This is a genomic window from Sutcliffiella horikoshii (assembly GCF_020524325.1).
Lineage (GTDB): Bacteria > Bacillota > Bacilli > Bacillales > Bacillaceae_I > Sutcliffiella_A > Sutcliffiella_A horikoshii_D.
Genome location: NZ_JAIVKY010000008.1, coordinates 288,358 through 346,028, shown reverse-complemented (window position 1 = coordinate 346,028; position 57,671 = coordinate 288,358). Strand labels below are relative to the sequence as shown.

At 39.8% G+C, this 57,671-nt stretch carries 57 protein-coding genes and 1 other annotated feature (2 of these 58 only partly in view); of the genes, 18 read left to right on the top strand and 39 right to left on the bottom strand.

Annotated features, from left to right (window positions below; translation table 11 throughout):
- Both cls and mecA read right to left on the bottom strand, forming a co-directional pair.
- Positions 1 to 596: the 5' end (the start) of a cardiolipin synthase gene (gene cls, locus LC091_RS14365; RefSeq protein ID WP_226682701.1), read on the bottom strand. The gene continues 922 nt to the left of window position 1, outside the view; only the first 596 of its 1,518 coding nucleotides appear in the window; the start codon lies at positions 594 to 596; its stop codon lies beyond the left edge, outside the window.
- A gap of 111 nt (positions 597 to 707) precedes the next feature.
- Positions 708 to 1,400, bottom strand: coding sequence for an adaptor protein MecA (gene mecA, locus LC091_RS14360; RefSeq protein WP_226682700.1), 693 nt, complete (start codon positions 1,398 to 1,400; stop codon positions 708 to 710).
- A 545-nt stretch (positions 1,401 to 1,945) separates the two neighbouring features.
- Between mecA and LC091_RS14355 the strand changes: the two genes are divergently transcribed.
- A complete protein-coding gene (locus LC091_RS14355; protein ID WP_226682699.1) occupies positions 1,946 to 2,608 on the top strand; it encodes a TerC family protein in 663 nt (220 codons plus the stop codon).
- Between the two features lie 209 nt (positions 2,609 to 2,817).
- Here the strand turns inward: LC091_RS14355 and spxA are convergent, their stop codons facing one another.
- Positions 2,818 to 3,216 carry a transcriptional regulator SpxA gene (spxA, locus tag LC091_RS14350; RefSeq protein WP_226682698.1) on the bottom strand — a complete coding sequence of 133 codons (399 nt, stop codon included), beginning with the start codon at positions 3,214 to 3,216 and terminating at the stop codon, positions 2,818 to 2,820.
- Between the two features lie 571 nt (positions 3,217 to 3,787).
- Between spxA and LC091_RS14345 the strand changes: the two genes are divergently transcribed.
- From LC091_RS14345 to LC091_RS14335, 3 genes are read left to right on the top strand one after another with little or no spacing between them, the layout of a single operon-like run.
- On the top strand, positions 3,788 to 5,008 hold the full coding sequence (locus LC091_RS14345) for an efflux RND transporter periplasmic adaptor subunit (protein ID WP_226682697.1): 1,221 nt from the start codon (positions 3,788 to 3,790) through the stop codon (positions 5,006 to 5,008).
- A 9-nt stretch (positions 5,009 to 5,017) separates the two neighbouring features.
- The gene (locus LC091_RS14340; protein ID WP_226682696.1) at positions 5,018 to 8,086 is read left to right on the top strand and encodes an efflux RND transporter permease subunit; all 3,069 of its coding nucleotides are present in this window, start codon (positions 5,018 to 5,020) and stop codon (positions 8,084 to 8,086) included.
- A gap of 24 nt (positions 8,087 to 8,110) precedes the next feature.
- Positions 8,111 to 8,842, top strand: a complete 732-nt coding sequence (locus tag LC091_RS14335) for a GDSL-type esterase/lipase family protein (RefSeq protein WP_226682695.1) — start codon at positions 8,111 to 8,113, stop codon at positions 8,840 to 8,842.
- Between the two features lie 61 nt (positions 8,843 to 8,903).
- Here the strand turns inward: LC091_RS14335 and LC091_RS14330 are convergent, their stop codons facing one another.
- Positions 8,904 to 9,479 (bottom strand): GNAT family N-acetyltransferase, encoded by a 576-nt coding sequence (locus tag LC091_RS14330; RefSeq protein WP_226682694.1) that lies wholly within the window; start codon positions 9,477 to 9,479, stop codon positions 8,904 to 8,906.
- Positions 9,480 to 9,649: 170 nt separating this feature from the next.
- Between LC091_RS14330 and LC091_RS14325 the strand changes: the two genes are divergently transcribed.
- Positions 9,650 to 9,835: a hypothetical protein gene (locus LC091_RS14325; RefSeq protein WP_226682693.1), complete on the top strand. Its 186-nt coding sequence runs from the start codon at positions 9,650 to 9,652 to the stop codon at positions 9,833 to 9,835.
- 34 nt (positions 9,836 to 9,869) lie between these two features.
- On the opposite strand, the gene LC091_RS14320 is transcribed toward LC091_RS14325, so the two are convergent.
- The 6 genes from LC091_RS14320 to LC091_RS14295 form a co-directional block, all read right to left on the bottom strand.
- The gene (locus tag LC091_RS14320) at positions 9,870 to 11,084 is read right to left on the bottom strand and encodes a putative glycoside hydrolase (RefSeq protein ID WP_226682692.1); all 1,215 of its coding nucleotides are present in this window, start codon (positions 11,082 to 11,084) and stop codon (positions 9,870 to 9,872) included.
- Between the two features lie 470 nt (positions 11,085 to 11,554).
- Positions 11,555 to 12,499: an ABC transporter ATP-binding protein gene (locus tag LC091_RS14315; protein ID WP_226682691.1), complete on the bottom strand. Its 945-nt coding sequence runs from the start codon at positions 12,497 to 12,499 to the stop codon at positions 11,555 to 11,557.
- Complete coding sequence (locus LC091_RS14310) at positions 12,489 to 13,568, bottom strand: ABC transporter ATP-binding protein (protein ID WP_319003673.1); 1,080 nt, start codon at positions 13,566 to 13,568, stop codon at positions 12,489 to 12,491. Before LC091_RS14310 ends, LC091_RS14315 begins: the two co-directional genes overlap by 11 nt.
- A 22-nt stretch (positions 13,569 to 13,590) precedes the next feature.
- Positions 13,591 to 14,601, bottom strand: a complete 1,011-nt coding sequence (gene opp3C, locus LC091_RS14305; protein ID WP_226682689.1) for an oligopeptide ABC transporter permease — start codon at positions 14,599 to 14,601, stop codon at positions 13,591 to 13,593.
- A complete protein-coding gene (gene opp3b, locus LC091_RS14300) occupies positions 14,601 to 15,530 on the bottom strand; it encodes an oligopeptide ABC transporter permease (protein ID WP_226682688.1) in 930 nt (309 codons plus the stop codon). The genes opp3C and opp3b overlap by 1 nt, the downstream gene beginning before the upstream one ends.
- Positions 15,531 to 15,680: 150 nt before the next feature.
- Positions 15,681 to 17,369 (bottom strand): peptide ABC transporter substrate-binding protein, encoded by a 1,689-nt coding sequence (locus tag LC091_RS14295; RefSeq protein WP_226682687.1) that lies wholly within the window; start codon positions 17,367 to 17,369, stop codon positions 15,681 to 15,683.
- 343 nt (positions 17,370 to 17,712) lie between these two features.
- Here LC091_RS14295 and LC091_RS20570 point away from each other — a divergent pair, with 343 nt between their 5' ends.
- Positions 17,713 to 18,090 carry a DUF3899 domain-containing protein gene (locus LC091_RS20570; RefSeq protein WP_226682686.1) on the top strand — a complete coding sequence of 126 codons (378 nt, stop codon included), beginning with the start codon at positions 17,713 to 17,715 and terminating at the stop codon, positions 18,088 to 18,090.
- A gap of 42 nt (positions 18,091 to 18,132) precedes the next feature.
- Positions 18,133 to 18,348: a binding site (T-box leader), on the top strand.
- 234 nt (positions 18,349 to 18,582) lie between these two features.
- On the top strand, positions 18,583 to 19,572 hold the full coding sequence (gene trpS / locus LC091_RS14285; protein ID WP_226682685.1) for a tryptophan--tRNA ligase: 990 nt from the start codon (positions 18,583 to 18,585) through the stop codon (positions 19,570 to 19,572).
- Between the two features lie 65 nt (positions 19,573 to 19,637).
- Here the strand turns inward: trpS and LC091_RS14280 are convergent, their stop codons facing one another.
- From LC091_RS14280 to LC091_RS14235, 10 genes are all read right to left on the bottom strand, one after another.
- Complete coding sequence (locus LC091_RS14280; RefSeq protein ID WP_226682684.1) at positions 19,638 to 20,387, bottom strand: YjbA family protein; 750 nt, start codon at positions 20,385 to 20,387, stop codon at positions 19,638 to 19,640.
- Positions 20,388 to 20,485: 98 nt separating this feature from the next.
- Positions 20,486 to 20,713 (bottom strand): hypothetical protein, encoded by a 228-nt coding sequence (locus tag LC091_RS14275; protein WP_226682683.1) that lies wholly within the window; start codon positions 20,711 to 20,713, stop codon positions 20,486 to 20,488.
- Positions 20,714 to 20,872: 159 nt separating this feature from the next.
- Positions 20,873 to 21,784, bottom strand: coding sequence for an oligopeptide ABC transporter permease (gene opp4C / locus LC091_RS14270; RefSeq protein WP_226682682.1), 912 nt, complete (start codon positions 21,782 to 21,784; stop codon positions 20,873 to 20,875).
- A gap of 14 nt (positions 21,785 to 21,798) precedes the next feature.
- Complete coding sequence (locus tag LC091_RS14265) at positions 21,799 to 22,749, bottom strand: ABC transporter permease (RefSeq protein ID WP_226682681.1); 951 nt, start codon at positions 22,747 to 22,749, stop codon at positions 21,799 to 21,801.
- A gap of 240 nt (positions 22,750 to 22,989) precedes the next feature.
- Complete coding sequence (locus LC091_RS14260) at positions 22,990 to 24,681, bottom strand: peptide-binding protein (RefSeq protein ID WP_226682680.1); 1,692 nt, start codon at positions 24,679 to 24,681, stop codon at positions 22,990 to 22,992.
- A 109-nt stretch (positions 24,682 to 24,790) separates the two neighbouring features.
- On the bottom strand, positions 24,791 to 25,813 hold the full coding sequence (locus LC091_RS14255; RefSeq protein WP_226682679.1) for an ABC transporter ATP-binding protein: 1,023 nt from the start codon (positions 25,811 to 25,813) through the stop codon (positions 24,791 to 24,793).
- Complete coding sequence (locus LC091_RS14250; protein ID WP_226682678.1) at positions 25,813 to 26,793, bottom strand: ABC transporter ATP-binding protein; 981 nt, start codon at positions 26,791 to 26,793, stop codon at positions 25,813 to 25,815. Before LC091_RS14250 ends, LC091_RS14255 begins: the two co-directional genes overlap by 1 nt.
- Positions 26,794 to 27,223: 430 nt before the next feature.
- The gene (locus LC091_RS14245) at positions 27,224 to 28,006 is read right to left on the bottom strand and encodes a DUF2268 domain-containing protein (protein ID WP_226682677.1); all 783 of its coding nucleotides are present in this window, start codon (positions 28,004 to 28,006) and stop codon (positions 27,224 to 27,226) included.
- Positions 28,007 to 28,304: 298 nt separating this feature from the next.
- Positions 28,305 to 29,543 (bottom strand): beta-ketoacyl-ACP synthase II, encoded by a 1,239-nt coding sequence (fabF, locus tag LC091_RS14240; protein ID WP_226682761.1) that lies wholly within the window; start codon positions 29,541 to 29,543, stop codon positions 28,305 to 28,307.
- 49 nt (positions 29,544 to 29,592) lie between these two features.
- Entirely contained in the window at positions 29,593 to 30,525 is a 933-nt protein-coding gene (locus LC091_RS14235) for a beta-ketoacyl-ACP synthase III (protein ID WP_226682760.1), read from the bottom strand.
- Positions 30,526 to 30,876: 351 nt separating this feature from the next.
- On the opposite strand from LC091_RS14235, the gene LC091_RS14230 reads away from it, so the two are divergent.
- The gene (locus LC091_RS14230; protein ID WP_226682676.1) at positions 30,877 to 31,119 is read left to right on the top strand and encodes a hypothetical protein; all 243 of its coding nucleotides are present in this window, start codon (positions 30,877 to 30,879) and stop codon (positions 31,117 to 31,119) included.
- A gap of 52 nt (positions 31,120 to 31,171) precedes the next feature.
- Here the strand turns inward: LC091_RS14230 and LC091_RS14225 are convergent, their stop codons facing one another.
- From LC091_RS14225 to LC091_RS14205, 5 genes are all read right to left on the bottom strand, one after another.
- The gene (locus LC091_RS14225; protein WP_047971098.1) at positions 31,172 to 31,360 is read right to left on the bottom strand and encodes a ComZ family protein; all 189 of its coding nucleotides are present in this window, start codon (positions 31,358 to 31,360) and stop codon (positions 31,172 to 31,174) included.
- A gap of 15 nt (positions 31,361 to 31,375) precedes the next feature.
- The gene (locus LC091_RS14220; RefSeq protein ID WP_226682675.1) at positions 31,376 to 32,329 is read right to left on the bottom strand and encodes a BMP family ABC transporter substrate-binding protein; all 954 of its coding nucleotides are present in this window, start codon (positions 32,327 to 32,329) and stop codon (positions 31,376 to 31,378) included.
- A gap of 141 nt (positions 32,330 to 32,470) precedes the next feature.
- Positions 32,471 to 33,241, bottom strand: a complete 771-nt coding sequence (locus LC091_RS14215; RefSeq protein WP_226682674.1) for a hypothetical protein — start codon at positions 33,239 to 33,241, stop codon at positions 32,471 to 32,473.
- A gap of 91 nt (positions 33,242 to 33,332) precedes the next feature.
- Positions 33,333 to 34,073 (bottom strand): hypothetical protein, encoded by a 741-nt coding sequence (locus LC091_RS14210; RefSeq protein ID WP_226682673.1) that lies wholly within the window; start codon positions 34,071 to 34,073, stop codon positions 33,333 to 33,335.
- Between the two features lie 135 nt (positions 34,074 to 34,208).
- Complete coding sequence (locus tag LC091_RS14205; protein ID WP_226682672.1) at positions 34,209 to 34,346, bottom strand: hypothetical protein; 138 nt, start codon at positions 34,344 to 34,346, stop codon at positions 34,209 to 34,211.
- A gap of 114 nt (positions 34,347 to 34,460) precedes the next feature.
- On the opposite strand from LC091_RS14205, the gene LC091_RS14200 reads away from it, so the two are divergent.
- Positions 34,461 to 34,643, top strand: coding sequence for a YjzD family protein (locus LC091_RS14200; RefSeq protein WP_010192034.1), 183 nt, complete (start codon positions 34,461 to 34,463; stop codon positions 34,641 to 34,643).
- Between the two features lie 222 nt (positions 34,644 to 34,865).
- On the opposite strand, the gene clpB is transcribed toward LC091_RS14200, so the two are convergent.
- From clpB to LC091_RS14175, 5 genes are all read right to left on the bottom strand, one after another.
- Positions 34,866 to 37,460, bottom strand: a complete 2,595-nt coding sequence (clpB, locus tag LC091_RS14195) for an ATP-dependent chaperone ClpB (RefSeq protein WP_226682671.1) — start codon at positions 37,458 to 37,460, stop codon at positions 34,866 to 34,868.
- A 108-nt stretch (positions 37,461 to 37,568) separates the two neighbouring features.
- A complete protein-coding gene (locus LC091_RS14190; protein ID WP_010192036.1) occupies positions 37,569 to 37,748 on the bottom strand; it encodes a YjzC family protein in 180 nt (59 codons plus the stop codon).
- 134 nt (positions 37,749 to 37,882) lie between these two features.
- Positions 37,883 to 38,221, bottom strand: a complete 339-nt coding sequence (locus LC091_RS14185) for a DsrE family protein (RefSeq protein ID WP_226682670.1) — start codon at positions 38,219 to 38,221, stop codon at positions 37,883 to 37,885.
- 39 nt (positions 38,222 to 38,260) lie between these two features.
- Positions 38,261 to 38,572: a metal-sulfur cluster assembly factor gene (locus LC091_RS14180; RefSeq protein WP_226682669.1), complete on the bottom strand. Its 312-nt coding sequence runs from the start codon at positions 38,570 to 38,572 to the stop codon at positions 38,261 to 38,263.
- Positions 38,550 to 39,362, bottom strand: a complete 813-nt coding sequence (locus tag LC091_RS14175; protein WP_226682668.1) for an alpha/beta fold hydrolase — start codon at positions 39,360 to 39,362, stop codon at positions 38,550 to 38,552. Before LC091_RS14175 ends, LC091_RS14180 begins: the two co-directional genes overlap by 23 nt.
- Before the next feature lie 141 nt (positions 39,363 to 39,503).
- Between LC091_RS14175 and LC091_RS14170 the strand changes: the two genes are divergently transcribed.
- From LC091_RS14170 to LC091_RS14160, 3 genes are all read left to right on the top strand, one after another.
- Positions 39,504 to 40,310: a Cof-type HAD-IIB family hydrolase gene (locus LC091_RS14170; protein ID WP_319003672.1), complete on the top strand. Its 807-nt coding sequence runs from the start codon at positions 39,504 to 39,506 to the stop codon at positions 40,308 to 40,310.
- A 91-nt stretch (positions 40,311 to 40,401) separates the two neighbouring features.
- Positions 40,402 to 40,554 carry a hypothetical protein gene (locus LC091_RS14165; protein ID WP_010192046.1) on the top strand — a complete coding sequence of 51 codons (153 nt, stop codon included), beginning with the start codon at positions 40,402 to 40,404 and terminating at the stop codon, positions 40,552 to 40,554.
- Positions 40,554 to 40,793, top strand: coding sequence for a DUF3813 domain-containing protein (locus tag LC091_RS14160; RefSeq protein ID WP_404819689.1), 240 nt, complete (start codon positions 40,554 to 40,556; stop codon positions 40,791 to 40,793). The genes LC091_RS14165 and LC091_RS14160 overlap by 1 nt, the downstream gene beginning before the upstream one ends.
- 113 nt (positions 40,794 to 40,906) lie before the next feature.
- Here the strand turns inward: LC091_RS14160 and LC091_RS14155 are convergent, their stop codons facing one another.
- Positions 40,907 to 41,752 (bottom strand): YitT family protein, encoded by an 846-nt coding sequence (locus tag LC091_RS14155; RefSeq protein ID WP_226682666.1) that lies wholly within the window; start codon positions 41,750 to 41,752, stop codon positions 40,907 to 40,909.
- A gap of 214 nt (positions 41,753 to 41,966) precedes the next feature.
- On the opposite strand from LC091_RS14155, the gene LC091_RS14150 reads away from it, so the two are divergent.
- A complete protein-coding gene (locus tag LC091_RS14150) occupies positions 41,967 to 42,830 on the top strand; it encodes a DegV family protein (protein ID WP_226682665.1) in 864 nt (287 codons plus the stop codon).
- 64 nt (positions 42,831 to 42,894) lie between these two features.
- Positions 42,895 to 43,026, top strand: coding sequence for a DUF3941 domain-containing protein (locus LC091_RS14145; protein ID WP_226682664.1), 132 nt, complete (start codon positions 42,895 to 42,897; stop codon positions 43,024 to 43,026).
- Between the two features lie 163 nt (positions 43,027 to 43,189).
- Here the strand turns inward: LC091_RS14145 and LC091_RS14140 are convergent, their stop codons facing one another.
- On the bottom strand, positions 43,190 to 44,044 hold the full coding sequence (locus LC091_RS14140) for a CvfB family protein (protein WP_226682758.1): 855 nt from the start codon (positions 44,042 to 44,044) through the stop codon (positions 43,190 to 43,192).
- Between the two features lie 205 nt (positions 44,045 to 44,249).
- Here LC091_RS14140 and LC091_RS14135 point away from each other — a divergent pair, with 205 nt between their 5' ends.
- The gene (locus LC091_RS14135) at positions 44,250 to 44,741 is read left to right on the top strand and encodes a YajQ family cyclic di-GMP-binding protein (RefSeq protein ID WP_010192059.1); all 492 of its coding nucleotides are present in this window, start codon (positions 44,250 to 44,252) and stop codon (positions 44,739 to 44,741) included.
- Positions 44,742 to 44,793: 52 nt separating this feature from the next.
- Here the strand turns inward: LC091_RS14135 and LC091_RS14130 are convergent, their stop codons facing one another.
- Positions 44,794 to 45,294, bottom strand: a complete 501-nt coding sequence (locus LC091_RS14130) for a GNAT family N-acetyltransferase (RefSeq protein WP_226682663.1) — start codon at positions 45,292 to 45,294, stop codon at positions 44,794 to 44,796.
- An 82-nt stretch (positions 45,295 to 45,376) separates the two neighbouring features.
- Here LC091_RS14130 and LC091_RS14125 point away from each other — a divergent pair, with 82 nt between their 5' ends.
- Complete coding sequence (locus tag LC091_RS14125) at positions 45,377 to 46,240, top strand: SDR family oxidoreductase (RefSeq protein ID WP_226682662.1); 864 nt, start codon at positions 45,377 to 45,379, stop codon at positions 46,238 to 46,240.
- Positions 46,241 to 46,625: 385 nt separating this feature from the next.
- Here LC091_RS14125 and LC091_RS14120 read toward each other — a convergent pair whose 3' ends face one another.
- The 5 genes from LC091_RS14120 to LC091_RS14100 form a co-directional block, all read right to left on the bottom strand.
- Positions 46,626 to 47,651 carry a LacI family DNA-binding transcriptional regulator gene (locus LC091_RS14120; protein ID WP_226682661.1) on the bottom strand — a complete coding sequence of 342 codons (1,026 nt, stop codon included), beginning with the start codon at positions 47,649 to 47,651 and terminating at the stop codon, positions 46,626 to 46,628.
- 365 nt (positions 47,652 to 48,016) lie between these two features.
- Complete coding sequence (locus LC091_RS14115; protein WP_226682757.1) at positions 48,017 to 49,567, bottom strand: alpha-amylase family glycosyl hydrolase; 1,551 nt, start codon at positions 49,565 to 49,567, stop codon at positions 48,017 to 48,019.
- Between the two features lie 87 nt (positions 49,568 to 49,654).
- Positions 49,655 to 50,497 (bottom strand): sugar ABC transporter permease, encoded by an 843-nt coding sequence (locus LC091_RS14110; RefSeq protein WP_226682660.1) that lies wholly within the window; start codon positions 50,495 to 50,497, stop codon positions 49,655 to 49,657.
- The gene (locus tag LC091_RS14105; RefSeq protein ID WP_226682659.1) at positions 50,497 to 51,789 is read right to left on the bottom strand and encodes a sugar ABC transporter permease; all 1,293 of its coding nucleotides are present in this window, start codon (positions 51,787 to 51,789) and stop codon (positions 50,497 to 50,499) included. Before LC091_RS14105 ends, LC091_RS14110 begins: the two co-directional genes overlap by 1 nt.
- 81 nt (positions 51,790 to 51,870) lie before the next feature.
- The gene (locus tag LC091_RS14100; protein WP_226682658.1) at positions 51,871 to 53,166 is read right to left on the bottom strand and encodes a sugar ABC transporter substrate-binding protein; all 1,296 of its coding nucleotides are present in this window, start codon (positions 53,164 to 53,166) and stop codon (positions 51,871 to 51,873) included.
- Between the two features lie 437 nt (positions 53,167 to 53,603).
- Between LC091_RS14100 and LC091_RS14095 the strand changes: the two genes are divergently transcribed.
- Positions 53,604 to 55,373, top strand: coding sequence for an alpha-glycosidase (locus LC091_RS14095; RefSeq protein WP_226682657.1), 1,770 nt, complete (start codon positions 53,604 to 53,606; stop codon positions 55,371 to 55,373).
- Between the two features lie 64 nt (positions 55,374 to 55,437).
- Here LC091_RS14095 and LC091_RS14090 read toward each other — a convergent pair whose 3' ends face one another.
- Complete coding sequence (locus LC091_RS14090) at positions 55,438 to 56,310, bottom strand: helix-turn-helix transcriptional regulator (RefSeq protein WP_226682656.1); 873 nt, start codon at positions 56,308 to 56,310, stop codon at positions 55,438 to 55,440.
- 118 nt (positions 56,311 to 56,428) lie between these two features.
- Between LC091_RS14090 and LC091_RS14085 the strand changes: the two genes are divergently transcribed.
- A protein-coding gene (locus tag LC091_RS14085; RefSeq protein ID WP_226682655.1) for an MATE family efflux transporter crosses the window boundary here: on the top strand, positions 56,429 to 57,671 show its 5' portion. Its footprint extends 110 nt past the window's final position; the window shows 1,243 of its 1,353 coding nt (coding positions 1–1,243); its start codon is at positions 56,429 to 56,431; its stop codon lies off the right edge, out of view.

Sequence of the window (57,671 nt, the reverse complement as noted above, 5' to 3'; positions counted from 1 at the left end):
AGAAATCTTACCTGTACACCGCTTTTAGCTTTTTCAATTAATAGATCTTTGATTTGAGAACCTATCTCGTCATCTCTTACAATATAGTATTCAAAATGAATATGGTGTTTTGCTTTGCTGATTTCTTCTAGAATCCTGGTAAATGTCTGATTTCCGTTAGTCAACACTACCGTTTGCGTATCAAAAGAAATGGGACTTCTTCCGATGTTCTGTGAGAGTTGAAAGATTCCTTTTTTACTTTCGTCCAAGAGTCGCATATCTTGTTCCGTGTATTCTCTTGTTCCTTCCACTTCTTCCAGAACTTCTTTGTCCAGAAGGGCTTTTCTTTGAAAAAGCCTGCGCTTCCTTACATTTCGGCCAAATATTAAATAAAAGAAAAAACCGAGTACCGGAAAACTTCCCAAGACAACCAGCCAGGTGAGCGTTCTAGTCGGGTGTCTATTTTCAAGAGAAATTAAAAATGCGATAAAGACGACAGATATCGTAAAAAATATTGAAATGGATCCTAGCAACCAGCCTTCCCAAAGTCCTTGGGTCGCAAATAAAACGGCACCAATCACAAGTATAAATACAATAACCCGAATGGTATTTTTCAACAGACTCACTTCTCCTCTATCCTAAAGAGCACTCGCCAATTCTTTCTATATGTAATAATCGATATTTTAATCGGAAAAAACCGATTTCAACATTGTGAAATCGGCCTTCCATTATTTTAGAGGAAAATGTTTCGTCATTTCCTTCATTGCATCGTCCTTGGCAACTTCCGAACCATATTCTTGAAGACGGTGAATGGAGATGGCTGATTCTTCCCCATACTCGAGTAATACGCTTAGCACATTGTCAATCTCTTCGTCTGTATAATGCTCACTCGAGAAATCAACATATAAATAGTAGTTTTTCTCGTAAAAGTACAGATGGTTGCTTAAATTTTCTAAGTGTTGCAGTCGGTGACTCGCCGAAATTATATACTCGAGATCTCTGAACCGGACCATAAATTGCAGAAGGTCTTTTTCCTCATCCAGTTTATCGTCTTTTGCTTCATCTGTTTTTGCTGGAGAATTAAAGTGCTGATCTAAAAGCGCTTCTATCCGCTCATCAACAGGTATGTCAATTCGCTTGTCCTCTGACACCGGTACTTCGAAGTTCTTTCCATCTTTAGATAACTGAGCACGGGTAACGATGACCTCCAATCCCTTATCAAGGGCCTGAACTTGTATCCACAGCGGTCCTTCCACCATGAAATCCTCTTCATCATGGGCTTCATCCATCATTTCCCAAAATAGTTCTTCACTACGCTCGCGGTTATACCAGATTTCTTCGCGGTCAAATCCACGTTCCTCTATATCACCATATGAAATATAAAACTTTACGGTATGATCATTAATTCTTTCTATTTCCATTCTTAACAACTCCCTTCTGATTCGGTAAATGATAAGCGTGCTCTCTTGCAAACAAATCTCATGTGAGAAATGCCAGTCTCTTATTGTCCGCTTCTCATTTTCCTCCGTCTTTCCTTGGAAGGGACCCTCCACAAATTTCTTATACCTTATTGTTACAATTTATCCATTTAGCATAGCGAGTAAACCTAAAATCTATGCAAAGATGAGCAAATGCGGCTGGTTCCGGTCCATTTAAGCAAAACATAGATTGTGATACATCTCTATTCAGAGATGAGTAATGACCTCAAGTACCTAGCCTGTAGCTAGACCATGACCGCAGCATATAAAAAGAACATTGTACTAACAAGAGTGATACTTGTACTTTTATTTTATGATAAAAAAAGGAAGAATGGAAACAAAAATGCTCACATTTTCAAAAATCGTTAAAATGCCTATCTAACATTTTTACAAACCCCCAGACTTGCTCTTTCATCCATTTTTTCTGGCATAATCTCTCTTCTTGGCCACTATATTTATAGAGGACTGGGACAAGAAGGGGCGATAAAGTGGAACTGGAACTGATAACTTCCATACTAATCATCATTGGCATCGATATTGTACTCGGCGGAGATAATGCCATAGTGATAGCACTAGCATGTCGCAATCTTCCAGAGCGGCACCGTAACAAAGCAATCATAATCGGTACTCTTCTCGCAATTGTGTGCAGAATCTTACTCACCATCTGTGCCGTATATCTGTTGGCTATTCCGTTTCTTCATTTTATCGGAGGAGTATTATTGGTTTATATAGCAGCGCAGTTAATCCTAGATCAAGGAAACGAAACAATTGTTGAGGGCAGGCACTCCCTTGGTGCTGCCATTAAAACAATTGTGGTTGCCGATATCGTGATGGGAATAGACAATGTTATGGCTGTTGCAGGTGCTGCACATGGTAATTTTTATTTGGTGATCATTGGCCTGGTATTTTCCATACCTATAATTATATGGGGGAGTAAGATTATATTAGTGGCAATGGAGAAATATCCTATAATTATCTATTTTGGTGCAAGTATTTTGTGTTATACGGCCGGAAAGATGATTATTTTTGAGCCTAAGGTTGCTGTAATGCTCCCTGCCGGTGAGTGGCAGTCGTTTTTCCCGTATGTGCTAATTCTGGGTATGTTGTTTTTTACTGGATTATATAAAAGACAGTTTCTTAAAGTACGTTGAATAAGTTGCTGCTTAAACGCTTATTGATTTTCGTTCAAGGGTGTTCGCTTATCGACGGTGCTTGAGCCTCCTCGGCTTCGCCTGTGGGGCCTCAAGCTACCGTTTCTCCCCCGCTGGAGTCTCACACCTTGCACTTCAATTAATAAGGAGATTTTAGAGATAAAAAAACTTCTACATGCGATGATGCATGTAGAAGTTTTTTGTTTATATTAGCTGTTAACTAATCGTTGTGCTTCTCTCAATTGGAAGGTTCTTACTTTTCTTGGTAAGAATCGACGAATCTCATCTTCGTTGTACCCTACTTGTAGTCGTTTTTCGTCTATGATGATAGGTCTTCTTAATAGACCAGGGTGTTCTTTAATAACAGAATATAATTCTTGCAGTGGCATTGCCTCCACATTTATATTCAGCTTTTGGAAGATTTTAGATCTAGTTGAGATGATCTCATCTGTTCCGTCTTCCGTCATTCGTAAGATCTCTTTAATCTCATCAATAGATAAGGATTCAGAGAAAATATTTCTTTCTGTATATGGAATATTATGTTCTTCTAACCAATGTTTTGCTTTACGACAAGAAGTACAACTTGGAGATGTATATAGGGTTACCATGAACTTTCCTCTCCTTTTATCTAGTATTATTCGAAAGAACATGCTGAACGTTTCTAATTGTGAATCGCTCTCAATTTGAAATTACTCTAAAGAAGTAATCTCTATTGATTATTATACACGATTTCCGACTAAAAAGGTATAGTATTTTAAAAGTCGGACAAGTTGTCACAGCATGTTCAAATTTTCTTTTTTCATTAACTGCTCTAACGCCCTTTAGATTTCCGTTCCAGGTGTTCGCTTTCCTAGAGGCGGTGCTTGAGCCTCCTCACTTCGTTGCGGGGTCTCAACCTACCGCTATCTCCCTCAGGGGTCTCACACCTTGCACTACAATCTAAAGGGGAAATCTAATTGTACATTTAAATAATTTTACTTACTGCTTTGCTTACATCTATTCAGACGTTTGGTTGGGCTTGAAGGTTTCATATAAATGAAATTAGTTCTCATTATTTTTTTGGTGTTCACAAAGTGGTAACATTTTTGTTGTTTCAATATTCCTTCGATAGTTAGGATTTGTAAGGGTTTGTAATACATGTTAGTTTTATAATTAGACAAGATAAGTATGAGGTGATATATGTTGAAAAAATATTGGCTGCTTCCTGCCATGTTCGTACTCTTATTTTCAACTGCTTGCAGTCAAAAAGAGATTACAAGCCAGAATACAGAGTCCAATAAGATACCTGTAACGATTGCTGAAGTTACGGAAAAAAACATCAGCAACACAATCGAATTGGTCGGACTGGCTGTACCGGAAACACAAGTACCACTCCTAACTACCTCCCCCCTTACCGTTGAATCTGTTCATGTGAAAATTGGAGATATAGTAAAAAAGGGCGATTTAATTGTTTCATTGGATTCTGATGCTGCAACCGAACAAGTAACGCAGGCTCAGAGTGCAGTAACAGAGCTAGAAAATGCCCTTTCAAAAATGAAAGAAATGCAAGAGGCAGCTGAAAATCAGGCCTCTGTTTCTGATATACCCAAGTTGCAAGAAGAATTAAACCAAAGTTTAGAAAAATCTCAAGCTCTATTGGATGGCGTTGACACAGGGGCTGTTACTTCACTTGATTTGGTTCAAAGCACAGTGGATGTGATGGTCAAACAGGCACAGCTTGCGACAGCTGCGAGCCAAGTCCAGCAAATGCCTACCTTTAACACCATGGAAGTGGAAGCTCAATTAAGTCAGGCTAGACAAGGGCTGAAGCAAGCACAACAAATGGCAGATGCGACTTCGATTACAAGCCCGATTGACGGAATTGTTTCTGAATTAAATGTAGTAAACGATGGCATTGCCTCTCCAAATGTTCCGATTGGAACGATTATTCAGTTACACAATATAGCTGCAACTTTCCAAGTGAATAGTTATCAAGTAAGTAAATTAAAGGCCGGGCAAGATGCGACTATTAACTTTGAGGGATTGGCAGATTCGTTTGAATCAAAGATTGAGACAGTCTCTCCAACCGTCAACCAACAGACGAATATGTTTTCTGTCACCATTCCTGTCAGCAATACTGATTTAGCAATCAAAGGTGGAATGAGAGCCACTGCATATGTAGCCGTTGATAACCTAGAAGCTCAAACTGTCGTACCAATGGACGCCATTTTATATGAAGAGGAAAATCCTTATGTGTATGTCATTGAAGAAAATAAAGCGGTGAGACAAGAAGTTCAAACCGGTTTCCGTGACAATGAATTTATGCAGATTCTAAAAGGAGTTTCTAAAGGCCAGAAAGTTGCCGTAAACGGAAAAGAAAGATTAAAAGACGGTGCAGAAATAACTGAACAAAGTGAGTGAGCCTATTAGATGAAAATTGCGAAGCTTTCTGTGTTACGTCCCATTGCGATGTCAATGGTGATCATACTTATGTTAATACTTGGCGCCGTCAGTATGCGCGGTATGCCGGTGGACTTGTTTCCAGAATTAACTTTTCCTATTGTAGCGGTAACCACAACCTATGAAGGGGCTGGCCCTGAAGAGATAGAAAACCTGATTTCTTCCCCACTAGAGGATGCAATGAGCACTTTGCCCAATGTGGAATCTGTTACCTCTATTTCAAGAACGGGAGGATCTCTTGTTCTCGTGTCTTTCACCTGGGGAACGAATATGGATTTTGCCTCCTTGGATATGAGAGAGCGGATTGATTCGGTTCGCGACTTCCTTCCTTCAGGCGCCAATCTTCCAAGGGTTCTCCGCTTCAATCCAAGTGACCTGCCAATTGTGCAACTTGCCATCACAGATCCCTCTGGAGAAATGACTAAGGCGAAGCAGTTGGCTGAACAAGATATTGAACCTCAATTAAGCAGTGTGGATGGAATTGCGTCCATTTCTGTGGAAGGCGGCGCGGAAAATGAAGTAAGAATAACGTTGGATCCAAACGCTCTTTCTTCATTCGATGTATCTATTGACCAATTACAGCAAATTATCGCTGCCGAAAACTTAAACCTTCCTGGCGGTTCTCTGACAGATCAAAATCAAAACTTACCAATACGTATTACCGGAGAATATGCCTCCATTTATGACATACAAACGCTTCCTATTCCTACTCCTAAAGGCGTCATTCAGCTCGATCAGCTCGGTGAAGTAAAAGAAACCCTACAGCCGACAACTCAGCTTAGCTACTTGAATGGAGAACCTGCAGTAGGAATGTCCATATTGAAGCAGTCAGGAAGCAATACGGTTACGGTTGCAAACAATATTGAGAAAAAGTTAGAAGAAATCAGAAAAAATTTACCTGAAGGCGTTGAAATAAAACCGATATTTGACCAAAGTCAATTTATTGAACAATCTATTCGCGCCGTAACCACCAACATGATTGCTGGTAGTTTATTGGCGGCCTTGGTACTGTTCTTCTTTTTACGAAACATTCGCAGTACACTTATCATTTTATTTTCTATCCCTGTTTCCATTGTAGCTACCTTCATTTTTATGTATTTTAGCGGTCAAACGTTAAACCTGCTGACATTAGGGGGGCTTGCGCTGGGAATTGGGATGATGGTCGATAACGCCATTGTCATTTTAGAAAATATTTATCGTTTACGACAAAAAGGTTATAGCATGAAAGATGCTGCAATTGAAGGAACAAGTGAAGTTGGTCCTGCCATCATTGCTTCCACTTTGACCACCGTCATCGTTTTCTTACCTATCGTATTTGTAGACGGTTTGGCTGCACAATTATTTAAACCATTAGCACTTGTCGTTTCGTTCTCATTGCTTGCCTCTTTGTTCACAGCATTAATCATTGTTCCGTTATTCTCTTCTCTTCTATTGAAAGTAAATACAAACACTTCTCGTTTCGAAGAGAGGTTTACCGGATTCACCAATTGGTACCGTTCTATTTTGGAAAAAGTGTTGAGGAATCCTAAAAAGACTGTCACCTCCATTGTCATATTGTTTCTGATTTCGTTAATTGGCATTCCTTTTATCGGAAAAGAGTTCTTGCCACAACAGGACCAAAGTTTCATTTCCATGACCGTACGTTTACCTGATGGAAGCTCGCTTGATGCTACATATGATGTGATGGAAGAGATAGATTCGAGGTTATCGGATATTAAGGAAATTGACCTGGCATTTGTGACAGTCGGTGGAACAGACAACTTCTCGGTTTCAGCCGGTACTCAGACAAACCGGGCAAACTACAGCATTCTTTTGACACCAGTTACAGAACGGAGCCGCTCCGACAAACTTGTTGGAGATGAGATCAGAGAAAAGCTTGAGAACATCCCTGGTGCGGACATCTCCCTTTCTTCCGGGGACTCTGGTTTTTCTCAAAATCCTGTATCCTTAAGCATTACAGGACCTGACTTGACCACGCTGAAATCAATGGCGGATGAGACAGTCGAACTTCTTTCTGAAATAGATGGTATCCGGGAACCTTCCTCTAACTATACAGAAGGAAATCCCGAGATTGTCGTAGATATTGATAGAGTTAAAGCAAGCCAGTTTGGAATAGGAAGTGCACAAATCGCTTCTGCCGTTTCAAATGCCACTAAAGGACTTGTCGCATCAAGAATGGCTCGTGACGGGGCTGAACTTGATATCCGGTTAACCATTGAAGATACGTATACCGCTTCTATTCAAGATTTGGAGAAATTGCTGATCAATACACCGACTGGTGAAAATATCCCTCTTCAAGCAGTCGCAACTGTTGAGAGAGGACAGGGACCAAGCCAGATCACCAGAACAGACAGAAACCGTGAAATTACGGTTAATGCCGATATTGTCAATCGCGATCTTGGCAGCGTCATTGACGACGTGGAACAAACATTGAAAGAAAACATCTACATTCCAAATAATCAATATAAAATAACGATTGGCGGACAGGATGAACAAATGAATGACGCCTTCTTCAAACTTGGAGGGGCCCTGGCGCTTGCCGTTGTGCTTGTCTACATGGTCATGGCTGGTCAATTTGAGTCTTATTTCTATCCATTTATTATTATGTTTAGCGTACCGCTGACGATTATCGGAATCATTACCGGCCTGCTCGTCACCGGGCAGCCACTAGGTGTTGGTTCCCTCGTCGGAATGCTAATACTAACCGGAATCGTCGTCAATAACGCCATCGTATTTGTCGACTATGTAAATATAATGAAGCGTGATGGCAAAACAACACGGGAAGCTATCCTTATAGCAGGACCAACCCGTCTAAGACCAATCTTCATGACCGCCCTTACTACTATACTTGGGTTGATTCCATTAACCCTGGGCTTTGGAGAAGGGATGGAAATTCAACAGCCAATGGCTATCGTAATCGTGTTTGGATTAAGTTTCGCAACAATTATTACCTTGATTTTAATTCCGGTTGTTTACTATCTATTTGATGAATTTAAAGAAAAAAGAAAGCTGAAGAAATTAGAAAAGCTGGATGCTTAAAAAATTGGCGGGAGGATGATTAACATGCTAAAAAAATGGGTTTTGGTTTTAACGCTGCTTGTATTGAGTTTTCTTATCTATCCTCCCGCTACTGCTGAATCCCCTGGTGAAATTACCTATATCGCCATTGGAGATTCATTAACCACAGGTCTTGGATCTTCTGAAGAAAACTATTTACGCATTCACGGATTCGTCCCGCAATTTACGAAGTATTTACGTGAGAAAAACAATGTGACGGTGGAGAACTATGGGATCCCCGGCCTTTCCTCCACAGGCTTATTGGCATTGTTAAATGCGGATGAGGCTTTGCAAAACCGTCTGAAAACGGCCGGAGTCATCTCAGTTTCTATCGGAGGCAATGACTTCTTACAGACTATCCGCTCTGTACCAGAAGGCGAAGATGAAACAGCACTTAATGTTAGGTTGGAAATTTTGAAGAGAACTTACCAAGAGACCTATAAGATGCTGCGTGAGCTGAATCCTGATGCTACTATCATTCTTTTAGGACTCTATAATCCCTACCCAGAAGGTCATGAACTGACAGAGCTTGGTGCAAAGTATGCCCCATTGTTTAATGGATTTATTGTGGAGTATGGAGAGGAATCCAACACATTGGTGATCGATCCGTATGAAGCGTTCGAGGGGAAAGCATTGGAGTGGACGCACATTTCAGAAGAAGATATTCACCCGAATGATAAGGGCTATTCCGAAATTGTCAGATTAATGAAGATTGCCTATCAGGAAAGTATAGAGTGATACAGAAATCCCCCGGAAGTAAAGCATGCAGCTTTTTATTTCCGGGGGATTTTCTTATTGATTATAATTTAGACAGGATATCCTCATTATCATCATCTTCATCATAGGTAAGTACTTTGTCTACTTTATCATAAGATTCACCATACAATTCTTTATCCTTATATGTATGAATTTGCTCGTATGTAGCTTTCATTCCCTCATAGATCGCTTCTTCCCCTGCATCCGTAGGTGACCAATAAAGGATCTCCATTGCATTCACTTCATTAGTTGCAAGAGAACGACGTCTGTACCCGATGGATGTAGCATGTTCAAACCCTTCTCTTTTGTAAAAGCGAAGTCGTTTTTCCGTATCAGTGTCATCGTAATCAACAGGCTCTACTTCTAAAATAATCGGCTTGCCTTTTTCCTTCATTTTATCTAACAACTTATGTCCAAGTCCCATTCCTCTAGCATCTTTTGAAACAAACAAGTAATCGATAAAAATGAAGTTATCAAGCTCCACATACATTAATACATGATGCTCCCCTTCATCCTTGTGGTAAATGTCCCCTCTTTCTTTTAAAAGAAGCTCCATATGCTCCCTCGATTTCATCTCTTCTACTGGAAAATATTGATTTAATTTCTCATACCAATTCATTCTGTAATAAACTCCCCTTTCGCTTTTTCTCTATGTACATTTTAAGTATAACAAACTTGAACAGACCTCACTGTTAATATACCCTCTTCCTTTTCTATTAAACATACCATACAATAGGAGTATGATTGTTTTTTGTATACGATTACATAAGACAAAGGGGATGTGTGGTTTTGATCGAATATTTCATTGATTTTACCATCGTAGCTTTATTGGTAATCGGAATCACCGCCGTTATGGGCGTACTGACAAACGGTATCGGAGAAAAGCTTTTTGGCGGAAAGAAAGGCACTGAAAGCTTTGATAAATCCGCGAGTATGCAGGCTGGATGGAAGAGTGTTGGAGGGAAAAAGAAATAACAGAAAAAAGCTGCCGAATTGGCAGCTTTTTTAATTAATCATTTAACGGCGTAAAATCTAGTCCTTCTGTATAGCTGTTACCAGCATTCCAAATCAAGTATTCATCTATTCCATTTTCATTTAAAGCACGGATCTGATCCTCTACTTCCTTGGCGCCATAAGGGATATAATTGCCTGCCCCAAGCCACGTTGCCGTGAAGTCCTGTATCCATGGTCTTGAAACTGGTCTATTCTCCAGTTCATCCAACTTGGCATTTTCGAGCTTTGAATACGCCTCAATCAGCTTATATGGCTCCGTATCAGGTTTTGCTATTCCGAAATAAGATGTCCAGTGACTTGGATAAATCATGGAAGAAATAACATCCACGTGTTCTGAAATGCGACTGAAGTTTTGACCAATTCCAGGTGCTTCTGGCAAGGTTGCTGTATAGCCAAAGATATCCACAGACACTTGAACATTGTAAGGCTCTAAGCGCTCACGAGCATAAGCCACGAAATCTGTTACCGCTTCCACTCGCTTTTGAACATTGTCCATATCTAAGTCTTTATATTCTCCGTACGTGTATTCAAGAGTTGTATCTCTCTTTTCAAATCCTTCCGGGAAACGCACATAATCAAACTGTATTTCTTGAAAGCCCATTTTAGCTGCTTCAATTGCAATATCAATATTATAATCCCACACTTCTTTTAAGAAAGGACTAACAAATGCCTCTTCACGACCGTTCACCCATACTTTACCGTTTTCCTGAAAAGATAGATCCGGGCGCTTATTAGCTAAGACAGTATCCTTGAAAACTACGATTCTACCGATTGGGTAAACTTCATTTTCCTCCAAGGTATTCATCATTTGTTTTGGGTCCTTGATATAAGGCTGCGCAATGTCCATGAATGGAGAGTCTTTCTCCTCCGGTATGTAAGTAAGGTAGCCATGATCATCTTTAATATCAATAACCATTGCGTTTAGATCTGTTTTTTTCAGTAAATCTAGTAAGCGAGGAAATCTTTCTCCACCCGCGGAGTGACCGGTTACATAGATACCTCTAACTGCATCTGGATAATTAAAGGTATAACCAGAGTCAAATGCAAACCTCGCAATCGATATTGGTAACTCGCGAGTTTGTAATTCCACCTTTTTTGTTGCATGTTGTGCAGCTTGGAGTACCTCTTCTCCTTCTGCTTGAACTAGCGTTCCACCTAATACGAAAATTCCGACTGCAGCCACCAGACCACCAATCATTTTTTTCATCATTTCATTTCAAAATCCCTTCTCTTATATGCTATCTCTATTATACTGGAAAATCGTTGTTTTTTTACCTTTTTCAACAATTTCCTTCAAAATAATTCGAGAGTACTAGAGTCGAGGGGTTGTTGGGGATATTGTGAGACTACATAGAGGCTCTCTGTTACCGTTTTTGGTTCAGTGGGGGAGTTTCGGGCGCAGAGAAGGGCTCTCTGTTACCGTTTTGGTTTTCGTGGAGCAGTTTCGGGCGCAGAGACAGCCTATCTCATACCGTTTTTACTTTTATGGAGGAATTTCGGGCGGAGATAAGGGTTCTATTAGACATTTCCTCTTCTCTTCCCGGAGCTTATAGAGACCTTATATTAGACATTTCCTTCCCTTCTGAAGGTCCTTCGGTCGTTTAGAATTGCCCGCCCTCCCTACTCAATCACAACACAAAAAAACCGACCCCCCACATTCGAGGATCGGTCCACAAAAACTTATTTACCTGCATACTCAGCTTGATACTTCTTAAACTCTGCTTCCGAACACAATACAAAGTGTCCTGGTCTTACTTCACGCAACTCTAACTCCTCGTCCTTGGCATAGCCGTGGGACGCTGGGTCGTAAGCAAAACGTTTACGGCTGCGCTCGGAGTCCGGATCCGGTTGAGGAATCGCGGACAATAAAGATTTGGTGTACGGATGGATTGGATTGTTATAAAGCTCGTCACTATCTGCAAGCTCAACAATCTTACCAAAATACATTACTCCGATACGGTCGGAAATGTATTTCACCATGGAAAGGTCATGGGCGATAAACAAATAAGTCAGCCCTTTTTCCTTTTGTAGCTTTTTCATCAGGTTGACAACCTGTGCCTGAATGGATACGTCCAATGCGGAAATTGGCTCATCGGCAATAATGAAGTCCGGTTCCACTGCAAGTGCACGGGCAATACCAATACGTTGACGCTGACCACCACTGAATTCGTGTGGATAGCGGTTGGCGTGTTCTTTATTTAAACCAACTGTCTCAAGTAATTCATGGACGCGAGCTAGACGCTCTTTCTTTGATTTTGCTAAACCGTGAATGTCGATTCCTTCTGCAATACAGTCGGCAACCGTCATACGAGGGTTTAAGGATGCAGATGGATCTTGGAAGATCATTTGCATCTTACGGTTGAATTTCAACAAATCTTTCTTGGACTTTTTACCGTGAACATTTTCACCCTCAAAAAGTACTTCTCCGTCAGTTGCATCATAAAGGCGGATGATGGTACGGCCTGTTGTAGACTTCCCACATCCGGACTCTCCAACAAGTCCAAGCGTTTCTCCGCGATAAATATCAAAATTCAAGCCGTCTACTGCTTTAACCATATTCGGCTTTCCTTCGTTAAAGTATTGTTTCAGATTGCGAATTTCCACTAATTTTTCATTAGTTGCCATTGTTTCCACCGTCCTTTACCAAAACAGGCTTTTCGAAGTTTTGTGGCATGTGACGACGACGCTTTTGAACAGCAAGTGGTGGTTCTACTGCTGGTGCATCTTCATGTAATAACCACGTTTTCGCAAAGTGCGTTTTGGAAATTTGGAACATTGGCGGCTCCATTTCCAAATCAATTTGCATAGCGAATTCGTTACGTGGAGCAAATGCATCTCCTTTTGGTGGATCAGACAAATCAGGTGGTGAACCAGGAATGGCATAAAGCTCATCCTCATCACCTAAGTCCAAATCAGGCATGGAGCTTAATAATCCCCATGTGTAAGGATGGCGCGGGTCGTAGAAAATTTCGTCTACTGTTCCCGTTTCAATGATCTGTCCACCATACATAACAGCTACTCGGTCTGCAACATTTGCTACCACACCAAGGTCATGTGTAATAAAAATAATGGATGTATCTATTTTCTTCTGTAAATCTTTCATCAAATCAAGAATCTGAGCTTGAATGGTAACGTCCAGTGCAGTTGTAGGTTCATCTGCAATTAACACTTTAGGGTTACATGCAAGTGAAATTGCAATAACAACCCTCTGTCTCATACCCCCAGAGAATTGATGAGGATATTGCTTAAAGCGTTCTTCTGGCATTGGAATCCCTACAAGACGAAGCAAGTCAATCGCTTTTTCTGCAGCGGCTCTTTTGCTCAGTTTCTGATGTTTAATGATTCCTTCCATAATCTGTTTTCCAACTGTCATCGTCGGATTTAGAGAAGTCATTGGATCTTGGAAAATCATTGCGATATCTTTACCGCGAATGCTCTGCATTTCTTTTTCAGATAGCTTTGCTAAGTCTTTTCCATTAAATAAGATTTCCCCGTTTTTAATGTTGGAGTTATGCTTAGGCAATAAACGCATCACGGTTTTTGTCGTTACGGATTTTCCGGACCCGGATTCTCCCACAATTGCCAACGTTTCACCTTTTTTTAAGTCAAAGTCCACACCACGGATAGCCTTAACTTCTCCTCCAAATGTATCAAAAGAAACATGTAAGTTTTTCACTTCAAGTATTTTTTCCATTGTCATTCACCTGCCTTTATAACTAGTCTTTCATTTTCGGATCTAATGCATCACGGAACCCATCCGCAACAAGGTTGAAGGCAATCATCAATAAACTGATGATAATTGCAGGGAATACCATGATGTGCGGAAAGATTTGCAATGATTTAAATCCATCGTCTATTAACGTACCAAGTGATGCCATAGGAGGCTTCAAGCCTAATCCAATAAAACTTAAGAATGCCTCGAAGAAAATAGCACTTGGAATCGTGAACATTGTATTAATGATGACTACTCCCACCACGTTCGGTAGTAAGTGTTTCGTTATGATTCGGTTATTGGTTGAACCGAGAGTTTTGGATGCGAGAACATATTCCTGGCTCTTGAGCTTAAGTACTTGCCCCCGGACAACCCTGGCCATTCCAACCCAACCGGTTATGGTTAAAGCTATGGTAATCGCTATAATCCCCGGTTCAAGAACGAGAATCATTAGAATAACGATAACTAAGTTTGGAATACCAACTAATACTTCGATGATACGTTGCATGATGTTATCTGTACGTCCACCGTAAAAGCCCGAAATACCACCATATGCTACACCAATTACCATATCGATAAATGCTGCTAATAAGGCAATGTATAGAGATATACGTGTACCTGTCCATACACGAGTCCATAAGTCACGTCCAAGACTGTCGGTACCGAACCAATAGTATTCCTCTATTCCACGTTGCTCGTAAACGTCTACTCCATTTCTTGTTCCATCCAAGATACCAAGGTTTTCAATGCCTGGAACTTTAGGTGGTAGATTCCCCTGTGTTACATCCTGGGTGTTGAAACCGTGATTGTTCATAAATGGTCCAAAGATTGCAAGGAAAGCTATGACGATTAAAATAACAGCTCCAGCTATAGCAGCTTTATTTTTCTTAATGCGCAACCAAGCAGTTTGCCAATAGGTCAAACTTGGTTTCGCTATTTTTTCACTTTTACTAGGGTCTTGCTCCGCCGGTTGGAATAATTCCTTTGGCAGTTTATCAAAATTGTTGTTATTCATTATTTCTTACCTCCTGCCAAGCGAATACGCGGGTCGATAATTCCATAAAGAATATCAACTACAAGAACGATGACAATGAATAAAGCCGCAAAGAACAATGTCGTTCCCATAATTACTGGATAGTCGTTTAGTGTAATGGAACGCACAAACTGTTCTCCAAGGCCTGGGATAGAGAAGATTTTCTCAATTACAAGTGTTCCTGTCATCAAACTTACAGCCAACGGTCCAAGAACCGTTACTACTGGAATTAATGCATTTCTTAGAGCATGCTTCACTGCGATATCAAAATTGGAAGCACCCTTTGCTCGCGCCAAAGTAATATAATCTGAACCTAATACTTCAATCATTTCTGTACGCATAAAACGTGCAGCGATAGCAATTGGGAACATTGCTAGTGCAATAGTTGGCAATACTGTAAACTCCCATCCTGACCAGAACGCAACTGGGAACCAGCCAAGTTTCACACCGATCCAATATTGTAATAATCCTGCAAATACAAAGGACGGAATTGATTTACCAAGTACGGCCATAATTGTGGAACCATAGTCCACCCATGTGTTTTGTCTTAAAGCGGCAATGACACCTAAGAAGATCCCAATAATTGTCCCGAAGAACATAGCTTGGAAACCAAGTTGAGCTGATGGACCGATACGCTGCATGATCAAACTGGTAACACTTCTGTTATCGTATTGAAATGATATACCAAGGTCTCCTTGAACTAGGCTTCCTAGATATTTTAAATATTGAACAGGCACTGGATCATCAAGACCATATTTTGCATTTAAAATTGCTTTTTGTGCTTCTGACAGTTTGTCTTGCATCGTAAATGGGGAACCTGGCATCATCTTCATTAAGAAGAAGGTAAATGAGGCAATTAAGAATAAGGTGATAAACATATATAAGATACGTTGCAACAAATATTTTGTCATTGAGGCACCTCCTAGAAAAATAATACGTCGAATTGTTTATAATTTTCCCTATAATTCGACAATTTCCTTACAGGGAAAAAGAGAGTATATATTTCAAATATACTCTCTTTCTCTCTATTTTAAAAGAATTATTTTTATATCAGTATAATATTATTTACCGCTAATGTAAGCCCATTTGTAGCTGAAGTCAGGACCAAAGTTGTGACGGTAAACGTTTTGTACGTATGGTTTCCACAATCTTGTCGTACCGCGTTGGTAGATTGGAGCAATCGCAGCGTCTTCTTCAAGAAGAATTCTTTCTGCTTCTTGCATCGCTTCAAAACGTTTTACTGGATCGTTTGCATACGTAGTCATTACGTCGTTCAACAACTTATCGTACTGTTCGTTGGAGTAACCCATCTTGTTGTTTCCACCATCTGTAATCCAAAGATTAGAGAAAGAGATCGCATCAAGATAGTCAGGACCCCATCCAGCTAGTTGCATGTCATAATCCATAGCTGCATCTAGGTCTAGACGTTGAGCAAATGGTACTTCTTTCAACTTGATTGTTAAACCAGGAAGATTTTCTTGCAATTGATTTTGAAGATATTCTTGCATAGTTTTTGCTGTTTCAGTGTCTCCACCAAGGATTTCAATTGTAATAGCGTCTGTTCCTAATTCTTCTAGACCCTTTTCCCAATGCTCTTTAGCTTTTTCTGCATCAAATGCATTAATGTCGCCATTCTTTTCACGGAAGTCTTCTCCCGTTTCTGGGTGTTGAACAAATTCAACTGGTACAGAATAGTTTGCTGGAATAGAACCGTTGTTTAATACATAATCAGCCATGTCTTGCTTATTGAAGCCCATAGAAATTGCTTTACGGATGTTAACATTCGCTAAAGCTTCGTTCTTTGTTTGGTTAAATTTAAACCAGAAAATAGTTGGCTCAAGATAAGAAATCAAGTCTGGATCTTCTTTGTATTGAGTTACAAAGTCAGATGTTAAACCAGGAGAAATATCAATTTGTTGTGCAGTGTATAAGTTAACACCAGTAGAAACCTCTTTTACAACTTTAACATTAACTTCATCAAGTTTTACAGTTTCAGCATCCCAATAGTCAGCATTTTTCTTCATTGTCCAGCCTACTTCATGCTCCCAGCTATCTAAAGTAAATGGACCGTTGTAGATAAGAGTGTCGGCTTCTAATGCATATTTGTCACCTTGTTCTTCCAAGAACTTTTGGTTTTGTGGGAAGAACGTTGGGAATGTCATTAAAGATTCGAAATAAGCAACTGGTTGCTCAAGTGTTACCTCAAGAGTATAATCATCAAGTGCTTTTACCCCAAGCTCTTCAAGTGGTAATTCACCTGCAGAAACTTGTGTAGCATTTTTAATTTTTCCATTCATCATATAAGGACCATACTCAGATCCAGTGTTCGGGTCTACAGCACGCTGCCAAGCGTAAACGAAATCGTTTGCTGTTACCGGTTCGCCATTGGACCAAACGGAATCTTCACGTAAAGTGAAAGTATAAGTAAGACCGTCTTCGGATACTTCATGACTTTTCGCAACACCTTCTACTACTTCATCATTTTCTCCAAGTCTGTAAAGACCTTCAAAAACGTTGTTCATTACGTTGAATGCTACTGCATCGGTACCTTGAACTGAATCCATTGTAGGAATCTCTGCAGAATCAACCACGTTAAGTACCTGTGGACCTGTTGGTTCTCCTTCACCTGCTGGTGGAGTATCCCCTTGTCCTCCATTGTTTTGCGCTGAGTTTCCGCCGCCACATGCAGCTAAGAAAGCACTAAGTACAAGTGTAAGCGCTAAAAGAAGTAAATATTTTGACTTTTTCATTTACTTAACCCCCCAAGAAAATTGTGTCGAAAATTGTTGTGTTTCGAGGTAACGATTTTTATTATACAAGTTTTCTAAACATTGTGCATTCATAAATTTAACGTCAATTTTACAAAATACTGATATTTCAAGCATAATCATTACAAAGATAGTTCTAAAGACCTATAAACTTTCCGTCGTAAACTTTCCTTATATTGCAAAATCGTTACAAATATTACATCAATTCGTCTTTTTGTTTTCACAAGTAATTCCTTTTATAGTTTCTTTAAATTTGTCTTATTCTATTCATTTCATTACAATACAATTTAGATGACTAACATTAAACTTCTTAGTAGGAGGAAGCATGAATATTTCCTTTAAATCTTCACTCATTTTTTTCTTAGTTTTACTTTTAACAACAGTCGGAACAAGTTGGATATATTATGGAGAAATTAATTTGCTGACCTTCATTAATACATCCTTTACCATTTCAAGTTTTTTTATTTTTATTTCTTTATTCACACTAGTGATCCAAAAAGGTTTTTTTGACGGGATTACATATAGTTTTAGAAGAATTTTTGCATCTTCACAGCCTGATAAAGAGTTAGAACAGGATATTAGAAATGAAATGAGACCGCCATCGGAACTTTTACAACCAGTTTCCATACAACATATATTTGCAGCTTCCTTGTTGTTGTTCCTTTGTATGTTTATTTCGTTATTTATGTATTACAATAGTTGATATTTTCCATTGAAATGGTTATAATTAGAGAATATTTATTTAATAAAAGCAATGATGAAGATTAGTACTAAACAGCTTAGTTTTTAGAGAGTTTGTGGTCGGTGGGAACAAACAGCTAACGTTTAGGAATGGACTTCTGAGCTTCACGGCTGAACAAAATAGTAGGCTGTGACGTATCCTTACGTTACAAGGTTAAGTGATTTCTACATTTTTTGTGTGAAATAATAAGGGTGGTACCACGGTCCATTCGTCCCTTTTTCAGGGATGAATGGGCTTTTTTGTGTATTCATCAAATGTAATTTCATACTATTTCAGGTCCCACCTGGTAGTTTGGCGTGCAAGGTGTGAGACTCCTGAGGGAGATAGCGGTAGATTGAGACCCCGCAACGAAGTGAGGAGGCTCAAGCACCGCCCCTAGGAAAGCGAACACCTGGAACGGAAAACTACCAGGAGGTCATCAAAGCACAAAATAATAAAAGAGGAGAATAAAAAATGAAAACAATTTTCTCAGGAATTCAACCGAGTGGGAATGTGACGCTTGGTAACTACATTGGAGCAATGAAGCAGTTTGTAGAACTACAAAACGATTACAACAGTTATTTTTGTATCGTAGACCAACACGCAATAACAGTTCAGCAGGATCCGCAAGAACTTCGCAAAAACATACGAAAGCTTGCTGCTCTTTATCTTGCGATCGGACTTGACCCAGAAAAAGCTACACTTTTCATTCAATCAGAAGTACCTGCACACGCTCAACTTGGCTGGATGATGCAATGCGTTGCGTATATCGGAGAATTGGAAAGAATGACGCAATTTAAAGATAAATCTACAGGAAAAGAAGCCGTAACTGCGGGATTGCTTACCTATCCACCATTGATGGCTGCTGATATTCTTCTATACAACACAGACGTTGTTCCTGTTGGTGAAGATCAAAAACAACATCTCGAATTGACAAGAGATCTTGCAGAACGTTTTAATAAAAAGTACCGAGATATATTGACTGTTCCAGAAGTCAAAATCGCAAAAGTCGGCGCGAGAATTATGTCTTTAACAGAACCTACAAAGAAAATGAGTAAATCTGATCCAAACCTAAAATCCTTTATCTCCTTATTGGATACACCAAAACAACTGGAGAAAAAAATTAAAAGTGCAGTAACAGATTCTGAAGGAATTGTTCGTTACGACAAAGAAAACAAACCTGGAGTTTCCAATCTTCTTTCTATCTATTCCATCTTGGCCAATAAAACGATTGAAGAATTGGAAGTTGAATACGAAGGAAAAGGATACGGGGACTTCAAAGGCGATCTAGCCCATGTAGTAGTGGAGGCCCTTGAACCTATCCAAACGAAGTATAATGAACTTATTGATTCTGACAAACTTGATGCCATCCTTGATGAGGGTGCCGAACGAGCAAACCGCGTAGCAATGAAGACACTTAAAAAAATTGAAAACGCAATGGGCTTAGGCCGTAAACGTCGTTAATCACGAAAAAAGCTGTCAGAACAAATCTCTGACAGCTTTTTTCTTTCCTCGGAAATATTCGACACTTAATTAACTTTAGGGTGCTGCTCCAATTCCCACAACTTCTCAAAAAACGGTTGACCTTTTACCAAATGCTCACAAAAAGTCTGATGTTTTTCAGACCACCCTTCTCTTGTTTCCTCAAGTAACTGTGACCAAACTTCCTCAAAACTCATCGACTGAATTTCCCGATAATGAATAGGGTTCCATTCTGTATACCAATATCTAATTTCAGCAACATTACAAGTTGACTTTAATTGATCCAAAGCCATGAAAAGAAGTTGCTTCAACTGTCTTTCTTTTCTAGTCAAACCGTTCATGATTTCTGGTGATGGGGATAAAATATGATAATCTTTTTGCGATTTGCTAGTTGGCGAGAAAGAATACTTTTCATAATCATGGTTTTCCACCATATCATATACTAACTGTTCTTGCCTTGGAATTAGTCTACTTTTGCGGATTGGAATATTGTAACCAATCGTATCTACAGCTAATATTCCTTTTCCATCTGTAACAACAAAGCAGTAGTCCAGTTGAATTCTTTCATGGTTTTTGCGAATATAGCTTTTTTGAAAAATATCTTCCAGTAAAGATGAAGGCAGCTCTTGAAGGTCGTTTTCAATATAGTGAAACAAAACAGATTCTACTTTCAATAGTGGAACTTGGTCCAATAATTCTACACTATCGTCCTTCCTCCACTCATGAAAATGACAAACATTATAACCGTTTTCTTCTCCTTCAAACCAATTTACCCATACGTCATGAAGATACAACATATCATACCCCTCACTTCACATCTACTCTTTTATTTATCCAACAGTATGAACAGTGAAGTGCATAATTATTCCAAAATACCCAATAAATTTTCATAAGTCTATTCTTTGTCTCGAAAAGACGGATTTGGGTTGCCAGATAAATAGATGCTGATGGTAACAAGAATCAAACCGATAGGTAATAGATAGCATTCAGGCCTTGTAAACAGAAAAAATATAAATTCCATCATACTTAATCCTGTTGCGAAAAGATTCAAGTAGGCAATTGTACTAATTCCTCCAGCAACAGAGCTGCCAAATCCAGTGACAAAAAGTATTCCCCTGACCATTAGCCATCTCTCACAGAATATTTCCTATTTATGAGCATATTAATGTCTCCTTGTCCAATCTATCTAATATTATTATCATTTTATGATATGACAATAAAATAATGACAAGTTACGTTAAAAATAGGCAAAAAGAAAAGCCGAGATTGGCTCTCAGCTTTTCTAGTCAAGTGTCTTTGGATCAAGTGCATCACGTAATCCATCTCCAACAAAGTTGAAGCTTAACACTGTTATTAAAATCATTAATCCAGGGAATAGCGGATACCACCAGTGTTTTAACATGATAGTAAAGTTTTGCGCATCTTGCAGCATGTTCCCCCAACTTGGTGTCGGTGGTTGAATCCCTAAACCTAAGTAACTTAATGCGGATTCTGCCAAGATAACTCCCCCTACACCTAATGTTGCAGATACGATGATTGGACCCATCGCATTTGGAAGGATATGAGAGAAGATGATTGTATGGCTTCTTGTTCCAATTGTTTTAGAAGCAAGAACGAATTCACGTGTACGAAGGGATAAGAACTCTCCACGCACAAGACGTGCTGTAAATGTCCATCCAGTCAAAGCGAAAATTAAGATTAGCTTGTCCACACCTGGTTGGAAGATTGTAACTAATGTGATTAGCAAGAAAATAGTTGGAATGGAAATGATAACGTCTACGATACGCATTAGAACGGCATCAATTTTCCCGCCGAAATAACCGGCAACCGCACCAATAACTGTTCCAATTGTAATGGACCCTGCTACTGACGCAAATCCAACTAGAAGTGATACTCTTGCACCAAACAAGATACGCGCAAATACATCACGACCATATCTGTCCGTCCCAAGCCAATGTTCTCCACCTGGAGTTTGCAATTTGTTCAATAAGCTCTGCTTCTGAGGTTCAAACTGAGCAATAAGTGGTGCAAGTATTGCTAAAGAAATGATGATGAAAAGTAAAACAGCTCCAATGACAGCTAATTTATTTTTCATGAATTTACTAATCGTAATTTTCAATAAAGTATCTGGTTTTTTCTTAATATTGGGGTTTAACGATTGGTTAGTTGGTTGAGTTGATGGTTGAGTTTGCATCGATGTTCCCCCTTCTAGTACTCAATTCTCGGGTCAAAAATTGCATATAGAATATCGGCAACCAAGTTTCCGATAACTACAAAGACCGCTGAGATCACTGTTAGTGCCATGATTACTGGATAGTCCCGCTGGAATGCGGAGTCAAAGAACAACAATCCAATACCAGGCCAAGCAAAAATCTTTTCAACAATAACCGATCCCCCAATGAAACCGGGTAGCATTAAACCAAAGATTGTAATTACAGGAATTAACCCGTTACGTAAACCGTGTTTATATGTTACTTTATTTTCCTTTAAACCTTTTGCTCTAGCTGTACGCATATAATCTTGCTTTAACACTTCAAGCATACTAGAACGTGTGTATCTGGTTAGACCAGCCATATCGGCAGTTGCTAGAACGAATGCTGGCAATATTAAGTGCTGTATTCTATCAATGATACTGAATTCAGCATTCAAGGTAGCTACCCCACCAGTTGGAAGCCATTGTAATTGGACAGCGAAAACCATGATAAGTACTAACCCAATCCAGAAGTTAGGTGTTGCAAGTCCTAGGAAGGACGTAACTGTAACCGTATAATCAGTTAAACTGTATTGCTTTCTAGCGGAGATAACTCCAAAAGGAATTGCCACAATTACTGCTAGTATAGTAGAAACTATCATTAACAATAAAGTATTCGGTAGACGATTCATAATCATTTCACTAACCGGAACTCCACGACGAATTAGTGATTCACCGAAATCGCCTTGCGCCATATTTGTTACCCATTTGAAATACTGTTCATGAATAGGATCATTTAGCCCATAGCGCTCTTCAAATTTCTTCATATCTTCTTTACTAATATTCGGATCCATCATTAAAGAGGTAGGACCACCTGGTGCCATTTGGATAATGGCAAAGGATAATACTGTAATACCGAATAATAGGGGAATCGCCATTAAAGAACGGCGGATGATATATGAGATCATAGCTGATTCTCCTTTTCTGTCTTTACTTTAGGAAGGTAGAAGTAAACGTGTTTTTTATTTTAATACTGTACATTTTGCGACGTTGTACAGTAAAGTGGTCAAATTTAAAGAAATACAAGTTTGATTGATTCAAACTGTATATTTCCGTTCCGTGGAAATAGCATCAAAGTAGTTCATTTCATTAAAAAAGAAGGAAGGGAAATTCCCCTCCCTCTCTTTCTACCTTTTACGGAGGTTAAATTAGTTCTCAGTGTTCGGGTTTAACCACCACTCGTTGATTTTGTAGAATTCATCTCTTGCATGGAATTCTGTGCCTTCTAGATTAGTAGGCATTGCATGGTGTGCATTTGGATAGTACAAGAAAGTATATGGTTGCTCTTCAGCAATGATTCTGTTGATTTCTTGGATCTTAGCTGCACGCTCGTCGCGATCCATTGTTAGGTTAGCTTCATCCATTAGCTTATCAGCTTCTGGGTTAGACCATCCAACGAAGTTCAAACCTTCTTCGATTTCTTTAGAGTGGAAGATTCCACTTGGATCTGGATCTGTAGATAATGCCCATCCAAGGATGATAGCATCGAAGTTCCATTTTGGAGGGTCGATGTCAGCCAAGAATGCAGACCATTCCATGATATCTGGAGTAACTTTGATTCCAAGCTCAGCGAACTGCTCTTGAACTACTACAGCGATATCTTCACGAACTTTGTTACCTTGGTTCGTTTTTAAAGTGAACTCAAATTTCTGACCGTCTTTTTCAAGAGTTCCGTCAGCACCTGGAGTCCATCCAGCTTCTTCAAGCATTGCTTTTGCTTTTTCTACATCATACTCAAAGCGAGGTACATCTTCGTCATAAGCCCAGCTAAGTGGAGACTCAGGAACGTCAGCAACTTCACCGTCACCATTCATTACAGACTCAACGATTAGTTCACGATCAAGAGCGTGTGTTAAAGCTTGACGTACTTTTTTATCTTCGAATAATGGGTTACGTAGGTTATATCCTAGGTAAGTGTAAGATAATGCTAAACCAGATTCTACTTTTAATTGACCATTAGCTTCCCACTCTTTAACTGTTGCAATGTCAGACGCAGGAACTGTGTAGTAATGAATATCACCAGCAGCTAATGCAGTCATTAATGCATCTGCATCAGGAATAATACGGTAAGTTAAAGAATCTAAGTATGGACGACCATTCCAGTAGTCATCATTTGCTACAACCTTAACAAATTGTCCATCTTCCCAAGTTTCGAATTTGAATGGACCTGCTCCGATTGGGTTTTTCGTGTTGAACTCAGTGTACTCACCAAGCTCAGCAACTGGAACTTCACCTAAAATGTGCTCAGGAAGGATAGGGTAACCTAATGCGATGTGGATTGTTGGATCTACAGCGTTAAGAGTTACTTTTACAGTTAAGTCGTCCACTTTTTCAACTGATTCGATTTTCTCGAAGTAACCTGCACGAGGACCATCATAGTCTTCGTTTAAAGGAATGCTAAGAGTGAAGACAACGTCATCAGCAGTTAAAGCTTCACCATCGTGGAACTTGATGCCGTCTTTAATTTTTAGTGTGTGAACTAGGTCGTCTTCAGAAACATCCCAGCTTTCAGCCATGTTCAATTGAGTTTCAAAAGAAGTGTCGCTTGTTAATAATCCGTCAAAAATGAAACCTTCGATTGCAGAACTTGCAGTATCTGCAGAGTAAAGCGGGTTGAACATTGTCGGGCTACCAGTAGAACCGATAACTAGGTCTCCACCTTGTACGGGTTCATTCGTAGCTTCTTCTTCTTCTTCAGCTGGCTCTTCGTTGTTTTCCCCAGCCGGTGCATTGTTTGTGTTGTTAGTATTTGTACCTGCATTGTTCGATCCGCTACAAGCAGCAAGGAACAAGGACAGAACTAACGTTAAAACGATAAGTAGTAATGATTTTTGTTTCACGTTTACTCCCCCTAAATGTTTTTTAATGTTCTGAAAATGAAAGGTAAAGAAAGTTAACTGTTTGATTATCTCCCCCTTTCAAAGGGTATATATTTTATGTACTTGCCACCTATTCGTATAGGTGACAAGCAACAAAATGATCTGGTTTAACCTCTTTGAATTGAGGAACAATCTGCTTACAAACGTCCATTGCTGCTGGGCAACGTGTATGGAATACACAACCAGTTGGCGGGTTAGCCGGACTTGGCAATTCACCCTTTAGAACGATACGCTCTCTTTTCACCTGCCCTTTACGGCGAGTGGAAGGTACAGCAGATAATAACGCTTGAGTATAAGGATGAAGTGGTTCACTATATAAATCTTCTTTACTAGCTAGTTCCATCATCCGCCCTAAATACATTACGCCGACCCTGTCACTAATATGACGAACTACACTTAAATCATGTGAGATGAAGATGTAAGAGAGTCCCATTTCTTTCTGAAGATCTTGCATAAGGTTGATGATTTGGGCTTGTATTGATACGTCCAGTGCAGATACTGCTTCATCTGCAATAATCAATTCTGGATTTAACGCAAGTGCTCTGGCGATCCCAATACGTTGACGTTGCCCACCGGAAAACTCATGCGGGTAACGGTTGATAAAACTTGGATCCAATCCTACTTTAGCAAGTAACTCTTGCACTTTTTCTTCTCGCTCTTTTTTGGTGAACAAGTTATGCGTGTTATATGGTTCTTTAAGGATTGATCTTAATGTCTTTCTCGGGTTAAGCGTTGCGAATGGGTCTTGGAATACCATTTGAATGTCTTTACGAACTGTTTTTCTAAGTTCGCTTTCACTCATGGTCGCAATATCTCTTCCCTTGAATATGATGTTTCCTTCTGTAGGTTCATATAGTCGGATGATGGTTCTCCCAGTTGTGGATTTTCCACATCCAGATTCACCAACAAGTCCTAATGTTTCGCCTTTTTTAATGTAAAAGTTTAGGTCATCAACCGCTTTTACATCCCCTACATGCCTTTGTAATAAGCCTGCTTTAATTGGGAAATATTTTTTTAACCCTCTAACCTCAAGGATATTATCAGAACTTGTTTCCGTTAAAATCTTTTCTGATTTAATCTCGGTTGCAGTCATTATTTCGCCTCCTCGCCTTCATATAAGAAGCATCGAACGGATCGATTCCCGCTTCGCTGAAGAAGTTCAGGAACTTCGCTGTAACAACGATCGAATGCTTTTGGACAGCGCGGGGCAAAACGACAGCCCTGTGGTAAATTGGTTGGTGGCGGTACGTTACCTTCGATAGATTGAAGGCGAGAAATATCTCCTTCAATATCAGGAATGGACCCCATCAAACCATTTGTATATGGGTGCAAAGGCTCTTCGAACAAATCGTCAACTGAAGCCTCTTCTACCACTTGACCACAATACATAACTACAACTCTATCAGCAACTTCTGATACAACCCCTAAGTCATGAGTTATTAACAAGATGGAAGTGTCAAATTTATGGCTAAGGTCTTTCATTAAATCTAGTATTTGAGCTTGAATGGTAACATCCAGCGCTGTCGTTGGCTCATCCGCAATTAATAATTTCGGATTACAGCTCATCGCCATCGCGATCATTACCCTTTGTCTCATACCACCTGAAAGACGGTGCGGATAGTCATTGACAATTTCAGCTGCTCTTGAAAATCCTACAACTTCTAGCATTTCAATCGCTTTTTTCATTGCTGCTGTTTTTGACATTTTTTGATGAAGAATTAATACTTCGGTAATTTGCTCACCGATTGTTAGTACCGGATTCAATGATGTCATCGGTTCCTGAAAAATCATTGAGATGTCATTTCCACGAACTTTACATAATTGGTTTTCTGTCAGTTTCACAAGATCCTGTCCGTCGAATAGAATTTCTCCATCAACAATTTTCCCTCCAGGGCTAGGAACAAGACCCATAATAGATAGGGAAGTAATAGATTTACCAGATCCTGATTCTCCAACGAGTGCTACAGTTTCTCCTTTTTTAATGGAGATATCTACACCATCTACAGCTGGAATAGCTTGCTTTTTTCTAAAAAAGTGAGTTTTTAGGTTTCTCACTTCCAATAAAGCTGACATTTAGCCTTCACCATCCTTTTTTCTTTCGATGCATGGTCTGTACGATGTCTAAATATGTAATATATAGAACTTAGAAAAATTTAACTAATTCTTAATCTTAATATTACAAATTTACAAAACTACTAGCTATTAATCTATTAAAAGATTGCCATTATAGATTTTCCATGCCGTTTATTACGAAATCTTCAGTCTATTTACATGAAATTAACTGTAAAAACTAAATTATCGGAAAATAATTATCGTCTGTTTGTATATTATTACAATTCCGTTACAAGTTCAAGCTTATTTTAAAAATTAACTAAAAATTTTTTTAATTAAAACTTGTAGCAATCTTCTACAAAAACTGATTATATACAAAAAAAAACAAAAAAACTAGCCTTTTTTGCTAGATTTTTTGTTTTTTGTTATTTTTCTCCTATTCCTTAAAGAATTATTCAAATGATAGCTTTGTTATCTCTGAAAGGCTTTTTGACATTAACGCTCGGTAGGTAATTTTCTCCTCTCTTAATATTTTTTGAATAAGGTAATATCCCACACAATAACCAAGCATTTTGGGATAAAATCCTTTGCCATACAATAGTTTCATATGATCCTTCTCGCTCTTTTTCACATCTTTATTGGGGATTATATATTTGTTTAAGAAGGTTTCAAGTTCTTTATTCGTGTAGTAAGAAGTCCAGCTGGAGGTAAATTCCTTTCCAACTAAGCTTTTCACTGCACTTTCTGCCAGCCCTTCAATTAGTACAGAATCTAAAAGCGTATATTGATCATCTTTTCTGTTGTTTTTAGCGAGGACACAAATATGGTTATATTCATGAGTCAACAATGCCTTCATTTCATTCACTTCTATATCCTCCGGTAGAAATAAAAACAGTTTATCTTTGAATGCTACCCCCGCTTTTCCTTTGAAATCCCTTTTCATTTGATTATTATATTTGTCAGAAGGAAAGATGAAAATCGGGATATCTGGTCCATTCCAAAGTTTCTTTAACCTTTTCCATTCTGCTAATACAATATTCCAGCAATCCAAAGTCTTCAGTTTTTCAACAGTTCCTTTTCCATCCCTTACAGGTCGGTACATTCCGTGCATAATCAGGTAATCGTAAAGTTCCGCTGCAGTTACGTCCTCAAAGTACTTCAGCAATTTCTTGGAAATGTTCAATGGCTGGTGATAGTCCTCTTCCAACCATCTATCCGTATGAATAATACTCATGTTCTACAGCCCTTTTCTTTGCTTTTTGATGTCATTGTATGATGAAGAGGGGGGATTGGTGAGATGATAAGAAGGTGAGCGATGAAGACACTTTCAGCCAATTTCATTGCTCGGAACTGTCTTCATACCTTTTATGAAGACACTTTGAACCTGATTTTTCACACCAAAATGTCTTCATGCGACTAATGAAGACACTTTCAGCCAGTTTTCCCGCTCGAAATCGTCTTCATAATCCAGATATACCTAAAACCACAAAAAAAGCAGCAGAAAGTTTATATCACTTCCTACTGCTTTTCGTTTATTCGTATTTTTTAAACACTATCGTTGCATTGTGTCCGCCAAAGCCGAGTGAGTTGCTCATTGCAGCTTTGACTTCTTTGTGCCTTGCTTCGTTCGGTACATAATCAAGGTCACATTCTGGATCTGGTGTATCCAGATTGATTGTTGGCGGTATTACGGCGTTTTCTATTGCCTTGATTGTGAAAATCGCTTCTACTCCACCTGCTGCTCCAAGCAAGTGTCCTGTCATGGACTTTGTAGAGCTTATTGCTACATCGCTTGCATGTGCCCCAAGTACTTCTTTAATTGCTAGGGTTTCAAACTTGTCATTATATTCCGTGCTGGTTCCATGTGCATTAATATAATCAATATCGTTTGGTTGAAGTCCGGCATCTTCAATAGCCATTCTCATCGCACGGACACCGCCTTCTCCGCCTGGTGCTGGTGCAGTGATATGATGGGCATCACCAGTCGCGCCGTATCCAACAATCTCAGCATAAATGCGAGCACCGCGTGCCAAAGCATGTTCTAGCTCTTCCAATACGATAATCCCTGCTCCTTCACCCATGACAAAGCCGTCACGGTTTGCATCAAATGGTCGGCTCGCCGTTTTCGGGTCTGGATTCATGGATAAAGCTTTTGCTGAACTGAATCCTGCAAAGGACATTTCTGTCAATGGAGCCTCTGTTCCTCCTGAAATCATAACATCCGCATCACCGCGTTGGATGACTTTAAATGCATCTCCAATGGAATTTGTACCTGTAGCACAGGCTGTAACCGTACAAGAGTTCACTCCTTTGGCTCCAAGTGCAATACTAATTTGACCTGTAGCCATATCTGGAATCATCATCGGGACGAAAAATGGGCTTACACGACGTGCTCCCTTTTCCAAGAACGTTTTATATTGTTGTTCAAAGGTTTCCATTCCACCAATACCGGAACCTACCCAAACACCAACTCTAGGAGCTATTTCATCTGTAATGTCCAAATTGGCATCCTTTACAGCCATGAAAGAAGCTGCGATAGCGTATTGAGTGAAGCGATCCATTCTTCTCGCTTCTTTTTTATCCATAAAGTCTTCCGCGTTGAAATTAGTAATCTCAGCAGCGACTTTTGCCGGAAACTTTTCACTATCCACCCTTGTCAATGGACCTACTCCTGAAACTCCCTTGATGGCATTTTCCCACGCTTCACTTACATTTAATCCAATTGGAGTCACCGCTCCAAGGCCAGTTACTACTACTCTTTTTTTAGGCATTTGCATGATTGTCCTGCTCCTTCCACTGCTGTATCCAAATTTATATTAATTATCTTCCCCATCTAATGGCGATTGCTCCCCATGTTAATCCTCCACCAAATCCTACCATAACCAATAAATCATCGTCATGTATATTTCCGTTTTCTACTTCCTCCACAATGGAGATTGGGATGGAGGCAGCGGAAGTGTTTCCGTATTTCTGCACAGTCATCGACATCTTTTCCACCGGAAGACCAAGCCTCTCCCTCGCAGCTTCCATAATTCGAATGTTTGCCTGATGCGGGATAAGGAAATCCACATCTTCTTTTGATAGACCTGCTTTTTCTAAAACATTTACAGCTGATTCACCCATTTGGCGCACCGCAAATTTAAATACTTCACGGCCATTCATCACAATGGTTTCATCCTGATATAAATGTTTCGCTCCAGTACCGTCTGCTCCAAGTTCAAAAGATAGAATTCCTCTACCTTCTGAAACCGGACCAATTATTGTAGCACCTGCCCCGTCACCAAAAAGGACTGCTGTGTTGCGGTCTTCCCAGTCCACAATCTTGGACAGTTTCTCTACACCTACTACTAATACATGCTTATATGTTCCTGCTTCCACAAATTGTTTCGCTGTGATGATTCCATACATGAATCCCGCACATGCTGCACTCATATCAAAAGCGCATGCTTTTTTGGCACCAAGGCGCTCCTGAATCATGCATGCAACACTTGGAAAAGGATTATCTGGTGTTACAGTCGCAACGATAATCATGTCAAGTTCTTCTGCTGTGATTCCTGCATCCTTCAGTGCTTTTTCTGCTGCAAAATATGCCATATGTGATGTATCTACATCATCTGTTGCTATTCTTCGTTCTTCTATGCCTGTTCTTGTTTTTATCCATTCATCTGTTGTGTCTACCATTTGCTCTAATTCTGTATTGGTTAGTATTTTTTCAGGTACATATCTTCCGATTCCTAGTATTCCTGCATTCACCGATATAACACCTAACTCTCTTATTGGACTTTTAACTTCCGCTGTTTCATTCCGCAATAGACTTCACTTTCCGCGGGGCGAACTTGAGCCTCCTCACAACGCTTGCGGTTCTCAACAATGTCGCTACTCCCCCGCAAGAGTCTTCGTCTTTAGCTCCAATCAACAGGTAGTTTTTAATATCAATTATTATGACTTGGTACTAATTTTAACGCATTCTTTGTTGATTGACAATACATAAATGCCTATTTTGCTTGGAGGGGAAGCTTTTGGACCAATGCCTATCCCATTTAATTTAGACGGCATACTATAGTTTCAGAGGGGGATAAATGCTGATTAGGTGAGGTGACAATCATGAGTGAAGAACAAAAAAGAGTGAACAACGAGACCGAAGTCGATCCATTTACTAGAATGATGTTTGGAGTTCAGCCTAGAAGACAAACATCGGAAGATAAAACGGAAAACGCTTCTGATAAAAAGGTTGGAGATGAATATTACGCACTTATAGAGCAGGTAGACTCCATTATGGAGTCAGTTAATAAACTGAAGCCGATGATAAAGGAGTTTTCTCCAATTTTAGATTACTTCAAGAAATAAGTTTAGAACATAAAAGGACTATCCAGCAAATCTCCCTGGATAGTCCCTATTTTTATTCCATATCTAACGCGTTTTGCTTTCCAAGCTCATATGCTTCATCCATCACTTTTGTCAGTAACGAGACAAGTGGTTGGATATGTTGAGGCTCCAATTCCAAGCCTGTTTCATCAAGCATTTGTTTTGCTTCAGGTAAATATTTCATGGCTATAGCCATATATTGCATCGTTCTATCTTGTTCCATATTCGTACCTACTTTCTATTTTTCGTTTGGTAATAACCCAGTAGACTTATAATCCTCGATCTGTTGATTAATATCAGCCTGGTATTCCTTGCTTACTAGAGGACTGAATGTCCCAAGAGAAATGACATCATCTTTAAAATCAAAGGAAAGGTTACCAGATTCTAATTCCCCTGCAAAAAAGCGACTTGCCACCAATTCATACAAGGCAGGGACATGCTGTATGGTACTGGTGAGTACAGTATTCTCCCCTAAGTCTGATTGATCAGAGACAAACCCAACAGCATATAGCCCCTGTTCTTTTAGACTATTAATGACAGGCACATTGAATCCGTCACCAGCAGGATACACAACATCCACCTGTTGCTCGATCATATTGTCAAGAACTTCCAATGCTTTATCAGGATCATTCCAATCTTGAGTGTACCGTATTAGAACCTTAGCCTCAGGATTTTCATGTAAAACGCCTTCAAAAAATCCGTCCACTTCAGGCTGCCATTCAAATGCGGCGATTATACCAATTGTATTAGTCTCCGTCATATGACCAGCTACCATTCCTCCAAAAAAGCCCATAGCATTTGCTTCAAAATTTAAGCTTGTGACATTGTCACCTTGAACATGGGAATTAAAACACACAAAATGAATTTCGGGATATTCAGAAGAAATCTCATTGAATGTTTGTGAATATTCACTTCCATGCCCAAATACCAAGGTAACCCCATCTTTATGAAGCTCTTTTACCGCTTCTTTAATTGATAACTCAGTATGTATGCCCTCTTTATAATATACATCTAGGTCATATTCCGATTGAATCCGCAACAGCCCTTTATAGCCTTTCGTTCCCCATACCTGATCACTAATCGTATCTGGGACCAACAAGCCTACCTTTTGATCTCCACTTTCAGGAGTAGTTTGTCCACATGCAGTTAATAAAAGTATAAATAGTATGACTACCATAAATGATTTTTTCATGTAAGTACCACCCCCTAGTGCCTAAAAGGATTGCCCCTCTACTTCTGTTTCAAGATCTTCCTTTTATATTGTACATGCTTTAGCGGTAAAGGAAAAGTAAATATTCTGTTAGTATGCTTGAAAGAGAGGGGCAGGTCTCCACTAATCTATTTTTAACTTCTGATACATTTGATCCCTTTGTGCTTGTATACCTTCTTTTATTGTATGACGTTGTGGCACTTTGTACCTTGTTAGCTTTTCTACTTCCTTTGGTTCAATAGAAGCTAACAAGGTAAGGTTTAGTTCTCTTTTCAATTCTTCCGATGCTTGAGGGTTTTCATTTTCAAAAAGTACCTCTTTCTTTTTTTCATCTCGGGTAATGTAATGATAGATAGCTTCTGCAACATCCTCTACGAATAGTACATCTTGTTCTTTAATCGCTAAGGGGGCTGGCTCTTTTTGTTCCAATTCTTCTATCAGTCTTTTATAAACCGCTTCCTCTTCTTGCTGCCATGGACCATACACCATCGGCAAGTAAATGGAATAACAGGATTCCTCTCGTTTATCCTTTACTTTTTTCAATAGATGTTGTTTGTATTCTTGATTCAATGGCATCTTACGATAAGAAGAGATGAAGACAAGCTTCTCTCCTTTTTCCGCTAACTCCAGATACATTCCCTGCTCGTTCACGTCTAAATGATTTACTCCGTCCAGACAATAAAATACAGCATCCAGGCTTTGGTTAAAAGAACGGTCTCTTTGAAAATTAAAGAATGCGTTTCGACCAATCTCCATTAACATCTGTTCGGATTTCTCATCCATTTTCTCCGACCATACCAGCCCTGTCACTTCTACTTCTTTAGTAATCAGATATTGACATAGGGCGAAACCAACTTGTGTGGTAGCCCCAATGACCACTGCACTTTTCATCATTTTAATATTCCACCCATCTTTATTGATATTGTATCCTTATGCATGAAAACAAAATTATAGTCCCTATTCCATGCATGCGGAATGGGACTTTTTATAATTCTTGTTCATATTTTTTGAAAAACTGGCATATGGATGGACCGTATGAATATCGTTTTTCTACAAGATGATAAGCAACTGTGATTGGGGAGTGGTTCTTAGCTCGCAACTCCTCATATCTTTTACAGTGAAGATTAGGATCAAACGAAAAATTGGTGGTGGTTTGCCAAATTTTCACCGGCAGAGAACATTGTTGAAACTGGAATAGATCAGGAAGATCCTGATATGATTCGAGTTCATTAACCGGTACATTATAGGCCTTTGCAATCTCATTCTGCACCTTTTTATAAAAGAACTTTCTATCCTTTTCCTGAGCGAGTTGTGCTTTTACGTCCATGCATGGATTTATGAGTGCAACAGAACGGATCTGTTCTTTTAATTCCTCCATTAGTTGCAAGGCTGTCAACGCACCCATCCCTTCTGCAATGATATGGATTTTATTATTTAAGATTTCCTGTTTCATAATGATATGGTAAAGCTGTTTAGCCAAAAGTACAGATTGACCGCTACCCCAGTGAGCTCCATGAAGATTAGAGTAAAACAGGGTATATCCACATTTCAGTATTTCTTCGACTATTTTATTTCGCCCGATATGTTGCAGCCACAGGCTATTATGTTCATCCACGAAGTGGTTGGTATCTCCAATGATAAGACAGCCGAACCCATTTGGTTTTTCTGGCACATGTACAGCATTCCATTGACCGCCCATTTGAAAAAAGCGCTGATTTAAGCTCATCTGACTCATCTCCCCCCCATTTCACAAACTCATATATCGTATGCTATGTAGAAAAGTTCTGTTCTGACAGAGTCAAAAGGCCACTTTTCAAAGATAAAAATCAATCAAAAAAAAGAAAAAGGAAGGTGCCATAACCTAATCCCTTCCCACTTCATCATATTGAAGCTCTTCTCTTAAATTCTCCAAAGTACGTTGACCCAACTCCGTTAAATTACTCCCATCTTGATCTAACAACAATTTCAATTCAAGAAGTTTTTCATGACTGTTCACCATTTAACAACCCCTTTTTCGACTAAGTTAAACATATTTACATTTATTATATGTCGCGTTTGTGGTAAAATATCCTCTGAATGAGCTTTGAAATAATGAAATGGAGGGGGAGTCACAATGCGCGCATTTTGGACTATTTTCTGGTCACTTCTTCTTATAAACATGGTTTCTTATGTTGTAGCTAACATGCAGGGTGATACATATAACTACGTATTAGCTTCAATCATTGCGGTCGTTTTCGCTGTATTAGTTATGCTGATCGGGGAAGCGTTACCAAACGAACCGGTAGAAAAGCACTGATTTTTCAAAAAAAGAACTTGCTCCCTGAGACAAGTTCTTTTTTTTGGCTACTTAAAGACCGCAGTTAATTTCCGCAAACTGCTTCCTTTCCGCGGGGCGACCTTGAGCCTCCTCGGTTCCCTGCGGGGTCTCAACATTGTCGCTACTCCGCTGCTGGAGTTTTTGCCTATTGCTCCAATAAACTGCTAGAGAACCGCCTATTACTACACTTATCTCATTATATTATTTGTCACTGATGATGAGTTTTCCTTCTTCTACTTCAATAATTATTTCTTGAAAATCTTGGATAGTCCCTTTTATTATTTCTTTTGCAATAAGGGTTTCGATATGTTTTTGGATAAATCGTTTTAATGGTCTAGCTCCGAAAACTGGGTCATAGGCACTGTCGGCAATAAAGCGTTTTGCTTCTTCAGATAAGGTTAATGACAAATGCTTATCCTCTAGTCGTTTTTGTAAATCCTTAATCAACTTCTCCACAATTAAACCGATTTCGTTTTTTGACAATGGAGAAAAGATAACTGTATCGTCTATTCGGTTCAATAATTCAGGTCTGAAGTGACGTCTCAATTGCTGAATAACCTTTTCCTTCGTCTCCTCGGTCAGCTCTTCCCCTGCATGTTCCAACAAGATATGAGAGCCGATATTAGAGGTCATGATGATGACTGTATTTTTGAAATCTACTGTTTTTCCTTGTGAATCTGTAATTCTTCCGTCATCCAACATTTGCAATAGTATATTGAAAACTTCAGGGTGAGCTTTTTCTACTTCATCTAAAAGGACGACTGAATATGGTTTCCTTCTTACTGCTTCTGTCAATTGTCCACCTTCTTCATAGCCAACATAGCCAGGAGGTGCGCCGATTAATCTTGAAACTGCATGTTTTTCCATATACTCTGACATGTCAATGCGTATAATCTGCTCTTCACTATCAAAAAGCGATTGTGCAAGGGCTCTGGCAAGCTCCGTCTTCCCTACTCCAGTAGGACCAAGGAATATAAAAGAACCAATGGGCCGGTTTGGATCCTTAATTCCTGCTCTAGCTCGAATAACAGCCTCGGATACAAGCTGAACCGCTTCTTCTTGACCTACTACTCGTTCATGAAGGATCTCTTCCAGTTTTAATAGCTTTTCTCTCTCCCCTTCCACAAGTTTTGTAACAGGAATGCCCGTCCACTTAGCCACTATTCCGGCTATCTCCTCTTCTGTTACTTCTTCTCTTAGAAGTTGATTTGGTTCCTTTTTTTGTTTGGCTTTTTCCTCTAGTTGCAATAGTTCTTTTTCCAGGCTTGGTATTCTCCCATGCCTTAGTTCCGCAGCCTTATTCAAATCATAATTATTTTCAGCCGTCTCCAAGTCACGTTTGGATTTCTCCAATTCTTCACGTTTTAATCTGACTAGCTGGATATCATCCTTTTCAAGCTGCCATTGGGCTTTCATTGCAGAGGCGTTTTCCTTTAAGTTAGCTAATTCATGCTGAAGTTGCGTCAGCCTTTCCATGCTCGCCTGGTCCTTTTCTTTCTTTAGGGCCGCTTCTTCAATTTCAAGTTGCATTACCCTTCTCGTCACTTCATCAAGTTCAGATGGCATCGAGTCTATTTCGGTTCGAATCATGGCACATGCTTCATCCACTAAGTCAATGGCCTTGTCTGGTAAAAATCGTTCAGAAATATAACGATTTGATAAGACCGCTGCAGAAACAATCGCCCTGTCATGGATATTAACACCATGGTGTATTTCAAAACGCTCTTTCAGTCCACGTAAGATTGAGATGGTGTCCTCCACTGTAGGTTCTTGGACTAGAACTTGTTGAAAACGTCGCTCTAACGCCGGGTCTTTCTCAATGTATTGTCTATGTTCATTTAATGTGGTGGCACCTATACAGTGCAATTCACCGCGTGCCAGCATCGGTTTTAGCATATTACCGGCATCCATCGAACCTTCCGTTTTACCGGCACCAACTATGGTGTGCAGTTCATCAATGAAAAGCAGAATTTGTCCGTCGCTTTTTTTGATTTCATGGAGGACCGCTTTGAGGCGTTCTTCAAACTCTCCTCTATATTTTGCACCAGCTACTAGTGAGCTTAAGTCGAGAGAAAATATTGTTTTATCCTTCAAGCTATCTGGAACGTCTTTTCGTACAATACGTTGTGCAAGACCTTCCACGATCGCTGTTTTTCCCACTCCAGGTTCACCGATAAGAACAGGGTTGTTTTTGGTTTTTCTTGAAAGAATTCTGATGACCCTGCGAATTTCTTGATCACGGCCTATTACAGGGTCTATCTTGCCGCTCTTCACCTCTTCAATTAAATCTCTTCCGTATTTTCTTAATGCTTCATATGTAGTTTCTGGTTCTTTCGAAGTCACTCGCTGGTTCCCCCTTATTTCTTGGATGGCTTGTTTTAAGCGTGCTACATCGAGATTGTAGGTATTGCTTAACTTTTTCAATTGTTGAGTTGCGCTTTTCTGGTGGAATAGAGCAAGAAGGATATGTTCAATGGATAGATAATCATCTTCCCACTCAGCTTTCCATTGTTCAGCTTTTTTGAACGTTTGGTTCAGTTGATTACTTATATAGGCGTCGCTGGTTGCACCGCTCACTTCAGGTTTTGATTTAAGTATGGTATTAAGGTTGAGTTGGAGCGACTGAGTATCTATTTTCAGTTTTTGGAGAACTCTTTCTGTGAGCCCTTCATACTGTTGAATCAATGCAAGAAGAAGGTGCTCATGTTCAATTTGCTGATGATTCATCTTTTCCGCAAGACTTTTGGCCATCACAACTGCCTCCTGGAGCTTAGTGGTCATTTGGTTGATGTTCATATTTGAGATCACTCCTTTTTATAATATTTTTCTACGTACCAGTTCACTTAAAAGTTTCCTCATTGAATATCCAAAAAAGCCACCCTCAACAAGAGGATGACTTAATAGTTACGGACGGCGCTTTTTCGCCCATAGGCGATTATGATTGGATGTTTCGGGAAAAGTGTCCCCAGCTTTTAAGTTTACCTTTTGAGGATTTTTTACTCCGCTTCCTGTTTCCCCAATTTCAAGATAAATACCGTTATTGGGCGCTTTTTGACCCGGTCTGAATTGTTGATTCTGTCCCATACGATTACCTCCTATAGTCAGATCATGAAAATTCTAAGACTGTACCGTAAAATGAGATGAAACTATCTCCCTTTTATCGTACCCAAGTTGTCTTGTTTCATGTCTGAAACTATGGAAGGTCATGTCATCCATTATTAAGCAATCGTCAAAACTTCGTGCTTGGAAGCAAGGTCGATAAAATGAGACATCCCGCTGATCTCACCGCTAATGAGCTTCTGTTCCACCTCATAATGATCGACACAAGTTTTACAAGCATAGACAGGAACGCCAGATTCATGTATTTCTTTTAAGTGAACAGAAACCAGAGAATCCTCCGTCAACGTATACACCCCTGTATTCATTAAGAAGACTGCCTCTGGCTTATCTTCACGCTGCTTTAGAATCGTAAAAAAAGTCTCAAGAACACCTTCCCCTAAAGCTTCATCGCCTTTTCCTAATTGGTTCGAACTGACAAGTATCACTTTGTTTTTCATGACCATTTCTCCCCTTTCACTCTAATATATCATTATTCTTTAGTCGGTTACATTCAATGCTATCTTCGCCAGACGAGACATACGATCTTTGCTCCAAGGCGGATTGAATGTAATGTTTACATCCACTTCTTTGATTTCTTCCACAGGTGCTAGCTTCTTTTTGACATCTTCCACGATCTCCCCTGCAAGCGGGCAACCGATCGATGTCAACGTCATGGTAATATCAACATTATTCGATGCATCAATTTCCACATCATACACCAGTCCTAGGTTAACAATGTCCACACCTAGTTCTGGGTCTTCTACTTCCTCCAAAATTTCCATTACTTTATCTTTTAATGCTTCCTGCATGATATCGCTCCTTTAATCTTTGTGTTAGGTGCTCGGCAAACCAATCCACTGTTGCCAACACACCTTCTCTGCTAACTTTGTGATCGGCATATTCATCCACGATGACTTTTATATTGTTTGGCTTATTTTTATAATAACCTTTATTGGCTTTTACAAACGTCAACATTGGATCAATTGGTACCTCTGTGTCCCGTTTCCCATGCCAGCATAACAATGGCCGCGCGTTAAGGGATGATGGGTCGCTAGCTAGGTCATATGGTTCTAATTTCGCGTAGTATGACTCTAATTGCTCTTCCGTAAATGGCAATGCAAAGCCTGCCTCAAGAAACTTGTCCACTTTGTAGCGTGCAAACTCTTGGTAGCTCGGACAACCCATTAAACTGACTGCTGCTTTTATCCAAGGGTATTTTCTTAATGCCCCAAAAGTTACGATGCCACCCATGGATGTTCCTGCAACTCCAATTTCCGTTTCATCAGCTAACCCAGATTCCGTGAGGTGTTTCTTTAATATATCTATCTCATGAATCGTTTGTATTACTATTTCCCAGAACGCCTGCATCATTTGTTGACCCTTCAATCCGCTATCCCTGTCTCCATGATGGATGCAATCAGGAAGTATTACCCGGAAACCTTTTTCAGCTAAAAGGTAGGCATAATGCAGGTTATTTTCCTTAACGCTTTGAAACCCATGTACAAAGATAACAGTAGGCTTCAGATTTGAAAAGGATTCTGCTTCACATACATGTAGAAAGGAAACAGCACCTGTCTTCTGCTTGACGACATTAATCATCTTACATCCCCCAGTCCGTTTTTACCGCATTTTTCCTATTTAATATACTCTTGTCTAGTTTAACATGTAGACAATCAAATTTGAAAAAGGTTACACTTGAATTAGAAATATTTTTAATGTACAAAAAAGGAGTTTGATATGGTGGAAAAACATCTAATTGCAGTTGACCTGGACGGAACATTATTGACAGATGACAAAAAAATTTCCAAACGAAATAAAATGGCCCTTCAAAGAGCGATGGAGCAGGGACATGAAGTCGTCATTGCAACTGGTCGGCCTTATAGAGCAAGCATCATGTATTATGAAGAAATGAATCTTACTTCTCCTATCGTCAACTTTAACGGCGCATTTGTGCATTACCCTGGCAACGATGAATGGGGAGTTTATCATGAGCCACTTTCCATTGATACAGTAAAAGAAATTGTGGAAGTAAGCGAAAAATATAACATACATAATATTTTGGCAGAAGTAATGGACGATGTATATTTTCACTTTCATGATGAGAAATTGTTAGATATCTTCGGATTTGGTAATCCCAAAATAGAGACAGGTGACCTGAGAAAGGTACTAAAAAAGGATCCAACATGTATCCTTATTCATGCAAGTGAAGACGAAGTGCCTAAAATAAGAAAATATTTATCAGAAGTACATGCCGAAGTGATCGACCACAGACGATGGGCTGCACCATGGCACGTTATTGAGCTCGTGCGAACAGGGATGAACAAAGCAGTGGGATTACAAAGAGTTGCCGCACATTACAATATTCCGAAAGAAAACATCATTGCATTTGGCGATGAAGACAATGATTATGAAATGATTGAATATGCAGGAACTGGCGTTGCAATGGGCAATGCCATTGACGGATTGAAAGAAAAGGCCAACGAAATTACATTAAGTAATGAAGAAGACGGAATTGCTGTATTTCTAGAGAAAAAACTGCAGCTCTAAGACCAAAATTTGCCCTAATAGAAAGCACCTTTTTTACTTAGACTACATAGTGGGCAAGTGATTGCCCGATATGAAAAGGGGGGCTTTCATAATGGGTAGAAGCAGCAAATCAAAACGTTTTGTTCAGCAGGGTAAAAATTCTGTACAGCTTCATGACCAGCAAATCCCTTATCACCTTACGATGGAACAAGCAGAAGAGCGCAAAGCACACCAAGCCGAACGCAATTCTCTTGGAGGGATATAATGATGGGAAACCAATTATTTCAATCCGCTCGTGAAGCCGTGATGAATGTAGTAAAAGGGAAGCATGATTCTGCACCTGAGCATAACCATAAACATGATTATTCATCTAAAATTGACTCCAATTCGATGAGTGTTGCTAAAAACGCATTATCCTCCGCTTATGCAAATTCAAACGATGCTGAAAAAGCGCAGCTTCGTGAATTGCAGGAAGAACTTTTCAACAGCCAACAAGACAAGTAACACAAAAAAAACAGCGCACAAGCCATATTCAGAGCTTGTGCGCTGTTTTTTTTTAGAGTGTGGAGCTGGTGATTGGAGCAAAGGGTATAGACTCCAGCGGTATTTAACAAACCTTAATCTTTTCGGAAGAACCCAAAGATACCAGCCGTCTGCACGATATTAGTAAACGCATTCGGGTCTGCTACTTTTAAAATTTGCTCCAAATCATACATCTCATAACGAGTAATAACAATCATCAGCATTTCCTTATCTTCACCAGTAAAAGCTCCGCGTGCCGGAACTGACGTAATACCACGCACCATCTTCGCATGAATCGCTTCTTTTACCGCCTGGCCTTTCTTCGTCACAATCATTGCAGTCAATTTCTCATGTCTGGTATGGATCGCATCAATAACACGAGTAGAAGCATAAAGGGTCACAAGGGTGTATAAAGCTTTTTCCCAACCAAACACGAGACCCGCTGTAACGATGATTACCGCATTAAGTGCAAAGAAATACGTTCCGACAGGCTTGTCCTTCATCCTAGATAAAATCATGGCGATGATATCCAAACCACCAGTGGATGCCCCCCACTTAAGTGTCAAACCGACACCAACCGCAGCGATGACACCACCAAAAACAGCATTAAGTAAAATGTCGTCATTAAAGCTGTAAATCGGAACAACTTCTAAAAAAAACGACATCAAAAAAACACTTAAAAAACTATAAATAGTAAAAGAGCGTCCTACCTTCTTCCACGCCAATATGGTAACCGGTATATTAAGTAGCAATAACGTTATACCTGTTGAAACCGTGAACGGTAGAAAATCTTCTGAAATACGGAATATGAGCTGGGATACACCTGTGAATCCACTAGCATAAACATCCGCCGGTATTAGGAAGAAATTCATCGCAATCGCGTTTAGAAAAGCTCCTACTAATACAATTAGTACCTTTTTAACATGTTGTTGCACATTCATATGGCCAAAAACCTCCTAACAGCCTGCTGCCTTATTTTATGTATTTTTCCTCTTTTTACCCTCGCGAAACGAAAATCTTGATTTTCTTTTCTTGAAGAGTGATTCATTAATAGGTAAACTTGAAAAAAGGAGCAATATTCCTCTAATGGAAGAAACGTTTATTTTTTCATACAGCTTAACCCATGCTTGTAAGTATAGTAAAGAAGGTGACCTTATGACAATAAGAATTATTGCAGATAGTGCTAGCGACTTACCAAAAGATTTTTTTGCGAGTGATTTGGTGGACCTTATTCCTTTAAAAGTACTGTTTGGTGACACAGAATATGAGGACATGGTCACTATTAGTTCTTCACAAGTGTATGATGCCATGCGTAGTGGTGAAGTAGTTAAAACATCACAAGCATCCCCTGTTTTTATGAAGGAACTGTTTACAAAAGTGGCAGAGAAAAAAGAAACTGCCATTTATGTAGCGTTCTCCTCTGAATTGTCAGGTACATATCAAACAGCAGTACTTATGCAAAAAGAGGTATTGGAAGAATACCCTGATCTTGATCTGACCATCATTGATTCAAAATGCGCTTCACTTGGATATGGACTAGTCGTGAAGCGCGCTGTTGAAATGGCGAGTGCAGGAGCATCCAAAGTAGAATTGTTGTCTTCCGTGAATTATGATATTCAACATATGGAGCATGTTTTCACAGTGGACAACTTGGATTACTTAGCTCGCGGCGGGCGCGTAAGCAAAGCATCCGCATTTGTCGGAGGGCTTCTGAATATCAAGCCTCTGCTTCATATGGAAGATGGTAAATTGGTGCCGCTTGAGAAAATCCGGGGCAGAAAGAAAGTATTGCGCAGAATGGTTGAAGTAATGCGGGAGCGCAATGGTTTTGACTCTTCCAAACAACGAGTCGGCATCAGCCATGGTGACGACCTTGGGACTGCAGAAGCGTTAAAAGAAATGATCAAAGAGGCTTGTGATTGTAATGACTTTACAATCACTTCAATCGGCTCTGCAGTAGGTGCGCATGCAGGCCCGGGAACCATCGCCTTATTCTTCCTTAACGGGAAAAAAGCGTAACACATAACTTCATGCAGGCAGGACAACCTATTCCTATCTTTTTCAGAAAGGGGTAGGTTTATCTATGCCACACACAAGCGATAACGACAAAAAAGCGAAAGACAACAACGCTAAACGTCACGAAAAGAACATGCAACGTGAGAAGAATGCAAAAAAAGGTGAGCGTCAGTATTCTAAGACGACAGATCATTTGTAGGATATATAATAGTCGAACCGCTCCTTTTTGGAGCGGTTTTTTTGTGTGAGGGATGGGGGCTGTTATTGAACGCTCCCTCTGTTACCGTTTATTAATTTCCGAGCCCGCAAATAAAAAACAGCCCACTAGTTACCTAATGAGCTGTAAGCCGTCGAACACACTATTATTTTTCTTCTTTCTTCATATACGTCCAACCCTCAGACTGACGGATTAACCCTTGTTTTAAGAGTTTGCCCATTGCACGCTTAAATGCGGCTTTGCTGATATTAAACTGCTCCTTGATATCATCAGGGGCACTTTTATCGCTATAAGGCATTGCTCCGCCCCTCATTTCAAGATAGTCCATAATAACCTTGGCATCGTCGTCCATAGCTTCTTGTTTGCGTGGCAAAAGAGATACATTGATGGTTCCGTCATCTTTCACATCAATTACTCTTCCTTCCACCACCTGGCCCAATCTCGGCTCCTCCTTGCGTTCTGAGTTATGAATGAAGCCCACATAGCCTTCATTAGAAATCAAGTAGCTTCCCACTTTTAAAAGTCGGTAGATCGTGCCTTGTATGTTTTGATTAAGGATATTGGATGGTGCGTTAATGGATCTGTCTAACATGACATCTTGAGTAGCAAGTTTTCCGATTAATTTTCCACGGCGGTCCGTTTTTACACGGCAAAGCAGATGCGCACCAACTTGCGGCCAAATTTCTTCATATACTGGTAAATCATCTGCAGGAATAAGAGCATCTTTTGCAATTCCTATGTTAATAAAAGCACCAAGTCCTGGAAGCACTTCTACTACCTCCATCCACTCATGCCCATTTAGACCTTTTGGGATGGTCATGGTAGCTGTAATACGGCTCTTTTGGTCAGAATATAAGAAAACCTCTACCGTTTCATCTTCCCCTAGTTCCCTTGTTGCTTCATTTTTATGAAGAAGGATAGTCTCTTCTCCATCTGTTAACATATATCCAAGCGGCGTCTCACGATCAACCGTTAATTCTAATACCGTACCTGTTTGCATCATTTCTTTATACCTTCCTTTTTGCCCATTATTATCATCAACATTCGCAAATCATATGAATGCTTGAGTTTGTTATGTAAAGTGTACATGACTTTGATTAAGTTGTCCAAATCGCTTTATTCTACTATAATTAGGAACAGAAAGCGATATTTTTCTTACAATTACCATTTGGTAAAATTTTTAAACCTATGATGGAGGGATTTCCATGGCAAAAGAGAGTTCTTTTGATATTGTTTCAAAAGTGGATTTATCTGAAGTGACAAACGCCATTAATATTGCGTTAAAAGAAATTCAAAACCGATTTGACTTTAAAGGTTCTGTGAGTGACATCAAGTTAGAAAAAGAAGAGATTGTTCTACTTTCTGACAGTGAATTCAAACTGGATCAACTGAAAGATGTAATGGTTAGTAAAATGATTAAGCGAAATGTACCAACGAAAAATATTCAATACGGTAAAATTGAAGACGCTTCTAAAGGTGCAGTTCGTCAGCGTGGAAAGCTTGTTCAAGGCATTGATAAAGACAATACGAAAAAAATCAACACTATCATCAAAAACTCTGGATTGAAAGTGAAAACTCAAATCCAGGATGACCAAGTACGTGTAACAGGAAAGAACCGTGATGATCTTCAACAGGTGATTGCTGCTCTCCGTGAAGCTGATTTGGATATCGATCTGCAATTTGTAAACTACCGATAAGCTGCAACCATACATATATACCCCCATCAAAACGTGACGGGGGTATTTTATTTTAGATAAATTGTCCCATAATCAGTTCATCCGAATAAGTTCCGTCTTCAAATTTCACATGCCTTTCTTTTCTTCCTTCCACTTTAAATCCAAGCTTTTCATATACATGGATAGCACGTTCATTGTGGGCAAATACTTCTAGGCACACTTTTTCTATATCTTTATCCTCTTTAGCCCAATCAAGCAATCTTTGTATCATCTTGCTTCCTAACCCTTGGTTACAGAACTCTTCCTGTATGCTGATGCCAAACATGCAGATATGCTTTACTCTTTTTCTAGAGCCTTTTGTGGCATTGAGCATTCCTACGATAATTGAATCGTGTTCTGCCACAAGGGTTAGATGTCCTTTTACCTTATTATCTTTTAGCCATTGTACTTCCTGTTCTAAGGTGACGTTGAATTCTTCCGGTGCTGTTAGAAGATTGCGGCCTTCCCCATATACTTTTTCAGCATGTTTTAAAAGTGCTTCTGCATCTTCTATTCTTGCTTCTCTAATTATCATCTAACCTCTCCCCTTTTTTCTCCCATTGGATAAATTATAGGCGCTTTTCTCATAATAGGAAAGATTATTGGAGGTGCTATTTATGACAAATCAGCAGAAACAAACGCTTCCCCCACAGCATCAAAACAAGCAACCAGGCATAGAGTCTGAGATGACACCAAAGCCTAAGTCAGAGGACTCGACTTATAAAGGCAGTGAAAAGTTAAAAGGCAAGGTAGCTATCATCACTGGTGGGGACAGTGGAATTGGCAGAGCTGTCGCTATTTATTATGCAAAAGAGGGTGCAGACGTTGTCGTCGTTTATTTAAATGAAAATGAGGATGCGAAGGAAACGCAAATGCAAGTGGAAGCGGAAGGTCGGAAGTGCCATCTTATTTCAGGAGATATTGGGGAAGAAACATTCTGCAAGCAAATTGTCGATGAAACGATGGCCAATTTTAGTAAAATAGACATACTTGTCAACAATGCGGCAGAACAGCATCCACAGGGGAGCATTGAAGACATTACTGCTGCACAGCTGGAGAAAACATTCAGGACGAACATTTTTTCCTTTTTCTATTTAACTAAGGCGGCACTACCTTTTTTAGCAAGCGGCAGTTGCATTATTAATACCGCATCTGTGACAGCTTACGCTGGTAATGAACTGCTGGTGGATTATTCGGCTACCAAAGGGGCCATTGTGGCATTTACACGTTCTCTGGCACTGCAATTGGTTGGAAAAGGGATACGAGTTAACGGTGTGGCACCAGGACCGATTTGGACGCCACTGATTCCGTCCACGTTTTCAAGTGATAAGGTTGCAAGCTTTGGAGCAAATACTCCCATGAAACGGCCGGGACAGCCAGAAGAGGTTGCACCGAGCTATGTGTTTTTGGCAAGTGATGATGCATCATACATGACCGGACAGATGCTGCATGTGAATGGCGGGAAAATTGTGAACGGGTAATAGGAAAAAACTTGGCGCTCTTTGAATACTAAAAGAGCGCTTTTTGAGTTATTTTTTCTGCGGGAAGGGGGTCATATTGTGTAAATGTCCGAAGTTTTTGGAAAGTTGTCCGAAGTTTTCGCATGATAATTGACCGAACCAAAAAATAGAATTTCCAAACCATATGTAAATGTTGACCGAACCCCGAAAACAATTGTCCGAAGGTAACCATTTGTCTTTAATTGTCCAAACAACTAATTAATTTGACCGAACCCTTTTTTATCCCACTAAAATCATAACAAATCCTCAAAAACACAGTAAATATTATAAAAAAGCCAACCCCATCATCTCATCAGAGGCCAGCTTTCATTACAAATTCACTATAAGACTATTTAAAACATAAGCTTCATTTCGTCATATCCTTACACGTCTGACGCTTTACCATCGCATGTGGAATGATAATCCGCTTCGTCGGCTCAGAAGGATCTTTTACCTTTTGTATCAATGTCTTGGCGGCCTGGAAACCAAGCTGGAATATATTGATGTCAACAGAGGTCAATGGCGGCCTTGCCACTTCTGCGAGCAACACATTATTAAAGCTTACGATCGACATCTGGTCTGGTACGGAAATTCCCATGTCATGCAAGGTGTTAAGGATACCGAGCGACATCAAGTCGTCAGATACGACCAAGGCTGTCGGTGGCTCATCAAGAGAAAGAAGTTCGGAAATTGCTTCTTGTCCCCCTTCTTTCAAAAATTCCTCATGAATGATGTATTCATTCTTGTATGGAATTTCTGCGTCCCTGATTGCTTTTTCATATCCTAGCAAACGGTCAATGGTAACTACCAATTGAATGCTTCCTCCGACAAATGCTACCCTTTTATGTCCAAGACTAATAAGGTGTTGTGTTGCTTCTTTGGCGGCACGGTAATTGTCATTGTCTACATGGGTAATCTCTTCTACCTGTTCAAATGGTTTACCGATGACGACAAATGGGAAGCACTCTTTTTGCAGATACTTGATGATTTTATCTTCTACTGCCGAGTATAGAAGGATGATGCCATCAACACGACGCCCTTGAACCATCTGCATAACACCTTCTAAAATCTCATTGCCAGTTACGCCGGTGGACATATGCAGGGCATATTGTTTTTCATGTGCGGCAGTGCTAATTCCCCTTAGCACTTCTGGGAAAAACGGGTTTTGAAACGTTTTATCTGCTGATGCCGGCATCACAAGTCCGATTACTTGTGTGGATTGATTAGCCAAGCTCCTGGCAATAAAGTTTGGATGGTATCCAAGCTCTTCCATTGCTTCTCTCACGCGTTTTTTTGTCTTTTCACTTATGCGTGGATTGTTCGCGATAACGCGAGAAACTGTGGAAGGTGCCACATTGGCAATTTTCGCGACATCTTTTATTGTAACTGCCATGCACCTATCCCTCCCCCTTCATTAATTGGAAACGCATACAAATATAACAGTACCTTCTCCTAAAAAAGGCCACTGAAAAAGACATTGAATTTAGATATTGTTTAGACACCGCTGTTGATCTCCTCAAATGGCTTCGCTTTCCTAGGGGCGCTTCTGGAGCATCCTCGGCAAGCCTGCGGGGTCTCCACCTAGCGCTATCCTCCTCAGGACCAGGAAGGCCTCGACAGCGAAACATCGCACGAAGAAAATGCGTAGCATTTTCGAGGAGTCTTCGCCTTTTGCTCCAATCAACAGCTCGTAATATTCAAGTACTAAATAATATCAGTTTTTCAGTGGCCTAGCCTTAAAGGAGGAGTAAGGCACATCTATTCTTTATTCTTTTTCTTTCTTCTCATTACAGCAGCTGCTATAAAAGCAATAAAACCACCGTAAATTAATGCCATCGCACCGACAAATCCTACATTAATACCGGAATCTTCTTTTACGGTATAAATTTCTGCAGTTTCTCTATCTAGTCCGATCGTGTATTTGCCGTCCGAATTACGAACCAATTCATCTCCCAATGTACCACGTAGTTCAAGATTTTCACCTACAAGTTCAACATCAATAGGAGCTACTTGTGTTTCACTGGAATTATTAATCGCAATAAAGGTCATTTCTCCTTCGTACTCGCGTTTAATTACGGCCATGGCATCATCGTCATACACCATTTCATACGTACCGTGTGTTAGGCTTGGCATGGTTTTACGCAGTTCTGCTAGCTTCGTAATATAATTTATCAAATCCTCGTCTACTCTAAAGTCCATATCTCTGCGATTATCTGGGTCTTCTCCCCCATCAAGCGCCATTTCGGTCCCATAATACATAATCGGTATACCTGGTGTCGTATACATATAGGCCAATGCAAGCTTCAACCGTGTTGGAGGATACTGTTTCTTTTTAATAACAGCTCTAGTGAAGCGCTCTACATCATGATTGTCTAAGAAGGTTCCAAGGACATAAGGGTTATCGTATAGATTTTGGTTGCTTTTAAACAGTGAATCCAAACGAGTCAACGATTCATCGGGTCCAGAAAACACACGTGTAAGTTCATTGTATGTCGGGAAATCGACAAAAGAATCAATCCCCGTTTCTTGATACCCTGCCACATATTTCGGATCATCATGCCAAACTTCCCCTATTAGGAAGAAGTCTTCTTTTACCGATTTCACTTCTTTTGTGAACTCTTTCCAAAAATCTTTCGGAACATGTTTTACGGTATCTAATCTGTAACCGTCAATGTCTGTCTCTTCAATCCACCATTTGGCCATATCTATCAGGTACTTTCTGGTTTCAGGATTGTCTTGATTTAAATCTGGAAGACCGTAGATCCAGCCATTTTCCACTTGCTCTTGGTCATCCCAGTTTCGAATAGGCTCATTTGGGTGGAACCAATCTTGTTTGTCTTCTTCATTTAGCCATGCATGCTGGTAACCAGTGTGATTGACAACAAGGTCCACAATGATTTTCATGTCTCTTTTGTGTGCTTCTTTCACTAATTCCTTGAATTCTTCGATGGTACCGAAATGTTCTTCTGTATTATAGAAGTCTTCCGTCCAATAACCATGGTACCCTTTTTCTTCATTCTGGACGATTGGAGTGAGCCAAAGGGCAGTGAACCCCATATCCTTTAAATAATCCAGCTTTTCTGTAATCCCGCGGAAATCTCCGCCGTGATAAGCTTTTGGATCATCACGGTTTACTTCAAAGTCATTCGAAGTGTCACCATTGTTAAATCGGTCAATCATGATAAAATAAATAATCTCATCTTGCCATGCGTGTTCTTCTTTTTCAGCTTTAACAGGTTGAACGGATGGAACGAACCATGCAGAAAAAAGAAGAAACGGAACGAGAATGAGCCCCATCACTCTTTTCATCAATTCCGCTTCCCTCCCTTAAATCGTTTTAGTATTGAAGTTTTCGGTCAATGACCCTTACTTTCCATAAACGATTATATACTATTCTTATCCTTTTGTTCCACCTGCAGTTAGTCCAGCAATCAAATAGCGTTGTAAGAACAAGAATAACAATGCAATTGGAATGGCAATCAGGATGGAACCTGCCGCAAAACGAGTGAAGTTGTTAGCAAACTGATCATTAATAAAGTTGAACAGTCCTAGTGCCAACGTGAAATTCTCCGGACTACGCAATACAATTCGTGGCAGGATAAAGTCTGTAAATGGCGCCATGAAGTTAAATAGTGCTACTACAGCTAAGATCGGCTTCGCAAGTGGAAGCATGATTTTGAAGAATACTCCAAAATGTCCTGCTCCATCCATTCTAGCCGCTTCATCCAACTCTTTTGGAATCGTATCGAAATACCCTTTTACAAGCCATGCATTAAATGGAATCTGTCCACCGATATAAACGATTGTCAAACCGACAAGTGAATCCAATAAGCCAACCATGTTAAGCAAAATATAGATTGCAACCATCGCCATTAATGCCGGGAACATTTGCAATAGTAAGAATGCGTATAATCCATACGTTCTTCCTCTAAAACGGTATCTTGAAAAAGCATAAGCGACAAAAGCTGTTACTAATACAGAGAAAAATGAATTGGCTACTGCAACAAGAATACTGTTTTTATACCAAATCAAGTAGTCACTCTGTGGATCTGTAAATAACCAAACATAATGTTCAAGTGACCAGTTTTCCGGAATCATGGAAGCAGAATAAAGACTTGTGCCAGGATTCAAGGATAAGCCGATTGTCCATAAAAGCGGGTAGGCAATAATGATGAACATGAAGCCTAAGAATAGATAGATCAATGATACTTCGATCTTGGATTTCGTTTTAAGGTTCATTAAATATTACCCTCCTCTTTAAACGAACGAGTACGACGGAATTGGAAGAAGGCAAAACCGGCTACAATTAGTCCGAGTATAATAGATATTGCTGCTGCCATGTTGTAGTTACTCGTATCGAATGTCAGTTTATATACCCATGAAATCAAGATGTCCGATCCGCCGGCATTTTGTCCACGCACAGCAGGTCCACCCTGGTTAAATAGATAAATGATGTTAAAGTTATTGAAGTTTCCTGCGTATTGCATAATCAATAGTGGTGCAGTTGCAAACAAAAGATGTGGCATTGTGATGAAACGGAATTTCTGGAATCGCGTTCCGCCATCTACATCTGCCGCTTCATACCAGTCTTTCGAGATACTTTGAAGTACACCTGTGAACAATGCGAATACGAACGGGAATCCTAACCATGTTTGAATCATGATAATGGCGATTTTTGTATAGAACGGATCGGTCAACCAAGGAAGCGCAACACCAATTGTTCCTAAGATGTCACGGTTAATGGCACCGAAGCGATCATTGAACATCGCAGCAAAAATTAAAATTGTAACGAAAGCAGGTACTGCCCAAGGTAAAATCAAAATCGTACGGATAAAGCGTTTATATTTAATGCGGGGGTCATTTACTAGCAATGCTAAAAATAGTCCTAATGCAATCTGGCCAGTTGTTGCACAGACTGTCCAAACAATTGTCCAGGCGAATACACTAACAAAAGTCGTTTTCCACAGTGGAATCGATACCAGACTTGTAAAGTTCTCAAACCCTACCCAACTTAATAATGCTCTTGGAGGCGTGTTGTATAGATTGTAATCGGTAAATGCCAAGGAAACCATGAACATTAAAGGTAGTACTACAATGAATAAAAGCAAGATTAAACCAGGAATAACCATGAAATATGGGAATCCGTTGTCATAGAAGCTTTTAAGTGCTTCTTTTACAGTCGGCTTTTCTTTTCCCAACTTCAAGTCGATTGCGTTATTTCTCGCATCCACTACATTTAGGTAGTATAAGGCCACTGCAAAAACAGTGATGATAACAGAAATTAATCCTTGTATTAATAAAAAGATGGAGTGGTCTACTCGAGGAATTTCTCCAAGTGTGAATAGGCCCCAATAACCAATGTTAAGAAACTCGAAAAACGTAATCAAAAATGCAGCTTCAATGATGATGAAAGTAATCCCTTTCGCATATCTGCGGTTATAGAGTTGACCTAACCCTGCAAAAATAATGGAAAGGACCATCGCTAAGGTTGGATTGTGTGAGCGCATTTTTTCAGTTGCTGTGCCGGACATAGCAGATCCTCCTCTTAAAGAAATATAGTGGATAGACTAGCGTTGAAGCTTAGTCTACCCACCAGGTTTAATCGTTAGTAATTATTCAGCTCCACTAGCTGCAATATTATCTTCGATTGTTTGAACTGCTTCTTCTAATACTTCACCAACATCGTCGCCGTTAGCGATGAATTGAAGAGCGCTACCCATTGGATCCCAAACTTGTTGCATTTGTGGAATGTTTGGCATTGGCTCACCATATTGAGTTTGCTCAGCGAATGCACCGATGATTTCATCGTTAGCAATCTCTTCGCTATCTAATGCTTCTTGAAGTGCAGGCATTTCACCAGCTGCTTCATAGTATTTCATTGCATTTTCATATTTTGTGATGTACTTCATTAAGTCGATTGCCCACTCTTGATTCTCAGAGTAAGAGCTTAACATCCAAGCTTTTACACCAACGAAAGACTTAGGAACGTCTCCATTTTCAAGTTTAGGTAATGTAGCTGTACCTAATTTGTCACCTAAAGCATCTCTGTAAGTAGCGATGTTCCAAGGACCTGTAAGAACAGTTGCTACTTTACCTTCTGTGAAAAGACCACTCATGATGTCGCCATTGATTTCTTTAGGAATGTAACCATTGTCGAACCAAGATTGAATTAATGCTCCACCTTCAACAGCACCCTCGTTAGCAAGACCGATGTCAGAAGCGTCAAATCCAGATCCATCGTTGTTGAATACATAACCGCCATTACCAGCGAAGAACGGATAAACAAAGTAGAAGTTAGTTGCTTCCATTAAGAATCCGTATTTGTCTTGACCAGCGTCAGTTTGCTCTTCAGCAACTTTCATTAGTCCTTCCATTGTTGCAATTTCTTCTGCAGATACAAGATCTTTATTGTAGAACATACCGTATGTTTCTAGAACTTGAGGAACTCCATACGCTTCACCATCTACTGTTACTGCATTCATAGCAGTTTCACTGTAAAGAGAAGCATCTTCCCCTAAGTCGATTGGGTCAGCTAGACCACGAAGAACGATATCACCAAGACGGTCATGTGGACCAAAGAAAACGTCTGGACCGTTACCAGCTGGACCGTCAAGAGCAAGCGCTTCCACTTGATCCAACATGGAAATACCAGTTGCTTCTACTTCAATACCAGTTTCTTCAGTATAAGCTGTAAAGATTTCATCTAATGCTGCTCTTTGTTTCTCGTCATCGTTTACCCAAACTGTTAACTTTTCAGGCTTATCTACACCTTCAGTTGTAGTTCCTTCGCCTTCTGCTGAACCACCGTTGCCACCTGCGTTGTTACCTGTGTCACGTTGTGGACCACAAGCTGCAAGTACGCCTAGTGTTAGGACAGCAACCATAAGCATTGCTAAAAACTTTTTCATTTTGACCCCTCCGTCATTTGAATAATCTTTCTACTAAGTTGCACAAACGATTGCATAAATGTAAGCGAAAACATATAACGCTTACATTTTTCATGAAAACGATTGCACAACTCTCACTTTTTATTATACATGTATTCGCCCAATTGACAACCTGTTTTTTAAAAAAACTTTGATATCCTGATAGTTTCATAGTCTGCATGATATTACCTACCTTCTAAAAACCTTGGTATATATGAGAAAATCAATCCAGAGTCAGGGCTTTTTCATCACGTAGTTTTTTTCAATACCTTCCTCTCACCATGACCCTTTCTCTTTTCATTGACATTGTTTCTTTTTTGACATACCCTTATGTTGAATAAAATGGCAATGAAACCATTTCAACCATTTTTTTTCGCAATAAATGCAAGCGATTGCATTAAGGAGAGGTTGAATGCTATATGCTTAAGGAAGCAATATTCCATCGTCCAAAGAACAATTTTGCATACGCCTATAATGAAACAACTTTACACATCCGTCTGCAAACAAAGAAAGAGGATGTGGAATCGGTAGAATTAATTCATGGCGACCCATATATATGGGAAGACGGCGAATGGATTTCACTTAAAAAGCCAATGAAGAAAACAGGATCCGATGATCTTTATGATTATTGGCTTGCTGAAGTTTCCCCAGAGTTTAGACGTTTACGATACGGCTTTGCCCTGAAATCTGGTGAAGAAACCTTAGTTTATAATGAAAAAGGTTTTTATGAGGAAGAACCGAAAGACTGCGGACTATACTTCTGCTTTCCATTCCTTAATAAAATTGATGTATTTCAAGCTCCAAATTGGGTAAAAGATACAGTTTGGTATCAAATATTCCCTGAACGCTTTGGAAACGGCAATAAAGAAAACGATCCAAAAGGTGCTCTTCCATGGGGAAGCACAGATCCTTCTACTACCAATTTCTTCGGAGGGGATTTCGAGGGAGTTATAGAACATGTCGACCATCTAGTGGAATTAGGCATCACAGGCATTTACTTCACTCCAATTTTTAAAGCAAAATCCAACCATAAATATGACACCATTGACTACATGGAAATCGACCCACAATTCGGCACCAAAGAGACCTTCAAGAAACTTGTGGAGGTTTGTCATGCGAACGGAATTAAAATAATGCTTGATGCTGTATTCAACCATAGTGGCTACTTTTGGGAACCGTTCCAGGATGTCTTGAAGAATGGAGAAAAGTCAAAGTATAAGGATTGGTTCCACATTTGGGACTTCCCTGTTGTGACAAAGCCTAAACCAAATTATGACGCATTTGCTTTTGTTTCAGACATGCCTAAGCTTAATACGGAACATCCAGAAGTAAAGGAATATTTATTAGAAGTGGGCCGCTATTGGGTAAGGGAGTTTGACATTGACGGATGGAGATTGGACGTTGCAAACGAAGTGGACCATCAGTTCTGGAGATACTTCCGTCAGGCTGTAAAAGGTGAAAAAGAGAACGTCTACATTCTAGGTGAAATATGGCATGACTCTATGCCATGGTTGCAAGGTGATCAGTTTGATGCAGTAATGAACTATCCTTTTACTACCGCTACTCTTGACTACCTTGCAAAAAACAAAACGAAGGCAACTGAGTTTGCCAATTCCATATCTAAGGTGATGCACTCCTACCCTATAAATGTAAATGAAGTTGCATTCAATTTATTGGGCAGTCATGACACACCTAGAATCTTGACCATTTGTGAAGAAGACAAAAACAAGTTGAAGTTGTTATTCTTGTTCCAATTATCCTTTATTGGAGCTCCATGCATCTATTATGGTGATGAGTTCAGCATGACAGGTGACCAAGATCCTGGTTGCCGTAAGTGCATGGTATGGGAAGAAGACAAACAAGACCGCGATATGTTTGAATTTGTTAAGAAGTTGATTGCACTCCGCAAAGAACTTCCTGTTTTCGGAAACCACGGAGACATCCGCTTTATTGAAGCAAACGATGAGACCAATCACGTTATGTATGAGAAAGTTTCCGATTCCACTGGAGAAAGAATCTTATTCGTTGTAAATAATAGCGATAAGGACTTGATTGTCACCCTTCCAGATGATGTAAAAGGCAAAGTCTTACGTGATCTGTGGAACGAAGAAGAATTTGCCTTTGCTGCTGACGCGAGCGCATTGCAAGTGAAGCTTCCGGCATACGGGTTTCAGATTTTGGCTTATTAAATTTACGGAGTAACAATGAAGATGCCCGCTAAGCAAAATAGCGGGCATTTCGTTGTCTATAAACTCATTTCCTATGCACCAATCTACGGTATTCCATCGGTGTTGTGCCCTCAACCTTCTTAAACAACTTAGAAAAATACGTAACGTCATCTATGCCGACCTCTCGTGAAATTGCTGATACCTTATACTCCGTTTCCGCCAAAAGCTTTTTCGCATGATGCAAGCGGTAATGGGTTAAGTACTGCATCGGACTAATTCCTATCGTTTTTTGCATACAACGCGTCAAATAATCAGGGTGAAAATTCAATTCCTCTTTTAATACACTCATATTAACAGGCTCTTTATAATTTTCTTGAATGTACTTCATTGCACTCTCACATACCTTTTCGGTCGCACTCGGAATCGAGAATGCCTCTTTTTGCAACTGTACGATGAACTCAGAGAATTGAATTTGCTGCTTTAAGTAATCATCCGGAACATGTGCATCCCCATCTCTCGTAGTAAGAAGCGTTTCCAATTGTTGTTCGACAATTTCCCTTCTTTTCACTTCACCCCACTGCGGAATATGAAAATGATAGTAACCTACTTCCGTAAAGGTTGGCTCTTTTTTATATACAAAGGACCAATCCAGTTCCTTATCCTCCACCATCTGATACTCATTTCCAGGGATAACAAAATGCAACCAGAAATAATCGGTTTGTTCTGTGCAATCTGCATATCCTTCGTGTCTTTCACCTGGAACCAATATGACATATTGTCCTTCTTTCACAACGAAACGTTCTTCCCCTTCTTGCATGTACAAGGTACCTTTTTTCACATATAAAAGATCAAAAACGGTAAACACTCTGGAAAAGTGCCGTTCTCCTTTATTAAATGTATATTCCCCACCCCTTATAAAAGTCGGAAATGGCGGGATGGACATAGCTATCATTGACATTCTTTACACCTCAAGTCGTAATAATCCAATAAGTATCGAAATCATCTCTTTCTATTATAATAAAATGCGGTTAAACTAGGAATGGTTTTATGTCGGATTCATCAAAAGGAGTAAATGAATGAAAGAAACAAACACTAAGAAACTCACCCTCTTTGCCTTAACATGGCCAATCTTTATTGAAGTACTACTTCACATGCTAATGGGAAATGCAGATATATTAATGTTGAGTCAGTATTCAGATGACTCCGTTGCAGCCGTTGGGGTTGCTAATCAAATCTTGTTTATGTTGATTGTTATGTTTGGTTTCATCGCAACAGGTACCACCATCCTGGTTGCACAGTATCTTGGATCAAAAAAAAGAGAAATTGCTGCAGAAGTTACGGTTGTCTCTATCGGCGCAAATCTAATTTTCAGTGTAGCCATCAGTATTTTGGTATTCCTTTTCAGTTCCAAGCTTTTATTATTGATGGATCTCCCTCCAGAACTCTTAACCGAGGCAGATTCTTATCTGAAAATGGTCGGGATCTTCTCGTTTGTTCAGGCTCTCATCATCACGATGGGTGCTACCATCAGAAGCTATGGTTTCACTAGGGATGCCATGTATGTAACCATTGGAATGAATATCATTAATGTTATCGGTAACTATTTATTTATATTTGGTCCGTTCGGCATCCCCGTTCTAGGCGTGGAAGGGGTAGCTATTTCTACCGTAACAAGCCGGGCATTAGGATTAATCGTCATTACTTTTCTTCTTTTCAAAAGAATTGAAGAACCTTTGCCATTTAAGAAAATGTTCCGCCTGCCTGTAAGCCATCTGAAAAATTTATTAAAAATAGGCATTCCATCAGCTGGAGAGCATTTGTCTTACAATACATCTCAAATTGTGATTACTTATTTCATCGTCATGATCGGTACAGAGGCATTGACTACAAAGGTGTATGCACAAAGTTTAATGATGTTTATTTTCTTATTTAGTGTAGCCATCAGTCAGGGTACGCAAATAATGATTGGTCATCAGATCGGGGCAGGAAAAATAGAAGAGGCATACAAGCGTTGCATTAAAAGTTTACGCCTCGCCATTTTAATCTCTATTTTGACCGCTATACCAATCGCATTTTTCTCTGATACTCTTTTAGGATTCTTTACAGATAACCCAGACATCATTGCACTTGGAGGTACGCTGATTTTATTTACCGTGATTTTGGAACCGGGGCGTTCATTCAACTTGGTTGTAATCAATGCTTTGCGTGCAGCAGGTGATGTAAGATTTCCTGTTTATATCGGAATTCTATCGATGTGGGGGGTTAGTGTTACTGTTTCGTATGTGCTTGGCATTCATTTTGGATTTGGTTTAGTCGGTG

What these genes read in the sequence shown, in the direction of transcription:
- LC091_RS14310 (WP_319003673.1), bottom strand. Translation starts at nt 13,568, where the DNA reads ATGGAAAAAATACTTGAAGTGAAAAACTTACATGTTTCTTTTGATACA.
- LC091_RS14155 (WP_226682666.1), bottom strand. Translation starts at nt 41,752, where the DNA reads ATGAATGTGCAACAACATGTTAAAAAGGTACTAATTGTATTAGTAGGA.
- LC091_RS14130 (WP_226682663.1), bottom strand. Translation starts at nt 45,294, where the DNA reads ATGATAATTAGAGAAGCAAGAATAGAAGATGCAGAAGCACTTTTAAAA.
- LC091_RS14140 (WP_226682758.1), bottom strand. Translation starts at nt 44,044, where the DNA reads ATGCAAACAGGTACGGTATTAGAATTAACGGTTGATCGTGAGACGCCG.
- LC091_RS14220 (WP_226682675.1), bottom strand. Translation starts at nt 32,329, where the DNA reads ATGAAAAAATCATTTATGGTAGTCATACTATTTATACTTTTATTAACT.
- LC091_RS14190 (WP_010192036.1), bottom strand. Translation starts at nt 37,748, where the DNA reads ATGGGACAGAATCAACAATTCAGACCGGGTCAAAAAGCGCCCAATAAC.
- LC091_RS14125 (WP_226682662.1), top strand. Translation starts at nt 45,377, where the DNA reads ATGACAAATCAGCAGAAACAAACGCTTCCCCCACAGCATCAAAACAAG.
- LC091_RS14320 (WP_226682692.1), bottom strand. Translation starts at nt 11,084, where the DNA reads ATGATGAAAAAAATGATTGGTGGTCTGGTGGCTGCAGTCGGAATTTTC.
- LC091_RS14215 (WP_226682674.1), bottom strand. Translation starts at nt 33,241, where the DNA reads ATGATGAAAAGTGCAGTGGTCATTGGGGCTACCACACAAGTTGGTTTC.
- LC091_RS14115 (WP_226682757.1), bottom strand. Translation starts at nt 49,567, where the DNA reads ATGAAAAGAGTGATGGGGCTCATTCTCGTTCCGTTTCTTCTTTTTTCT.
- LC091_RS14225 (WP_047971098.1), bottom strand. Translation starts at nt 31,360, where the DNA reads ATGGAACAAGATAGAACGATGCAATATATGGCTATAGCCATGAAATAT.
- LC091_RS14255 (WP_226682679.1), bottom strand. Translation starts at nt 25,813, where the DNA reads ATGACTGCAACCGAGATTAAATCAGAAAAGATTTTAACGGAAACAAGT.
- LC091_RS14145 (WP_226682664.1), top strand. Translation starts at nt 42,895, where the DNA reads ATGCCACACACAAGCGATAACGACAAAAAAGCGAAAGACAACAACGCT.
- LC091_RS14275 (WP_226682683.1), bottom strand. Translation starts at nt 20,713, where the DNA reads ATGGTCAGGGGAATACTTTTTGTCACTGGATTTGGCAGCTCTGTTGCT.
- spxA (WP_226682698.1), bottom strand. Translation starts at nt 3,216, where the DNA reads ATGGTAACCCTATATACATCTCCAAGTTGTACTTCTTGTCGTAAAGCA.
- LC091_RS14175 (WP_226682668.1), bottom strand. Translation starts at nt 39,362, where the DNA reads ATGATTAATGTCGTCAAGCAGAAGACAGGTGCTGTTTCCTTTCTACAT.
- LC091_RS14230 (WP_226682676.1), top strand. Translation starts at nt 30,877, where the DNA reads ATGAGTGAAGAACAAAAAAGAGTGAACAACGAGACCGAAGTCGATCCA.
- LC091_RS14180 (WP_226682669.1), bottom strand. Translation starts at nt 38,572, where the DNA reads ATGCAGGAAGCATTAAAAGATAAAGTAATGGAAATTTTGGAGGAAGTA.
- LC091_RS14150 (WP_226682665.1), top strand. Translation starts at nt 41,967, where the DNA reads ATGACAATAAGAATTATTGCAGATAGTGCTAGCGACTTACCAAAAGAT.
- LC091_RS14265 (WP_226682681.1), bottom strand. Translation starts at nt 22,749, where the DNA reads ATGATCTCATATATCATCCGCCGTTCTTTAATGGCGATTCCCCTATTA.
- LC091_RS14295 (WP_226682687.1), bottom strand. Translation starts at nt 17,369, where the DNA reads ATGAAAAAGTCAAAATATTTACTTCTTTTAGCGCTTACACTTGTACTT.
- LC091_RS14135 (WP_010192059.1), top strand. Translation starts at nt 44,250, where the DNA reads ATGGCAAAAGAGAGTTCTTTTGATATTGTTTCAAAAGTGGATTTATCT.
- LC091_RS14185 (WP_226682670.1), bottom strand. Translation starts at nt 38,221, where the DNA reads ATGAAAAACAAAGTGATACTTGTCAGTTCGAACCAATTAGGAAAAGGC.
- opp4C (WP_226682682.1), bottom strand. Translation starts at nt 21,784, where the DNA reads ATGCAAACTCAACCATCAACTCAACCAACTAACCAATCGTTAAACCCC.
- LC091_RS14120 (WP_226682661.1), bottom strand. Translation starts at nt 47,651, where the DNA reads ATGGCAGTTACAATAAAAGATGTCGCGAAAATTGCCAATGTGGCACCT.
- LC091_RS14245 (WP_226682677.1), bottom strand. Translation starts at nt 28,006, where the DNA reads ATGAGTATTATTCATACGGATAGATGGTTGGAAGAGGACTATCACCAG.
- LC091_RS14210 (WP_226682673.1), bottom strand. Translation starts at nt 34,073, where the DNA reads ATGAGCTTAAATCAGCGCTTTTTTCAAATGGGCGGTCAATGGAATGCT.
- LC091_RS14095 (WP_226682657.1), top strand. Translation starts at nt 53,604, where the DNA reads ATGCTTAAGGAAGCAATATTCCATCGTCCAAAGAACAATTTTGCATAC.
- LC091_RS14335 (WP_226682695.1), top strand. Translation starts at nt 8,111, where the DNA reads ATGCTAAAAAAATGGGTTTTGGTTTTAACGCTGCTTGTATTGAGTTTT.
- LC091_RS14345 (WP_226682697.1), top strand. Translation starts at nt 3,788, where the DNA reads ATGTTGAAAAAATATTGGCTGCTTCCTGCCATGTTCGTACTCTTATTT.
- LC091_RS14280 (WP_226682684.1), bottom strand. Translation starts at nt 20,387, where the DNA reads ATGTTGTATCTTCATGACGTATGGGTAAATTGGTTTGAAGGAGAAGAA.
- LC091_RS14205 (WP_226682672.1), bottom strand. Translation starts at nt 34,346, where the DNA reads ATGGTGAACAGTCATGAAAAACTTCTTGAATTGAAATTGTTGTTAGAT.
- LC091_RS14100 (WP_226682658.1), bottom strand. Translation starts at nt 53,166, where the DNA reads ATGAAAAAGTTTTTAGCAATGCTTATGGTTGCTGTCCTAACACTAGGC.
- LC091_RS14090 (WP_226682656.1), bottom strand. Translation starts at nt 56,310, where the DNA reads ATGTCAATGATAGCTATGTCCATCCCGCCATTTCCGACTTTTATAAGG.
- LC091_RS14340 (WP_226682696.1), top strand. Translation starts at nt 5,018, where the DNA reads ATGAAAATTGCGAAGCTTTCTGTGTTACGTCCCATTGCGATGTCAATG.
- LC091_RS20570 (WP_226682686.1), top strand. Translation starts at nt 17,713, where the DNA reads ATGAATATTTCCTTTAAATCTTCACTCATTTTTTTCTTAGTTTTACTT.
- LC091_RS14160 (WP_404819689.1), top strand. Translation starts at nt 40,554, where the DNA reads ATGATGGGAAACCAATTATTTCAATCCGCTCGTGAAGCCGTGATGAAT.
- opp3b (WP_226682688.1), bottom strand. Translation starts at nt 15,530, where the DNA reads ATGACAAAATATTTGTTGCAACGTATCTTATATATGTTTATCACCTTA.
- LC091_RS14165 (WP_010192046.1), top strand. Translation starts at nt 40,402, where the DNA reads ATGGGTAGAAGCAGCAAATCAAAACGTTTTGTTCAGCAGGGTAAAAAT.
- fabF (WP_226682761.1), bottom strand. Translation starts at nt 29,543, where the DNA reads ATGCCTAAAAAAAGAGTAGTAGTAACTGGCCTTGGAGCGGTGACTCCA.
- LC091_RS14250 (WP_226682678.1), bottom strand. Translation starts at nt 26,793, where the DNA reads ATGTCAGCTTTATTGGAAGTGAGAAACCTAAAAACTCACTTTTTTAGA.
- trpS (WP_226682685.1), top strand. Translation starts at nt 18,583, where the DNA reads ATGAAAACAATTTTCTCAGGAATTCAACCGAGTGGGAATGTGACGCTT.
- clpB (WP_226682671.1), bottom strand. Translation starts at nt 37,460, where the DNA reads ATGAACATCAACCAAATGACCACTAAGCTCCAGGAGGCAGTTGTGATG.
- LC091_RS14200 (WP_010192034.1), top strand. Translation starts at nt 34,461, where the DNA reads ATGCGCGCATTTTGGACTATTTTCTGGTCACTTCTTCTTATAAACATG.
- LC091_RS14110 (WP_226682660.1), bottom strand. Translation starts at nt 50,497, where the DNA reads ATGAACCTTAAAACGAAATCCAAGATCGAAGTATCATTGATCTATCTA.
- LC091_RS14330 (WP_226682694.1), bottom strand. Translation starts at nt 9,479, where the DNA reads ATGAATTGGTATGAGAAATTAAATCAATATTTTCCAGTAGAAGAGATG.
- mecA (WP_226682700.1), bottom strand. Translation starts at nt 1,400, where the DNA reads ATGGAAATAGAAAGAATTAATGATCATACCGTAAAGTTTTATATTTCA.
- opp3C (WP_226682689.1), bottom strand. Translation starts at nt 14,601, where the DNA reads ATGAATAACAACAATTTTGATAAACTGCCAAAGGAATTATTCCAACCG.
- LC091_RS14315 (WP_226682691.1), bottom strand. Translation starts at nt 12,499, where the DNA reads ATGGCAACTAATGAAAAATTAGTGGAAATTCGCAATCTGAAACAATAC.
- LC091_RS14105 (WP_226682659.1), bottom strand. Translation starts at nt 51,789, where the DNA reads ATGTCCGGCACAGCAACTGAAAAAATGCGCTCACACAATCCAACCTTA.